53 protein-coding genes (1 of these 53 running past the window's edge) are annotated in these 56,848 nt (G+C 62.4%); 39 read left to right on the top strand and 14 right to left on the bottom strand.

What is annotated here, in order from left to right:
- Positions 1-9 precede the first annotated feature (9 nt).
- From ACN0X9_RS05945 to lpxB, 11 genes are read left to right on the top strand one after another with little or no spacing between them, the layout of a single operon-like run.
- On the top strand, positions 10-747 hold the full coding sequence (locus ACN0X9_RS05945) for an isoprenyl transferase (RefSeq protein ID WP_417486694.1): 738 nt from the start codon (positions 10-12) through the stop codon (positions 745-747).
- Positions 731-1,534 carry a phosphatidate cytidylyltransferase gene (locus ACN0X9_RS05940; protein ID WP_417486693.1) on the top strand — a complete coding sequence of 268 codons (804 nt, stop codon included), beginning with the start codon at positions 731-733 and terminating at the stop codon, positions 1,532-1,534. Before ACN0X9_RS05945 ends, ACN0X9_RS05940 begins: the two co-directional genes overlap by 17 nt.
- Complete coding sequence (locus ACN0X9_RS05935; RefSeq protein ID WP_417486692.1) at positions 1,531-2,721, top strand: 1-deoxy-D-xylulose-5-phosphate reductoisomerase; 1,191 nt, start codon at positions 1,531-1,533, stop codon at positions 2,719-2,721. Before ACN0X9_RS05940 ends, ACN0X9_RS05935 begins: the two co-directional genes overlap by 4 nt.
- A gap of 17 nt (positions 2,722-2,738) precedes the next feature.
- Positions 2,739-4,181 (top strand): RIP metalloprotease RseP, encoded by a 1,443-nt coding sequence (rseP, locus tag ACN0X9_RS05930; protein WP_417486691.1) that lies wholly within the window; start codon positions 2,739-2,741, stop codon positions 4,179-4,181.
- A gap of 38 nt (positions 4,182-4,219) precedes the next feature.
- Complete coding sequence (bamA, locus tag ACN0X9_RS05925; RefSeq protein ID WP_417486690.1) at positions 4,220-6,607, top strand: outer membrane protein assembly factor BamA; 2,388 nt, start codon at positions 4,220-4,222, stop codon at positions 6,605-6,607.
- 4 nt (positions 6,608-6,611) lie between these two features.
- The gene (locus ACN0X9_RS05920; RefSeq protein WP_417486689.1) at positions 6,612-7,202 is read left to right on the top strand and encodes an OmpH family outer membrane protein; all 591 of its coding nucleotides are present in this window, start codon (positions 6,612-6,614) and stop codon (positions 7,200-7,202) included.
- A 23-nt stretch (positions 7,203-7,225) separates the two neighbouring features.
- Entirely contained in the window at positions 7,226-8,260 is a 1,035-nt protein-coding gene (gene lpxD / locus ACN0X9_RS05915; RefSeq protein ID WP_417486688.1) for a UDP-3-O-(3-hydroxymyristoyl)glucosamine N-acyltransferase, read from the top strand.
- Entirely contained in the window at positions 8,257-8,712 is a 456-nt protein-coding gene (fabZ, locus tag ACN0X9_RS05910; protein ID WP_417486703.1) for a 3-hydroxyacyl-ACP dehydratase FabZ, read from the top strand. Before lpxD ends, fabZ begins: the two co-directional genes overlap by 4 nt.
- Positions 8,709-9,506 carry an acyl-ACP--UDP-N-acetylglucosamine O-acyltransferase gene (gene lpxA / locus ACN0X9_RS05905; protein ID WP_417486687.1) on the top strand — a complete coding sequence of 266 codons (798 nt, stop codon included), beginning with the start codon at positions 8,709-8,711 and terminating at the stop codon, positions 9,504-9,506. The genes fabZ and lpxA overlap by 4 nt, the downstream gene beginning before the upstream one ends.
- Positions 9,499-10,341 (top strand): LpxI family protein, encoded by an 843-nt coding sequence (locus tag ACN0X9_RS05900; protein ID WP_417486686.1) that lies wholly within the window; start codon positions 9,499-9,501, stop codon positions 10,339-10,341. The genes lpxA and ACN0X9_RS05900 overlap by 8 nt, the downstream gene beginning before the upstream one ends.
- Positions 10,338-11,504, top strand: coding sequence for a lipid-A-disaccharide synthase (gene lpxB / locus ACN0X9_RS05895; RefSeq protein ID WP_417486685.1), 1,167 nt, complete (start codon positions 10,338-10,340; stop codon positions 11,502-11,504). The genes ACN0X9_RS05900 and lpxB overlap by 4 nt, the downstream gene beginning before the upstream one ends.
- A gap of 62 nt (positions 11,505-11,566) precedes the next feature.
- On the opposite strand, the gene gltA is transcribed toward lpxB, so the two are convergent.
- Positions 11,567-12,871: a citrate synthase gene (gene gltA / locus ACN0X9_RS05890; protein WP_417486684.1), complete on the bottom strand. Its 1,305-nt coding sequence runs from the start codon at positions 12,869-12,871 to the stop codon at positions 11,567-11,569.
- 24 nt (positions 12,872-12,895) lie between these two features.
- Complete coding sequence (gene gltX / locus ACN0X9_RS05885) at positions 12,896-14,335, bottom strand: glutamate--tRNA ligase (RefSeq protein WP_417486683.1); 1,440 nt, start codon at positions 14,333-14,335, stop codon at positions 12,896-12,898.
- Between the two features lie 154 nt (positions 14,336-14,489).
- Between gltX and ACN0X9_RS05880 the strand changes: the two genes are divergently transcribed.
- Positions 14,490-16,514 (top strand): ComEC/Rec2 family competence protein, encoded by a 2,025-nt coding sequence (locus ACN0X9_RS05880; protein WP_417486682.1) that lies wholly within the window; start codon positions 14,490-14,492, stop codon positions 16,512-16,514.
- 54 nt (positions 16,515-16,568) lie between these two features.
- Here the strand turns inward: ACN0X9_RS05880 and lexA are convergent, their stop codons facing one another.
- The 4 genes from lexA to ACN0X9_RS05860 all read right to left on the bottom strand — a co-directional run bounded on the left by lexA (position 16,569) and on the right by ACN0X9_RS05860 (position 20,082).
- Complete coding sequence (gene lexA / locus ACN0X9_RS05875; protein ID WP_417486681.1) at positions 16,569-17,267, bottom strand: transcriptional repressor LexA; 699 nt, start codon at positions 17,265-17,267, stop codon at positions 16,569-16,571.
- Positions 17,268-17,375: 108 nt separating this feature from the next.
- The gene (gene trpC, locus ACN0X9_RS05870; protein ID WP_417486680.1) at positions 17,376-18,182 is read right to left on the bottom strand and encodes an indole-3-glycerol phosphate synthase TrpC; all 807 of its coding nucleotides are present in this window, start codon (positions 18,180-18,182) and stop codon (positions 17,376-17,378) included.
- Between the two features lie 3 nt (positions 18,183-18,185).
- Positions 18,186-19,205, bottom strand: coding sequence for an anthranilate phosphoribosyltransferase (gene trpD, locus ACN0X9_RS05865; protein WP_417486679.1), 1,020 nt, complete (start codon positions 19,203-19,205; stop codon positions 18,186-18,188).
- 286 nt (positions 19,206-19,491) lie between these two features.
- Positions 19,492-20,082 carry an anthranilate synthase component II gene (locus ACN0X9_RS05860; RefSeq protein WP_417486678.1) on the bottom strand — a complete coding sequence of 197 codons (591 nt, stop codon included), beginning with the start codon at positions 20,080-20,082 and terminating at the stop codon, positions 19,492-19,494.
- A gap of 98 nt (positions 20,083-20,180) precedes the next feature.
- Between ACN0X9_RS05860 and ACN0X9_RS05855 the strand changes: the two genes are divergently transcribed.
- Positions 20,181-21,233, top strand: coding sequence for a divergent polysaccharide deacetylase family protein (locus ACN0X9_RS05855; RefSeq protein ID WP_417486677.1), 1,053 nt, complete (start codon positions 20,181-20,183; stop codon positions 21,231-21,233).
- Here ACN0X9_RS05855 and trpE read toward each other — a convergent pair.
- Positions 21,198-22,694, bottom strand: coding sequence for an anthranilate synthase component I (trpE, locus tag ACN0X9_RS05850; RefSeq protein WP_417486676.1), 1,497 nt, complete (start codon positions 22,692-22,694; stop codon positions 21,198-21,200). The genes ACN0X9_RS05855 and trpE overlap by 36 nt on opposite strands.
- Positions 22,691-24,628, bottom strand: coding sequence for a peptidylprolyl isomerase (locus ACN0X9_RS05845; protein ID WP_417486675.1), 1,938 nt, complete (start codon positions 24,626-24,628; stop codon positions 22,691-22,693). Before ACN0X9_RS05845 ends, trpE begins: the two co-directional genes overlap by 4 nt.
- Positions 24,629-24,803: 175 nt before the next feature.
- Here ACN0X9_RS05845 and tpiA point away from each other — a divergent pair, with 175 nt between their 5' ends.
- The 4 genes from tpiA to ACN0X9_RS05825 all read left to right on the top strand — a co-directional run bounded on the left by tpiA (position 24,804) and on the right by ACN0X9_RS05825 (position 28,795).
- Complete coding sequence (gene tpiA / locus ACN0X9_RS05840; RefSeq protein ID WP_417486674.1) at positions 24,804-25,553, top strand: triose-phosphate isomerase; 750 nt, start codon at positions 24,804-24,806, stop codon at positions 25,551-25,553.
- Between the two features lie 72 nt (positions 25,554-25,625).
- Positions 25,626-26,672: a response regulator receiver protein gene (locus ACN0X9_RS05835; RefSeq protein ID WP_417486673.1), complete on the top strand. Its 1,047-nt coding sequence runs from the start codon at positions 25,626-25,628 to the stop codon at positions 26,670-26,672.
- Positions 26,673-26,762: 90 nt separating this feature from the next.
- Positions 26,763-27,089 (top strand): preprotein translocase subunit SecG, encoded by a 327-nt coding sequence (gene secG / locus ACN0X9_RS05830; protein ID WP_417486672.1) that lies wholly within the window; start codon positions 26,763-26,765, stop codon positions 27,087-27,089.
- Positions 27,090-27,166: 77 nt separating this feature from the next.
- Complete coding sequence (locus tag ACN0X9_RS05825; protein ID WP_417486671.1) at positions 27,167-28,795, top strand: CTP synthase; 1,629 nt, start codon at positions 27,167-27,169, stop codon at positions 28,793-28,795.
- A 145-nt stretch (positions 28,796-28,940) separates the two neighbouring features.
- Here ACN0X9_RS05825 and ACN0X9_RS05820 read toward each other — a convergent pair whose 3' ends face one another.
- Positions 28,941-30,329 carry a pyridoxal phosphate-dependent decarboxylase family protein gene (locus ACN0X9_RS05820; RefSeq protein ID WP_417486670.1) on the bottom strand — a complete coding sequence of 463 codons (1,389 nt, stop codon included), beginning with the start codon at positions 30,327-30,329 and terminating at the stop codon, positions 28,941-28,943.
- A 126-nt stretch (positions 30,330-30,455) separates the two neighbouring features.
- Between ACN0X9_RS05820 and ACN0X9_RS05815 the strand changes: the two genes are divergently transcribed.
- The 13 genes from ACN0X9_RS05815 to ACN0X9_RS05755 all read left to right on the top strand — a co-directional run bounded on the left by ACN0X9_RS05815 (position 30,456) and on the right by ACN0X9_RS05755 (position 41,921).
- Positions 30,456-31,109 carry a head GIN domain-containing protein gene (locus tag ACN0X9_RS05815; protein WP_417486669.1) on the top strand — a complete coding sequence of 218 codons (654 nt, stop codon included), beginning with the start codon at positions 30,456-30,458 and terminating at the stop codon, positions 31,107-31,109.
- Between the two features lie 133 nt (positions 31,110-31,242).
- Positions 31,243-31,425, top strand: coding sequence for a 50S ribosomal protein L32 (rpmF, locus tag ACN0X9_RS05810; RefSeq protein WP_011643350.1), 183 nt, complete (start codon positions 31,243-31,245; stop codon positions 31,423-31,425).
- 154 nt (positions 31,426-31,579) lie between these two features.
- The gene (locus ACN0X9_RS05805; protein WP_417486668.1) at positions 31,580-33,250 is read left to right on the top strand and encodes a formate--tetrahydrofolate ligase; all 1,671 of its coding nucleotides are present in this window, start codon (positions 31,580-31,582) and stop codon (positions 33,248-33,250) included.
- 147 nt (positions 33,251-33,397) lie between these two features.
- Positions 33,398-34,672 (top strand): phosphopyruvate hydratase, encoded by a 1,275-nt coding sequence (eno, locus tag ACN0X9_RS05800; RefSeq protein ID WP_417486667.1) that lies wholly within the window; start codon positions 33,398-33,400, stop codon positions 34,670-34,672.
- A 293-nt stretch (positions 34,673-34,965) separates the two neighbouring features.
- Positions 34,966-35,271: an FtsB family cell division protein gene (locus ACN0X9_RS05795; protein WP_417486666.1), complete on the top strand. Its 306-nt coding sequence runs from the start codon at positions 34,966-34,968 to the stop codon at positions 35,269-35,271.
- Between the two features lie 137 nt (positions 35,272-35,408).
- Positions 35,409-36,449 (top strand): pyruvate dehydrogenase (acetyl-transferring) E1 component subunit alpha, encoded by a 1,041-nt coding sequence (gene pdhA, locus ACN0X9_RS05790; protein WP_417486665.1) that lies wholly within the window; start codon positions 35,409-35,411, stop codon positions 36,447-36,449.
- Positions 36,450-36,451: 2 nt separating this feature from the next.
- Positions 36,452-36,862: a nuclear transport factor 2 family protein gene (locus tag ACN0X9_RS05785; protein WP_417486664.1), complete on the top strand. Its 411-nt coding sequence runs from the start codon at positions 36,452-36,454 to the stop codon at positions 36,860-36,862.
- 53 nt (positions 36,863-36,915) lie between these two features.
- Positions 36,916-38,331 (top strand): pyruvate dehydrogenase complex E1 component subunit beta, encoded by a 1,416-nt coding sequence (locus ACN0X9_RS05780; RefSeq protein ID WP_417486663.1) that lies wholly within the window; start codon positions 36,916-36,918, stop codon positions 38,329-38,331.
- A 5-nt stretch (positions 38,332-38,336) separates the two neighbouring features.
- Positions 38,337-38,744 carry a hypothetical protein gene (locus ACN0X9_RS05775; RefSeq protein WP_143742971.1) on the top strand — a complete coding sequence of 136 codons (408 nt, stop codon included), beginning with the start codon at positions 38,337-38,339 and terminating at the stop codon, positions 38,742-38,744.
- A complete protein-coding gene (locus ACN0X9_RS05770; protein ID WP_417486662.1) occupies positions 38,741-39,163 on the top strand; it encodes a GFA family protein in 423 nt (140 codons plus the stop codon). The genes ACN0X9_RS05775 and ACN0X9_RS05770 overlap by 4 nt, the downstream gene beginning before the upstream one ends.
- A gap of 16 nt (positions 39,164-39,179) precedes the next feature.
- Positions 39,180-40,496: a pyruvate dehydrogenase complex dihydrolipoamide acetyltransferase gene (locus tag ACN0X9_RS05765; protein WP_417486661.1), complete on the top strand. Its 1,317-nt coding sequence runs from the start codon at positions 39,180-39,182 to the stop codon at positions 40,494-40,496.
- An 8-nt stretch (positions 40,497-40,504) separates the two neighbouring features.
- Positions 40,505-40,909: a hypothetical protein gene (locus ACN0X9_RS05760; protein WP_417486660.1), complete on the top strand. Its 405-nt coding sequence runs from the start codon at positions 40,505-40,507 to the stop codon at positions 40,907-40,909.
- A 229-nt stretch (positions 40,910-41,138) separates the two neighbouring features.
- Positions 41,139-41,921, top strand: a complete 783-nt coding sequence (locus ACN0X9_RS05755; RefSeq protein WP_417486659.1) for an acyl-CoA thioesterase — start codon at positions 41,139-41,141, stop codon at positions 41,919-41,921.
- 1 nt (position 41,922) lies between these two features.
- Here the strand turns inward: ACN0X9_RS05755 and ACN0X9_RS05750 are convergent, their stop codons facing one another.
- Positions 41,923-42,597 carry a 2OG-Fe(II) oxygenase gene (locus ACN0X9_RS05750; protein WP_417486658.1) on the bottom strand — a complete coding sequence of 225 codons (675 nt, stop codon included), beginning with the start codon at positions 42,595-42,597 and terminating at the stop codon, positions 41,923-41,925.
- A gap of 55 nt (positions 42,598-42,652) precedes the next feature.
- The gene (locus ACN0X9_RS05745; protein ID WP_417486657.1) at positions 42,653-43,069 is read right to left on the bottom strand and encodes an ACT domain-containing protein; all 417 of its coding nucleotides are present in this window, start codon (positions 43,067-43,069) and stop codon (positions 42,653-42,655) included.
- 79 nt (positions 43,070-43,148) lie between these two features.
- On the opposite strand from ACN0X9_RS05745, the gene ACN0X9_RS05740 reads away from it, so the two are divergent.
- From ACN0X9_RS05740 to ACN0X9_RS05730, 3 genes are all read left to right on the top strand, one after another.
- Complete coding sequence (locus ACN0X9_RS05740) at positions 43,149-43,520, top strand: cupin domain-containing protein (RefSeq protein ID WP_417486656.1); 372 nt, start codon at positions 43,149-43,151, stop codon at positions 43,518-43,520.
- 125 nt (positions 43,521-43,645) lie between these two features.
- Positions 43,646-45,046 (top strand): dihydrolipoyl dehydrogenase, encoded by a 1,401-nt coding sequence (gene lpdA, locus ACN0X9_RS05735; RefSeq protein ID WP_417486655.1) that lies wholly within the window; start codon positions 43,646-43,648, stop codon positions 45,044-45,046.
- An 84-nt stretch (positions 45,047-45,130) separates the two neighbouring features.
- Positions 45,131-45,793 carry a hypothetical protein gene (locus ACN0X9_RS05730; protein WP_417486654.1) on the top strand — a complete coding sequence of 221 codons (663 nt, stop codon included), beginning with the start codon at positions 45,131-45,133 and terminating at the stop codon, positions 45,791-45,793.
- Between the two features lie 122 nt (positions 45,794-45,915).
- On the opposite strand, the gene ACN0X9_RS05725 is transcribed toward ACN0X9_RS05730, so the two are convergent.
- A complete protein-coding gene (locus tag ACN0X9_RS05725) occupies positions 45,916-47,568 on the bottom strand; it encodes an AMP-binding protein (protein ID WP_417486653.1) in 1,653 nt (550 codons plus the stop codon).
- 253 nt (positions 47,569-47,821) lie between these two features.
- Here ACN0X9_RS05725 and ACN0X9_RS05720 point away from each other — a divergent pair, with 253 nt between their 5' ends.
- The 4 genes from ACN0X9_RS05720 to ACN0X9_RS05705 all read left to right on the top strand — a co-directional run bounded on the left by ACN0X9_RS05720 (position 47,822) and on the right by ACN0X9_RS05705 (position 53,043).
- On the top strand, positions 47,822-48,601 hold the full coding sequence (locus ACN0X9_RS05720; protein ID WP_417486652.1) for a hypothetical protein: 780 nt from the start codon (positions 47,822-47,824) through the stop codon (positions 48,599-48,601).
- A gap of 61 nt (positions 48,602-48,662) precedes the next feature.
- Positions 48,663-49,958, top strand: coding sequence for a hypothetical protein (locus ACN0X9_RS05715; protein ID WP_417486651.1), 1,296 nt, complete (start codon positions 48,663-48,665; stop codon positions 49,956-49,958).
- Positions 49,959-50,073: 115 nt separating this feature from the next.
- Complete coding sequence (locus ACN0X9_RS05710) at positions 50,074-52,509, top strand: M1 family metallopeptidase (protein WP_417486650.1); 2,436 nt, start codon at positions 50,074-50,076, stop codon at positions 52,507-52,509.
- Positions 52,510-52,533: 24 nt separating this feature from the next.
- Positions 52,534-53,043 carry a DUF6702 family protein gene (locus ACN0X9_RS05705; RefSeq protein ID WP_417486649.1) on the top strand — a complete coding sequence of 170 codons (510 nt, stop codon included), beginning with the start codon at positions 52,534-52,536 and terminating at the stop codon, positions 53,041-53,043.
- A 25-nt stretch (positions 53,044-53,068) separates the two neighbouring features.
- On the opposite strand, the gene ACN0X9_RS05700 is transcribed toward ACN0X9_RS05705, so the two are convergent.
- Both ACN0X9_RS05700 and ACN0X9_RS05695 read right to left on the bottom strand, forming a co-directional pair.
- Positions 53,069-53,797, bottom strand: coding sequence for an SET domain-containing protein-lysine N-methyltransferase (locus tag ACN0X9_RS05700; RefSeq protein WP_417486648.1), 729 nt, complete (start codon positions 53,795-53,797; stop codon positions 53,069-53,071).
- A 153-nt stretch (positions 53,798-53,950) separates the two neighbouring features.
- On the bottom strand, positions 53,951-54,682 hold the full coding sequence (locus ACN0X9_RS05695; protein WP_417486647.1) for a hypothetical protein: 732 nt from the start codon (positions 54,680-54,682) through the stop codon (positions 53,951-53,953).
- A gap of 763 nt (positions 54,683-55,445) precedes the next feature.
- Here ACN0X9_RS05695 and ACN0X9_RS05690 point away from each other — a divergent pair.
- Together ACN0X9_RS05690 and lipA are read left to right on the top strand one after the other, a co-directional pair.
- Positions 55,446-56,273: a hypothetical protein gene (locus ACN0X9_RS05690; RefSeq protein ID WP_417486646.1), complete on the top strand. Its 828-nt coding sequence runs from the start codon at positions 55,446-55,448 to the stop codon at positions 56,271-56,273.
- Positions 56,274-56,450: 177 nt separating this feature from the next.
- Positions 56,451-56,848, top strand: the 5' end (the start) of a protein-coding gene (gene lipA / locus ACN0X9_RS05685; protein WP_417486702.1) for a lipoyl synthase. 589 nt of this gene lie beyond the right edge of the window; only the first 398 of its 987 coding nucleotides appear in the window; the start codon lies at positions 56,451-56,453; its stop codon lies off the right edge, out of view.

Raw genomic sequence — 56,848 nt, 5'->3', positions numbered from 1 at the left:
AGCGAATGAATGAGTGACGACGCTTCCGCAGACACGCCGGGGCCCCGGCATACGGCCATCATCATGGATGGTAATGGCCGGTGGGCGAAGGCACGTGGGAGACCGCGCTCCTTCGGCCACAAGCGGGGTGTGGAGACTGTCCGCAAGATAGTCGAGCATGCGGGCGATCTGGGCGTCCGCTATCTCACGCTTTTCTCGTTCTCGACCGAGAACTGGAGCCGGCCGGCTGACGAGGTCGGCGCCCTGTTCGAACTGCTTAAACTCTATGTGGAAGCCGATCTTGAGGGGCTGGCCCGGCGAGGTGTCAGGGTTCGTGTTATCGGGCGTCGCGATAATCTCGGGCCGGATCTTGTGGCCATCATTGATCGCGCTGAAGCCCGTACCCGCGACAATGACGAGTTCCACCTCACCATTGCCTTCAACTATGGCGGTCGTGACGAAATCCTGCGGGCTTGCCAGGCGGTCGCGCGCGACGTCGCCGCCGGTGCGCTGGATCCGGCCGCGCTCGATGAGGCGCGGCTTGGCGAGTTTCTCGATACCGCCGCCCTTCCGGATGTCGACTTGATGATCCGCACCAGCGGTGAGCAACGGATCTCGAATTTCCTGTTATGGCAGGCCGCCTATGCCGAGCTGGTGTTTGTCGACGCCCTGTGGCCCGATTTCTCGCGTGATGACCTCGCGCGGGCGGTCGACACTTACCATCAGCGCGCCCGGCGCTATGGAGGCGTTGATGCCGGCGCCGCGTGACCCGGTTTTCCGCCGTCGTGTCCTTTCCGCCCTGATCCTTGGCCCGCTCGCGGTCGTGCTGCTGTATGTCGGGGACCTGGCCTTCACAGCCTGGGTCGCGGCCTTTGCGGCGGCGATGGCCTGGGAATGGATTCACATGTCCGACCGGGATGCCCCGCCTGTTGCCTATGCAATCGCCTGTGCGACGGCATCCGGAACGGTCCTGCTGGCGGGCCAGACCAGTGTGCTGGACGCGCTCGCCTGGGGCGCTGCGGGCACATTGGCGAGCGGGATCGAGCGCTGGCGTCGCGGCTGGTCGAGTGAGGTGCTCGGCGTGCTCTATGTGGCCCTGTCCGCGGCTTTGCTCGCTGCCATGCGGGCCGAGCCGGACCATGGACTCAAGGCTGTCATCCTGTTGTTCGCCGTGGTCTGGGCCGCTGACAGCCTGGCCTATCTGGTCGGGACCTGGATTGGCGGACCGAAACTGCTTCCCCAGGCCAGTCCCAAGAAAACCTGGTCAGGATTCCTCGCCGGAATACTCGCGGGTGCAGCCGCAGGCCTCGCCGCGGGCATGTTGTTCGGACTGGAACCGGTCCGGGTACTGCCCTTCGCGGTTCTGGTCGCCCTGGCGTCGGTCGGCGGTGATCTGGCCATGTCAGTTTTCAAGCGCAGTTTCGGGGTCAAGGACTCGGGCACGCTGATTCCGGGACATGGAGGTGTGCTGGACCGGGTTGATGCGTTGATGCTGGCGGTGATCGCAGCCGTCCTGTCAGCGCGTCTGTGGCCGCTCGGGTGGGCCGCGTCATGAGTGCACGCCGTATCTCCGTCCTCGGTGCGACCGGCTCGGTCGGACTGGCCACGCTGGACCTTGTCGGGCGGGCGGAACCGGGCCGATACAAGGTCGTTGCCCTGACTGCAAAGACCAATGCAGCCGAGCTGGCCCGACAGGCAATCCGCTTTCAGGCGGAATGCGTGGCGATTGCCGATCCGGATGCGGCGCCGGCCCTGCAAGAGGCGTTGAAGGACCATCCCGGGATCGAGATCGGGGTTGGTGAGGACGCCGTGTGTGACGTGGCAGCGCGTGATGCCGACTGGACCATGGCCGCCATTGTCGGCGCCGCGGGGCTCAAGCCCACGCTCGCCGCGCTACGGCAGGGGCGGGCGCTGGCCTTCGCCAACAAGGAGTGTCTGGTCTGTGCCGGGGCTCTTTTCATGGACGAGGCGGCCCGCTGCGGCACGACGCTGCTGCCGGTCGACAGCGAACACAATGCCGTTTTCCAGGTGTTCGACCAGGCCCACCGCGCGGCGATCCGCTCGATCACACTGACCGCCTCTGGAGGACCGTTCCGTGAGGCTACGCGTGCGGTGATGGCTGGCGCCAGCCGCGCCGACGCGCTGGCGCATCCGACATGGGAAATGGGCGCCAAGATCTCCATCGACAGCGCCACCATGATGAATAAGGGCCTCGAAGTGATCGAGGCTTGTTGGTTGTTCGATCTGTCGCCCGACCGGGTCGAGGTGGTCGTGCATCCCCAATCCATCGTTCACGGGATGGTCGAATATGCGGATGGCTCGCTGCTGGCGCAATTGGGCTCACCGGACATGCGGACACCGATCGCCAGTGCGCTGGCCTGGCCGGATCGCATGGCGGCCCCGGTCGAGCGTTTGCGGCTGACCGATATCGCCAGGCTCGACTTCCATCCGCCTGACCTGCAACGGTTTCCGGCGATCCGACTGGCCCGGGAAGCGATGCAGGCGGGCGGTATCGCTCCGGCGGTATTGAATGCCGCCAATGAGATCGCGGTCGAGGCTTTCCTGGCAGACCGGATCGGCTTCCTTGACATCGCTTCGGGCGTTGAACAGGTTCTCGAGCGGAGCCTTTCGGATGCGGACATGCCGCGCTCGCTAACGGCTTTTGAAGATGTTTTCGCAATTGATCATCGTGCGCGCCAGATGGCACGGGACTTGATGGTCGAGCGCCTGACCCAACTATAATTACGGACAGTTTTGACATGAGCCTGATCGGCGACGGCTTCCTGACCATTTTCTCCTTTGTGTTCCTGATCTCGATTGTCGTCGTGATTCATGAGCTTGGTCATTATTGGGCCGGCCGATTTTGCGGCGTTCATGCCGAGGCTTTCTCGATGGGCTTTGGCCCGACCCTGTTCTCATGGCGGGACAAGCGCGGCACGGTCTGGCGTGTCGCGGCCTTGCCGCTCGGCGGGTATGTGAAATTCCTCGGTGATGCCGGTGCCGCCAGCGAGCCCGATGCCGACAAGCTGGCTCAGCTACGCGAACAGATGGGGGAGGCCGCGGACCGTTGCTATCATTTCAAACCGATCTGGCAGCGCGCCTTCATCACCGCGGCAGGGCCAATCGCGAACTTCATTTTGGCCATCACCATCTTTGCCGGCCTGTCGCTGACCCTCGGCAATCGCGAATTGCAACCGGTTGTCGGTGCCGTTGTGGCAGAGTCCCCGGCCGCCAATGCCGGTATCCAGGTCGGCGACCGGGTTGTGGCTATCGACGGGCGCGAGGTGAATGCCTTCAACGACATCATGCGGATCGTGATCTCGAGCGGCACCAGTGAACTGACGGTTGATATCGAACGCAATGGCGAGGTCATCCCGCTGCAGATGGTGGCCGCACGCAATACCGTGGAAGACGAGTTCGGGGGTACGCGCCGCTTGCCTCAATTGGGCATTCAGGCCTTCTCCGAGCCGATTGTGGGCGCTGTGGAGCCTGGCAGCCCGGCGGCAGTGGCTGGGTTTGAGCCCGGCGACCGGATTGTTTCTTTGGACGGTGTCCCGGTCGCCAGCTTCCAGCAATTCAGCCAGCTGGTTGTTGCCGCAGACGGCGAGGCGCCTGTCGGAATTGAACGCGGTGGCCAGGCGATGGTCTTGACGACTTCGCCCCGGGAAACACCGGACGGCGCGACGAATTTATCACCGGCCTATGCCCGCCTTGGATTGGTGTCGGGCGGTCGTCTGATTGAATACCGTCGCTACAATCCAATCGAGGCGGTCGGATACGGGATCACCCAGACGGGTGCTGTTGTTTCCACAACTGTCGATTATGTAACAAACATCGTAACGGGCCGTGCCTCGCCGGAACTGCTCAATGGACCGCTCGGCATTGCGACGGCGGCGGGACAGGTCGCACAGCGTTCCATAGAAGGCCATAGCAGCGCCTTTGACGCGGCGCGGGCGCTGTTGGTGAACCTGATAAACCTCGCGGGCGTGCTCTCGGTCGGACTGGGATTGGTCAATCTTCTGCCGATACCCATCCTCGACGGCGGGCATTTGGTGTATTACGGCTATGAAGCGGTGGCACGACGTCCGCTGAGCATGCAGGCGCAAGCACTCGGTTTCCGGGTGGGGCTTGTTTTCGTGCTCGGTTTGATGCTTGTAGCGACCTGGAATGACCTGAATTATTTGCTCGGCCAGATTTTCTGATGAACGTCTGACCGGGCCCAGCAAAGCGGCGATCTTCCATGGTGAGTGTTCTGCGTGTGCTCTTCGCAGCCCTGATGACTGTGAGTGCGTCGGCCATAGCGTCGGCACAACAATCGGGTGCGGAAGTTCCCGCGACAGCCCAGACCGAGGTGCAGCAGCCTGTTGCTGCCCCGCTGGTCCGGCAAATCCTGGTTGAAGGCAATCAGCGGGTCGAGGCCGATACGGTCCTGTCCTACCTGCTGCTTCAGCCGGGCCAGCCCTTCGATACCCGACTGGTCAACCTGTCGATCCAGACGCTGTTCGCCACCGGGCTGTTCTCAGACGTGCAGATGGAGGATCGCGGCGAGATCGTGATCGTCCGGGTGCAGGAAAATCCGATCATCAACCGCGTAATCCTCGAGGGGAACAGCGCCATTGATGATGAGAAAATCACCGACGAAATCCAGGCCCAGCCTCGCGCGATCTTCACGCGTTCGCGGGTCCAGTCGGATGTCCAGCGCATCATTGAGGTCTATCGCCGGTCCGGCCGTTTCGCCGCTACCGTGACCCCGAAGATTGTCGAGCAGCCGCAAAACCGTGTCGACCTGATCTTCGAGATTTCCGAAGGCCCGGTCACCGGCGTGCGCCGAATCAACTTCATCGGCAATGAGAGCTATTCCGATCGGCGCCTGCGCCGTGAGCTGGTGACGCGCGAATCGCGTTGGTGGCGTTTCTTTTCGTCGAACGACAATTACGACCCGGATCGGCTGGAATATGACCGCGAATTGCTGCGTCAGTTCTATTCGAACCAGGGTTATGCCAATTTCCGTGTCCTTTCGGCTGTCGCCGAGCTGACCCCGGACCAGCGTGATTTCTACATCACGGTCACGATTGATGAGGGCGAGGTCTACAATTTCGGTGAGGTCACGGTCTCTACCGAGATCCCCGATCTCAATCCGGAATTCCTGCAGGCCATTCTCCCGGTCCAGGAAGGCGATTTGTTCCAGGGCCAGTTGATCGAGGACAGTATTGATGCGCTGACCTTCTCGGCTGGCGCTGCGGGCTATGCCTTCGTCAATATCCGCCCGCTGACCACGCGCAATCGCGAAGACCGGACCGTGGACGTTGAATTCGTGATCGATGAAGGCCCGCGGGTCTATATCGAACGCATCGACATCTCCGGTAACACCCGGACACTGGACCGTGTGATCCGGCGTGAACTGGATATCGTGGAAGGCGACGCCTTCAACCAGGTCCTGATCGACCGCTCGCGCAACAATATCCGCCGCCTGGGTTTCTTCGAGGAAGTTGAACTCGAAGAGACACCTGGCTCGGCTCCTGACCGGGCCCGTGTCAACGTCGCCGTGACCGAGCAACCGACCGGCGAGCTGGCTTTCGGCGCCGGTTTCTCCTCCACCGATTCCTTCCTGATCGACCTGTCGATCTCGGAGCGGAACCTGCGAGGGCGCGGCCAGTTCCTGCGTTTCCGGATCTCGGCCTCCTCGAACCGCGAGTCGCTGGATATCCGCTTCACCGAGCCTCGTTTCCTCGACCGCAACCTGGCCGCCGGTTTTGACCTGTTCCGGGTCAATTCCGACTTCCTGTCCGAAGCGTCGTTCCAGACCGAGTCAACGGGTGCGAGCCTGCGACTTGGTTTCCCGGTCACCGCGTCGACCAATCTGCAGCTCGGCTATACCTACCGGACCGACAATGTCCTTGTGTATTCGTCGGCGTCCTCGGCATTGCTCAACCAGGCTGGCAGCCGTGTCACCTCGGTGCTCACCTATACGCTGAACTGGTCGCGCCTGAATGATCCGGTCGAGCCCAGCAATGGCTATCGCCTGCAGTTCACGCAAGGGTTTGCGGGCATTGGCGGCGATGTGCGCTATGTACGCTCGGAATTCAACGGCGCCATTTATCGGCCATTCTTCCCGGGTCTGCTCGGCAATGAGGTGGTCGCGAGCTTTACGATGAACGGTGGTTTCGTCCTGCCTTGGGGCGGAGACTCGGTTCGGATCAATGATCGCTTCTTCAAGGGCGGGAACTCATTCCGCGGCTTTGAAGTCGCCGGTATCGGCCCTCGCGCCGTGTCGCGTGATGCGACCACCGGTGAGCTGATCCGGGGCGATGCCCTGGGTGGCAGGCTTTATGCAGTGGGTGCACTTGAAGTCTCATTCCCGCTCGGATTACCCGAGCAGTACGGGGTGAGAGGGAGCCTGTTCACGGAGTTTGGTACGCTTGGCATGCTGGATTCCGCCGATCAGGTAGACGAGGGAACACAATCGGTGTTCACGGTTGATGATCTGGCGCTGCGTGCGTCGGCCGGCCTGAGCATCTTCTGGGATTCACCATTCGGACCGGTCCGGTTCGACTTTGCGCAGGCCTTCATCCGTGAAGACTATGACAGAGCCGAATTCTTCCGGTTCAGCACTCGAACAGGGTTCTAAAACGATGAAATTGCTTAAATCTCTTCTGCTCCTTCCGATCCTCGTGATCGGCATCGCCGCCCCGGCGATGGCGCAGACCAATATCGCTGTGCTCAACGAAGAACGTGTCCTGCGCGAAAGCGCCGCTGGCGTCCATATCGCCGCCCGCATGCAGGAAATCGCTCAGGAAATTGACTCCGAACTGCAGGCCCTCAGCCAGCCGATCCAGCAGGAAACCGAGCGTCTCAACGCGGAAACCGCGTCGATGACGCAGCAGGCGATCCAGGAGCGTCCGGACCTGATGAGCCGGATCACCACGCTGAACCAGCAGGCTCAGCAATTCGAAGTCCTGCGTCGTGCCCGCCAGCAGGAAATCGTCCAGACGGAACGCCAGGCGATGCGCCCGGTTTATGAAGCTCTTGGCCCGATCCTCGAGGAAGTTGTCGCCGCGCAAGGCATCGACATTCTTGTCGACCGTTCAAACCTGGTGTTTGCAGCTCCGGAAATGGATATTTCCGCTGACGTAATCGCCTTGTTGAACGCACGCCTGCCAACCGTGCCGGTGACGCGTGTGCGTCTGCCGCAGGACGGAGCCGGCCAGCAGGGCCAGCAGTAACCTGACATCCAAGGGGGGAGAGTGTGGCAGATCCGCGTTTCTATGACCGGCTTGGCCCGCTCGCCCTGACAGAGATCGCCGCGCTCTCGGGTGCGGCGATTTCCGATTCCGGGACAGGTCACATCGAGATCGACCGGGTAGCACCGCTGGGTGAACCGGTGCCCGGCGCCCTGAGTTACGCCGAGAACGCCCGGCTTTTGCAGACAGCGCCCGATGGCGCGCTGGCGGGTGTGACGCTGCTGTGTCCTGAAGCCGCCACCGAGGAGGCGGACCGCCTCGGTGCCGTAACCCTCATTCACCCGGAGCCGCGGGCCGCGTTCGCAAGCGTTCTCCCGGGCTTGTTCCGGACCCGCGATTTTGGCGCGGATACCTATATTGCCCCTGACGCCACCATAGGTGCCGGTTCGCGACTGGCGGCCGGTGTTGTCATTGGTGCCGGAGCCGAAATCGGCACCGGTTGCGTGATCGGCCCGCACAGCGTGGTCGGTCCGGGATGCCGGATCGGCAACAACACGCGTCTGGCCGCCCGTGTCAGCCTGCTGTGTTGTGATATCGGCGCGGACTGCAACATTCTTGCGGGAGCCGTGATTGGCGAGGACGGCTTCGGCATTGCAGTATCCGATGGAAATACCGTCGGTATTCTGCATTTGGGGAGCGTTGTGATCGAGGATCACGTCACCATCGGTGCCAATTGTGCAATTGATCGGGGCCTGTTCGGCGCGACTCGGGTCGGCAGCGGGACCAAGATCGACAATCTGTGTCATATCGCTCACAACGCCGTCATTGGCCGGAATGTGGTGATGGCCGGATATTCGGGCCTGGCAGGCAGCGCGGTCCTCAAGGACAATGCAATGCTCGGGGGCAGGGTCGGTGTCTATGACCATGTCACGATCGGCGAGGGGGCCCGTATCGGTGCCAATTCGGCAGCGTCCAGGGATGTCCCGGCCGGTGAACTCTGGGTCGGCAATCCCGCCCAGCCGATGCGTCAACACTTGCGTGAACTGGCCGAGCTGCGTCGTCTGGCGCGACCGAAAGACAAGACCTCCAGGAAAGGCTGACAAGCGTGTCCGATCGCATTGAGAATGCAGAAATCCAGACTCTCCTGCCGCACCGCTACCCGTTCTTGCTGATTGACGCTGCGGAAGACTATGTCGCCGGCCAGTCGATCGTCGGTATCAAGGGCGTCACGGCGAACGAACCCTTCTTTCCGGGACACTTCCCGGGCAATCCGGTCATGCCCGGCGTGCTGATGATCGAAGCCATGGCCCAGGCCGGCGCAGTGCTCATGTACAAGACATTGGGCGCCTCTCCGGACTCCGCGACCGTGTTTTTCATGGGTGCCGACCGGGTCCGCTTCCGGGCCCCCGTGCGCCCCGGAATGATGCTGCGCATGCCGGTCACGGTGACCGCTGCCCGCCACGGCGTGTTCAAGTTCAAGGGCGAAGTCTGGGCCGACGGCAAGCGTGCCGTCCAGGCTGAGTTTTCCGCCAAGGCGATCGAGAATATATGACCCAGTCCCAGGACATCCATCCGACAGCCATCGTCGACCCGGCGGCCCAGCTGGGTAGCGGGGTTGAGATCGGTCCGTTTTCGATCATCGGCCCGAAAGTGGTTCTCAAGGATCGCGTCCGGGTGATTTCCCACGCGACGATCGCCGGCAACACGACATTGGGAGAGGACTGTGTGGTCTATCCCGGTGCCCAGCTCGGCCATCCGCCACAGGATTTCAAATACCAGGGCGAAGACACGCAGCTGGTGATCGGTCAGCGCAATATCATCCGCGAGAATGTGACGATGCACCCTGGCACCACCTTCGCGCGGGGCCGGACGGTGGTCGGCAATGACGGTTATTTCATGGTGGGCGCCCATGTAGCGCATGACTGTATTGTCGGCGATCGCGTTGTATTCGCCAATTGTGCCGCGATCGGGGGCGAAACCGTGATCGCCGATCACGCCATTCTCGGCGGTTATGCCGGCATTCACCAGAAGAGCAGGATCGGGCGTCACGCCTTCATCGGGGCGATGGCGATGGTGACCGCGGATGTCATTCCCTACGGCTCGGTGATCGGCAATCATGCCCATCTCGCCGGCCTCAATGTCGTCGGATTGAAGCGCCGTGGCATGCCGCGCGAGACACTGCGCGAGTTGCGCGCTGCCTATCGCCTCCTGTTTGCCCAGGAGGGCACGTTCGAAGAGCGCGTGGATGATGTCGCGCGGCTTTATTCCGACAACGCTCCGATCGCGGAAATCATTGATTTCATCCGTGATGACACCAAACGTTCCATCTGCATGCCGGATGACTGAGCCGGGTTGGACAAAGCTGGGACTGATCGCGGGCGGCGGCGACCTGCCAATCGAAATCCTCAAGGCCCAGGCGGATCAACCGGTATTTGTGGTGGTCCTGCGGGGTTTTGCGGACCGTGACTACAGCCAGACGGAGCACACCTCCCTGTCGGTCGGGGAGATTGGCGGCATCATCAAGGCGCTGCGGGCGGCCGGGTGTGACGCGATCTGTTTTGCCGGATATGTGTCGCGCCCGGACCTCAAATCACTGAAGATGGACGCACGGGGTTTGATAATGGTCCCGCGGGCCCTGGCGGCAGGGCGAAAGGGCGATGACGCGGTCATCCGGGTCGTTGTGGACGAATTCGAGCGGGCCGGTTTCGCTGTCGTGGGCGCAGACAGCCTGTTGGGGCAAAAAGGGTTGACGGCCGGGTGTTTCGGTCAGGTCGATTCAATTGATCTCCACCGGGAGGATGCCCGCAAGGCGATGATGGTCGCCGCCGAGATCGGTCGCCTCGATATCGGGCAGGGCGCCGTCGTGGCAGGCGGCGTTGTGCTCGCCGTCGAGGCCCAGGAAGGTACCAACGCCATGCTGGACCGGGTCGCCGGGCTGCCATCTACGATCCGTGGCACCTCCACTGACCGGCAGGGCGTGCTCGCCAAGCGCCCCAAGCCGATCCAGGAACGGCGCGTTGACCTTCCCACCATCGGGACCGACACGGTTGAGCGCTGTGCCAGGGCCGGCCTGGCGGGCATTGTGCTGGAGGCCAATGGCGCCCTGATTGTCGACCGGCCCGCCGTCGAGGCGGCCCTTCACGAACATGGACTGTTTGTCCTGATTGAGCCGGATCGATGACGTCTCCGCATGTTTTCCTTGTCGCGGCCGAGCGGTCGGGCGACCTGCTGGGCGCAGACCTGGCCCGGGCACTGACCGCTCTGACAGAAGGTAACCTGACCCTTTCCGGTATTGGCGGAAGCGCCATGGCAGAGGCAGGCGTCGTCTCGCAGATGTCGATCGACGGCCTCAATATTCTGGGCTGGATAGACGGGCTGAAAGCCTACAAACGGGTCAAGCAATCAGTCGCGGAGGCGGTCGAATTGATCCTGGCCGCCAGGCCGGACACTGTCGTGCTGATCGATTCCTGGGGCTTTACCCTGCGGGTTGCGCGCGGCGTGAGGGAAGCCGATCCGTCGATCCGTCTGGTCAAATATGTCGGGCCACAGGTTTTCGCGACGCGTCCGGGCCGGGCTGCGGTGCTGGCTGATACTGTTGACGAGTTGCTGACCATTCTCAGCTTCGACGCCCCTTTTTATACGCCGTATGGCCTGCCGGTGACCTTTGTCGGCAACCCAACTCTTGAACGGCTGCCGAGCGGAGACGGTCCGGGGTTTCGGGATCGGCACGGGATCGCGGCGTCGGATATGGTGTTGGTCGTGCTGTTGGGCAGCCGTCCGTCCGAGATCCGGCGCATGGCTCCGCCTTTCGCTGATGCCCTGAAACGTCTGCTGGCACGCCATCCCGGTCTTCGGCTCGTATTGCCGGTCGCAGACCCGGTGGCCGACGATGTAGACGCGGCGATCGCGGCGCATGACAGTCTGGCCGCCGCGATCCGGGTTGGTGAGGACGAGAAGGCTGATGCCTTTGCAGCCGCCGATCAGGCGTTGGCCTGCTCGGGCACAGTGGTCACCGAGCTCGCCACGGCGGGCGTTCCGACGGTGACCAGCTACAAGCTTGGCTGGATAACCTGGGCCATCGCCCGTGCGTTCAACCTGATCAAGACCCGCCACATCTCACTGGTCAACATCGCGGTCGATGAGCGGGTCGTGCCTGAATTGGTTCAGCTGCAGTGTACCGGTGCGAACCTGGCCGCCGCCGTGGATGGTCTGCTCTATGACCCGGCCCGCCGCGCGGCGATGTCCGGTCGGCTCCGGTCCATCACACAGACATTGCGCGGCGATGGCGAGGCGAGCACACGCGCTGCCGAAGCCGTTCTCGGCGGCCTCGATCCAGCCAATTGATCCTCACATGAAAAAGGCCGCCCCGGGCAGGGCGGCCTTGCTCAAATGTGTGGTCCGGACAATCAGCGCTTGGACAGGTCCAGATAGTCGCGCGGCGTGGCGCCGGTGAAGAGCTGGCGCGGACGACCGATTTTCTGGGTCGGGTCCTCGATCATTTCCGACCACTGGGCGATCCAGCCGACCGTGCGGGCGAGCGCGAACAGCACCGTGAACATCTCGGTCGGGAAGCCCATCGCCTTCAGCGTGATGCCCGAATAGAAGTCGATGTTCGGGTACAGCTTCTTCTCGACGAAATAAGGGTCTTCCAGTGCGATACGCTCGAGTTCCATGGCGACTTGCAGGGTCGGGTCATTGCGAACGCCCAGCACGTCCAGGACCTCGTGGCAGGTGTCACGCATGACCTTCGCGCGCGGGTCATAATTCTTGTAGACGCGGTGACCGAAGCCCATCAGGCGGAACGGGTCCGACTTGTCCTTCGCCTTGCGGACATATTCCGGGATCTTGTCGACCGTGCCGATCTCGTTGAGCATGTTCAGCGCGGCTTCGTTGGCACCGCCATGCGCCGGGCCCCAGAGCGAGGCGATTCCAGCTGCGATACAGGCGAACGGGTTGGCGCCCGACGAGCCGGCCAGGCGCACCGTCGAGGTCGAGGCGTTTTGCTCGTGATCGGCGTGCAGGATGAAGATCTTGTCCATCGCCTTGGCGAGTACCGCGTTGCTTTCATAGTCCTCGGCCGGGACGGCAAAGCACATGCGCAGGAAGTTGGCGGCATAGTCCATGTCGTTGCGCGGGCTGATGAAGGGCTGACCGACGGCGTATTTGAAGGCCCGCGCCGCGATTGTCGGCATCTTGGCAATCATCCGGTGCGACGCGATCGTGCGGGCTTCGGGATCATTGACGTCGGTTGAGTCGTGGTAGAAGGCCGACAGCGCGCCGACAGTGCCGACCATGATTGCCATCGGGTGGGCGTCGCGACGGAAACCGCGGAAGAACTGGTCGAACTGATCGTGCAGCATCGAATGACGACGGATGGTCCAGTCGAAGGTTTCCAGCTCGTTCTTGGACGGCAGATTGCCTTTCATCAACAGGTAGCAGACTTCGATGAAATTCGAGTTGTCTGCCAGCTGGTCGATCGGATAGCCGCGATAGAGCAGGGTGCCCTTGTCGCCGTCGATATAGGTGATCTGGCTCTCACAGCTCGCGGTCGAGGTGAAGCCGGGATCATAGGTGAACATGCCGGTTTGGGCGTACAGCTTGCGGATATCGATCACATCCGGGCCGATCTCGCCGCTGAACACCGGCAGTTCGAGCGTTTTGCCATTGTAGTTGAGCGTGGCCGATCCGTTCGGCTTGGCTTTGTTTTCCATCACGTCATCTCCATGGTTCGCTGGCTACTCGGATGTAGCCGGCGTCATCTGATCCTTGATTCGATCCAGCGTCTCGTCGCGACCGATGAAGGTCATGACAAGAGCCAGATCGGGAGCGGGTGCTCCGCCAGTCAGCGCGGCACGCAGCGGCTGACCGATTTTTCCGAAACCGACATCCTCGGCTTCGGCGAATTCCTTGAGCGCATCCGCCAATACGGTTTCGTTCCACGCATTCACATCGCCGAGATGCGTGAACAGGCGGTAAAGCCGCTGGCGGGCTTCATCGTCTTTGAGCGGCTTTGCGGCCTTGCCCTCCAACCGGAAGGGGCGGGGACGGAGCAGGAAATAGGACTGCTTCGCCAATTCTTCCAGGGTCGACGCGCGCGTTTTCAACACCGGCATGGCTTTTTCCAGGCGTGATGTCGTGGCGTTGGCATCGTCGATCCGTGCGTCCAGCCCGTCGAGGAAGGGCAGGAGCAGCGTGACCAGGCGTTGGTTATCGGCCTGGGCCATATGGTGGCTATTGATATGGTTCAGCTTGTCCAGATCCATGCGAGCTGGCGCCTTGTTCAGGCCGGCCAGATCAAACGCCGCGACGGCTTCGGCGTCACCGAACAATTCCTGGTCGCCATGGGACCAGCCCAGTCGCAGCAGGTAGTTGCGCAGGCCTTCCGGCAGATAACCCATATCGCGATAGGCTTCGGCCCCGAGCGCACCATGACGCTTGGAAAGCTTCTTGCCATCCTGGCCGTGGATCAGCGGGACATGAGCGAAGACCGGACGCTGCCACCCCATGGCATCATAGATCTGGCTCTGGCGACCGGCATTGACCAGGTGATCATCGCCGCGAACGATATGGGTGATCTCCATGTCGTGATCATCGACGACCACGGCGAGATTATAGGTTGGCGTGCCGTCCGAGCGGAGCAGGATGAGATCGTCGAACTCCTTGGCAGCCCAACGCACCTGGCCCTGCACAGCGTCGTCGATATCTACATCGCTGTCCGGGGCCTTGAAGCGAACTGTGAAGGGCGTGTCGGCCGGGGCTTCGGCTTCTGTCCGGTCGCGCCACGGCGAGCGCAGCGCCCGTCCGGCGGCGAAGGCTTCATCACGCAGCGCCTGGGTCTCATCGGCGGTGCAATAGCACTTGAAAGCATGGCCCCGGGCCAGCAATTCGTGGGCGATCTCGACGTGCCGGTTGGCGCGCTCGAATTGTGAGACCGGCTCGCCATCCCATTCCAGACCCAACCAGGACAAACCGTCGAGGATCGCCTCCACGGCCGCCGGATTGGAACGCGCGCGATCAGTGTCTTCGATGCGCAACAGGAACGTGCCGCCATGGCGTCGCGCCAGCAGCCAGTTGAACAGCGCCGTGCGTGCTCCGCCAATATGGAGGAAGCCGGTCGGGGAGGGAGCGAAGCGTGTGCGAATCATCTTGTCGTTGTTTTGCAATTGCGAATTCATGTTGCACTGCGAGAGGAGGAAGTCGTGTTAGCATGAATATCAGGTTTCGCGATAGACCGTAGGCTGCTTCATGCTCGATCCTGACGCAATCTTGCCGCACCGGGCTGCACGTCACCGGGCAGACTCTCCTAAGTCCATCGATCCACTCGCAGATTTGAATCCCGTTACGCTGACGGCCCTGGGCGGAATCATTGCCTGTAGCGGCTATTTTTACCTGCCGGTTGAGCCAGGAGCCATCGCGTTGCTGGGGCTGGGTGTGACCGGATTGACGATCGGCCTGCTTGTGCGGTTTTCGCCTGATGGCCGAAAAGCGCGGTTTCGTCTGGCGGGCATGCTGTCGGTCTTGCTACTCGCAGCCACCGCATTCCTGTGGCGGGCACAAGACCACACGCTGGCCCACCATGGTCCCGAGACTTATCGCGGGAGTGATGGCGCGATTCTGGTTGAAGGATGGCTCGAGGCGGTTGACCGCAGTGGGTCAGGGCGCCGCAGGCTGCTGATCCGGGTCGGAAATGATGAACTCACAGCGTTGGCACCCGGCGTGGCGAGAGTCCGGGTTCTGGCTGAGCCGGCCGGCCTGGTGGCCGGCGACCCGATCGCGATCCCGGCGGTTCTGGCGCCGCCGCGCCCGGCGGCGGTTCCGGGCGGATATGATTTCTCGTTTCACGCCGGCTTCGCCGACATTGTCGCGACCGGGTATGGCGTCGCACCGGCCATCTCGGGGCCTGCCGTGTCCGATGACCGCCTGGCTCGCCGCATTGCCCGTATCCGGGCGTCTTTGTCCGACCATATCCGCGCCCGGATGGCGCCGCGACCCGGCGGGCTGGCCGCTGCCTTGCTGACCGGAGACCGGGCCCATATCGCCGCCCGTGATGTGGAAGCCCTGCGCCGGGCCGGTTTGGGGCATGTGCTGGCGATCTCCGGCATGCACATGGCCTTGCTGGCCGGAGGGGTTTTCTTCGCTGTCCGGTTGCTGCTGGCCGCGATCACGCCCTGGGCAAGGCGGCATGATCCGGCCATTCCGGCAGCCTGGGTCGCGCTGGTTTTCGCGGCCGGTTATCTCGTCCTCTCCGGTGCGACAATTCCCACCCAACGGGCCTTCATCATGACCATTTCGGTTCTGGGCGCCGTCATCCTGCGGCGCCGGGCACTGTCCATGCACACGCTGGCCCTGGCGGTGATCGCGGTGCTTGTCATGCAGCCCCAGGCCATTGTCACCCCGGGTTTCCAGATGTCGTTCTCGGCCGCGGCGGCGCTGGTCGCGGTCGCGAGGGTCTGGCAGACGTCGCGCGGTGGTGGCTCCAGCCGGGGCGTGTTCGGACAGCTCCGGCTGTTTTTCGGTGGACTGGGCACGACCAGCCTCGTCGCCGGCACCGCGACAGCTGGCTATGCGGCGTTCCATTTCCATCGCATTGCAACGTTCGGGCTGGCCGGAAACCTGTTGGTGATGCCGATATTTTCCTTGGTGGTGATGCCGGCCGGGGTGCTGGGCCTGATTCTCATTCCGGTCGGTCTCGACGTCCTGCCATTCCGGGTCATGGAGGCCGGCCTGGTGGTCATGCTCGACCTCGCCGCGCAGGTGGCAGGCTGGCCGGGAGCGCAACGGACCGTCGCCGCGGCTCCCGGCGCCGTATTGGCGCTGTTCACGGCCGGCTTCATCCTTCTGCTTTTGCTGCGCGGGCCGGTTCGCGGTGCCGGCGGTGTGGTGATGGCGGGGGCGCTGGCGCTGTGGGCCTGGCTACCGCAACCGGATCTCTTTATCTCCCGGACCGGCCTTGTGCTGGCCCGTGATGGTGATGACGCCTGGGTGGTCAGCGATCGACGCCGGTCGCGTTTTGCGGGGCGTGTCTTTCTGGAGGCCCGCGGGGTCACCGGGCTGACGCCAGAGCGCTGGCAAGCGACTTGTGACGCCAGTGGATGCAGCGCCCGGATCGGAGAGCTGACCGTGACGCGCCTGGAGGGACTGGAAGACTGGCCTACCGATTGCGCCCGGTCCGACATAATTGTCAGCGACGCCCGCATGCCATCCTGGGTGGCCGGGCAATGCCGGGCCATCGTCTTTGACCCGGACCGGTTGGCCAGGACCGGCAGTCAGGTCATCCATGTCGGAGAGCAGGGGATCACATCAATTCGCAGCGCGCAGCCATCCGGGGTCGTCAGACCCTGGACCACGTCCTGAGTGTGCAACGCCCGTCATCTCATTGCGTGTTGGATCCGTCTGGTAAAAACGGCGCTAGTGATAGCGACGGATCAGGCCGACGAGCCGCCCCTGCACCTTGACCCGGTCCGGCGGAAAAATCCGCGTCTCGTATTCCGGGTTGGCGGCTTCAAGGGCGACCGAGCCACCCTTCTTGCGCAGACGCTTCAGCGTCGCTTCCTCGTCATCGATCAAGGCGACAACGATATCGCCGGTTTCGGCTGATTGGCAGCGGCGGATGAGCACGGTGTCGCCATCCATGATGCCGGCCTCGATCATCGAATCGCCTTTCACCTCAAGGCCGAAATGCTCGCCACCGACGACCATGTCGGCGGGAACGGGGAAGCGGTCGGTTTCATGCTGGATCGCGGAGATCGGAACGCCGGCCGCGATACGCCCGAGCATCGGCACTTCGACCGAACTTTCATGGGTATCGCTTTCCGGCTTGGCGAAATTCCCGCGCACGACATTGGCGCCGAGATCGCCCTTTGGCAGGGCGGGCGCTTCATGGGCCGCCGCCGATTCCGGCAGTTTGAGGACTTCCAAGGCCCGGGCGCGATGGGCGAGGCGACGGATGAAGCCCCGCTCCTCCAGCGCCGTGATCAGGCGATGCACGCCAGACTTTGAGGCCAGCTGCAGGGCGCCCTTCATTTCGTCAAACGAGGGAGAAACCCCGGTTTCCTTGATGCGGTTGTGTATGAAGAGCAAAAGCTCGTTCTGTTTCCGCGTCAGCATGGTGACCCCCTTGTTCGCGTTCCGGGAATCGGGCCGGGCAACGGCGCCGACACGACAGGAACAAATCAGGAATAGCTGCGTTTGTTCTACAAGTGTTCTGAATCGGCGTCAAGCGGGCCCGGAGCAACCCAGAAGCGTGCGGGTGGCAGCCGTGACATCGCCCTGGCGCATCAGGCTTTCGCCGACCAGGAGGGCCCTGGCGCCGGCGGCCCGGACACGGGCGGCATCGTCAGGACCAAAAATGCCGCTTTCGGCGACCAGCAACCGGTCCGGCCCGACCATTGGAGCCAGCGCATCAAATGTGTCGAGGGAGGTCTCGAACGTCCGGAGATTGCGGTTGTTGATCCCGATGAGTGGTGTATCCAGGCTCAGGGCACGCTCCATTTCGGGGGCGTCATGGACCTCGACCAGCACGTCCATCGACCACAGCGACGCCTCGTCGATCAGTGCACGCGCCGTGTCGTCGTCGACGGCTGCCATGATCACCAGGATCGCGTCGGCGCCCAGCAGGCGGGCCTCGGCGACCTGGTAGCGGTCATACATGAAGTCCTTGCGCAAGGCCGGGATGGAGACGGCTTCACGGGCCGCAGTCAGGAAGGCATCGGCTCCCTGGAAGCTGGGTGTATCGGTGAGCACTGACAGACAGTTGGCGCCGCCAGCCTCATAGGCCTTCGCCAGGGCTGGCGGATCAAAGTCGGCGCGGATCAGGCCCTTGGACGGGCTGGCCTTCTTGATTTCGGCGATCAGCCCCAACCCGCCGGGGGCCGAGGCGAGTGCCCTGGCGAAACCGCGTACCGGCGCGACGTCGCGGGCCGCAGCGGCGATCCCGGCATAGGGGCGGGCAGTCTTGCAGGCTTCGATATGATCGCGCTTGTAGGCGCCGATGCGGGCCAGTGTATCGGGTGGATTGGGCATGGCTCAGGCCTCACCGTTCGAAATCGCGACCATACGCGCGAGCGCCGCCCTGGCGCGTCCGTCATCGACGGCCGCTGCGGCCAGAGTGCTACCCTCGGGAATGCTTGAGGCCAGCCCGGCCAGGACCAGCGCCGCGCCGGCATTGAGGATGGCGATATCGCGGAAGGGCCCGGTCTCGCCGTCGAGCAGGGCCCGGATCGCGGCCGCGTTGTCGGCCGGTGTTCCGCCCTGGAGGTCGGCCTCCTCGACCAAGGTCAGTCCGGCTTCTTCCGGGTGGAAGCTGTACTCGCGGATCTCGCCATCGCGCAGCTCGGCGATGTCGGAGCCGGTGGTTGTGGTCAGCTCGTCCATGCCGTCCTGGCCGCAGATGACGAGGGCATGTTCGCAGCCCAGATCGCGCAGCGCCTCGGCAATCGGGACAAGCCAGCGCTTGTCGTACACGCCCAGCAATTGTCGTTTCACGCCAGCCGGATTGGACAGCGGTCCCAGCAGGTTGAACACAGTACGGACTTTCAGTGCCTGGCGCGCCGGACCGACATGACGGACGGCCGCGTGGTGGGCGGGGGCATAGAGAAAGCCGACGCGCGCCTCGGCCAGTGAGCGTTCAACGGCCTCGGGCGGGCAATCGAGTTTGACGCCCAGCTGGGCCAGCACATCCGACGAGCCGGACTTGGATGAGGCGGCGCGATTGCCGTGCTTGGCCACGATCGCGCCGGCGCCGGCGGCAATGATCGCTGCCGTGGTCGAGATGTTCCAGGCGCCCTTGCCGTCGCCACCGGTGCCGCAGGTATCGATGGCGCCCGCAGGCGCTTCGATGCGCGTCATGCGGCTGCGCAGGGCGCGGGCGCCGGCGGCGATGTCGGACGGGCGTTCGCCGAGCGCGGCGAGGCCGACCAGGAATCCGCCGATGGCGGCGTCGGGCGCATCGCCGGACATGAGCTCGTCAAAGGCGCCGGTGATTGCCGCGTCTTCAGGATAAGTGCCGCGGGCAAAGGCGGTCAGGCAAAGATAGATGTTTTGCATGGTCAGTCGTTTCGCTGGGTATGATCACAGGCAGCAGCAGGCTGCGAACCGGGCCGGTCAGGCGGTGTAGCCACGCCATCGATGATCCGGACACCACTGCACGGCCGGCTGGAAGTATCGAACGCGCGTCACGGCCACCACAGCGCAATGACCGGCGCGGACGGCCGGGCAGGGAGCGTGTGGAGAGGCAAAAGACGGCATACCTGTCACCGGGTTGAACAAAGCGAACAGACACGATCTAGCGCGTGGCCGCCGCCGGTTCAACGCCTGCGGGCGGTGGTGCCGATCAGGCCGCAGCAGCGCGGGGCAGGCCGGTCAGGTCGAGGAAGTTGCGCAGCAGGTCGTGCCCGTGCTCGGACGCGATCGACTCGGGGTGGAACTGGACGCCATGGATCGGCCGCTCGCGGTGACACAATCCCATGATCTCGCCATCGGCGGTGTGGGCGGTCGCTCGCAGCACGTCCGGCAGGCTTTCCGGGCGCACGGCGAGGGAGTGATAGCGCGTAGCCGTGAAAGGACTGGGCAGGCCTGTGAACAGGCCCCTGCCATCATGGGTCACTTCGCTGGTCTTGCCGTGCATGATCGACTTGGCCGAGATGACCTCGCCGCCGAAAACCTGCCCGATCGACTGGTGGCCGAGGCAGACGCCGAGGATCGGCAGGTCGTGCGGTGCGGCCGCGATCAGCTCGAGACAGATCCCGGCCCGGTCCGGATCACACGGTCCCGGCGAGAGGACGATGCCTCTGGGCTTGAGCGCCAGCGCCTCCGCCACGCTCATCGCGTCATTGCGGATCACCTTGGTGCGGGCCCCCAGCTCCTCGAAATAGTGAACCAGGTTGAAGGTGAAACTGTCGTAGTTGTCGATGATCAGCAGCATGGCGCTCTCCCTGCCGCGACCCTAGTCAGCAAGGTGGATTTCGCCAATCCCGCGAACGCATTAACGCCTGATTAACCACATTCCAGCGTGCTGGTGTGATGTCGAAACCTGACTTTGCTCCACTCAAAGCCCGCCACTCTGCCATCCCCGCATTTGCGGGCGCGCTGGCTGCAGCGGTGTATCTGCTTGGCGGCGTTGTGTTTTCCGTTGCCAGCAAGGGTGACTTCCCGAGCTTTTCGGTGGCGATCGCGGACAGTCCCGACCATCACCAGTCGGTGCGGGTGAGCCGGATCCGCGATTTTGATTCGGCTGAAAGCGAAGAGGTTGAGGCCCGGACAGTGTCGCTCGAGACGCCAATCGACATCGCCGCATCAAATATGAGCCCGGTTGTCCTTGCAGGTGCAGCGCCTCAACCGGCACTGGTATCCCGTCCTCAAATCGTGCTGGTCATCGATGATGTCGGGTTGGATGTCGCCGCGGCCGAGCGGGTGATGGCGCTGCCAGTCCCGCTCACCGTGGCGATCCTGCCCTATGCCGAATCCTCAACCGAGCTGGCAGCCTTGGCACGCCTGAACGGGCATGACGTCCTGCTGCACATGCCGATGGAACCGGTCGGCCTTGCCGACCCCGGCCCGAATGCCCTGCGCATCGGCCTCAGCGATGCTGACCTTCAGGCCCGGCTGCGCTGGGCCATGTCCCGCGTGCCGGGCGCGATCGGGCTCAACAATCACATGGGCAGCCGTTTCACCGCCGACCCACGCGCCCTGCGCGTGGCGCTGTCGGCTGTCAGCCATACCAACCCGCTCTTTCTCGATAGTCTGACGACCGGCGAGAGCCGGGGACGGGCTGTCGCGGCGGGGCTCGGCCTGCGGGCCCTGGAGCGCGATATCTTCCTTGACCATGAGCCGAACGCTGCAGCGATCGAAGCGCGTCTGGCCGAGGCCGCCGAACTGGCGCGGGAGGACGGGTTCGCCGTGGTCATCGGACATCCGCACACGCTGACCCTCGACACGCTGACGGCCTGGCTCGAAAGCCCTGCTTCCCGGGGCATCGATTTTGTCACGGCCAGCACCCTGGCCGACCAGTTGTTTGTCGCTGAACCCGGTTTGCAGGCTTCAGTGGTCGAAGGAATCGATCGCGGCGCGGAATAGCGCTTCGGCCTTGTTGACCGTCTCGACCCGCTCCGATTCCGGATCACTGTCCAGCACTACGCCGGCGCCAGCCTGCACATGCATGCGGCCATCCTTGAATACTGCCGTGCGCAGCGCGATCGCCGTATCCATGCCACCATCGGCACTGAAATAGCCGACGGCACCGGCATAGACGCCGCGTCGATGCGGCTCCAGCTCGTCGATGATTTCCATCGCCCGGACCTTGGGAGCACCCGATACCGTGCCCGCCGGGAAGCCAGCAAACAGGGCCGAGACGACATCCTGGTCGTCGCGCAGATCACCCTCGACATTCGAGACAATGTGCATGACGTGGCTGTAGCGCTCGACAATTTCGCGGGCGGTGATCCGGACCGAACCGGGCCTGGCGATCCGTCCGACATCATTGCGGCCCAGATCGAGCAGCATGAGATGTTCGGAGCGCTCTTTCGGGTCGGCCAGCAGGTCGGCCTCAAAGGCGTCATCCTCGGCCGGGGTCTTGCCGCGCGGACGGGTGCCGGCGATCGGCCTGATGGTGACCACGTCGTCGCGCAGGCGCACCAGGATCTCCGGACTGGATCCCACAACCTCGAAGCCGTCAAAGCGGAAGAAAAACAGGAAGGGCGAGGGATTCAGACGGCGCAGCGACCGGTAGAGCCAGAACGGATCGGCCGGATAATCGGCCGAAAAGCGCTGACTGGGGACGACCTGGAAGGCGTCGCCGGCGCGGATATAGTCACGGGCTTTGTCGACCGCGGCGCGATAGTCCTCCGGGCTGCGATTGGACGTGCGCGGGCCGAGCTCGCCGACAGGCGCCGCCTTCTCCGGCGTCGCACCGGCGAGTTTTTGCAGGGTCGTCTGCAGACGCTCAACCGCGGCATCATACGCTTCGCGGGCCGAGTACTCGCCCGGACGGACGGGACAATAGACCTGGATTTCCTGCTTCAGCGCGTCGAACACGACCATGGTCTGCGGACGCAGCAGGATCGATTCGGGCAGGCCCAGCGGGTCTGGCGCGGCGCCTTCGGGCAAGCGTTCCAGATAGCGCACCATGTCATAGCCCAGATAGCCGAACAGGCCTGAGGCCAGCGGCGGGGCGTCGATGGGGAGGGGGCAGTGGGCGGCTTCGATGACCTCGCGCAGCGCGTCCATCGGAGCGCCGTCGACCGGCGAGAAGCGGCGCCCGGCCACGTCCATGCCGCGCGCTTCACTGACGGCGCCGTCGCGGCATCGCCAGATCAAGTCCGGATCCAGGCCGATGGCCGAGTAGCGGCCGCGCCAGGCACCGCCCTCGACCGATTCGAGCAGGAAGGTGTTGGGCTGGCTGTCGGCGAGGCGGAGATAGGCTGCGACCGGGGTCAGCAGGTCATCGACCCGCCGGGCCTGGATGACACAGGTTTCGCCCCGCTCCAGCTGTGCCGCAGCGGTCGCAAAATCAGGCGTGATTGCCGCATGCGGCGTCATTGCGGAGTGCTGGGATCGGTTTCACCGATGGCGAGCGAGTACAGGCGACCGTCAACGGACTCGTCGGTGATGCCGTAATCGCGGATCAGGTATTCCCGGGTTGCCGCGACGACATCATTGCCCAGCTCGGTGGTCAGGCTGGTCTCGATCCCGGCCAGATCTGCATCCGGCGCCGTGTCGAGATTGGCCGGGATGATTTCATCAACAGTGAAAACCAGATACCGGCCTTCGCCGACCTGGAGCATTTCATAGTTTCCCGGTTCCGTCGTGAAGGCGAGGGCGACCGCATTGCGATCGAAGCCGCCGGCGGTCTGTCCGCGCTTCAGGGTCGAGGTCTCTGTGCGTCCGCCCACCATCAGGTTGACGACTTCCATGTCGGAGCCGGCTTCAAGCTGGGCCAGCGCGTCTTCGGCCCGAGCCTGGAGCTGGGTGTCGACCTGGATCGAACGCCAGCGAGATTCCGCCTGTTCGCGGACTTCATCCAGTTCGAACGGACGGCTCGGGATGATCTCGTCGACACGCAGGGTGTAGAAATCGGTTTCGTTGTAGCTTTCCAGATTGGTCGCGAAACCTTCGATTTGGTCGAAGGCAGCCGGAAGGATTTCCGGTGCAAGCGCCTGATAACGATCACCGTCAAACTGGAGGTTTTCGTCGATGGAGTTGACGGCAAGCGGCTGGAAAATCTCCAGTGGCGTCCCGGATTCCTCTGCCGCGATTTCCAGAGGTGCGCCGGTGGCACGGACGGTCTCGAACGAGGCAATGGCGTCATACATGTCGTCGGTCGCCTGGGCGCGGGCCGCATCGGCCTGAAGGCGAGGGCGCTCGTCTTCGAATGTAGGCTGGCTCGCGTCCACAGCAGCGGTCACGATTACAGCGCTCCAGCCAAAACGGCCAGCAACAGCACGGGCCTCACCAGTGGTCATCGAGAAAACAGTTTCGCCAAGGTCTTCATCGGGAATCTCGAATTGCTGGACGTCGGTCTGGACCAGCGGGGTATCGAGACCCAACTCGGCGGCGACAGCAGCCGGTGCCTCACCGGAGGCCAGGCGGCTAGCCGCGTCTTCGGCGATGGCCTGATCGCTGACGGTCAGCTGGGTAAAGCTGCGGAAGGCTGGTGTGCCGATCTGGCTGGTCGCGATTTCGTAGTCGTAGACTTCGCGCAAGGTGGCTTCATCGACCTCGACATCGCGAATGAAATCATCCAGTTGGAAACGCACCAGTGAAATGGCCCGGTATTCCGGGCGGGTGAAAAGCGGTTCGCCATTGGCGCCGGGGGTTTCCTCGACGAAGGCCCGCAGGACTTCCTCGGTCGGGTCCTCGATCTCGTCCGCAGTCGAGGCATCGATCACGAGGCCGGTCATCCGGCGCTGTTCCTCGGCGACCAGATAGCGTGTCGCGGCGATCTGGTCGGGAACATCCGTGAACCCTGCCAGGGTTGCCATCAATTGCGAGCGCAGGAGATCGCCCTCGATATCGCGGGCGAATTGGTCTTCGGTCATGCCCGAGCGTTGCAGGGCGGCGGCCATGGTGTCGCGGTCAAAGCGATCCGTTACCGGGTTGCGGAAGGCCGGCACGTCGGCGACCTCACTGACGATGGCGACGTCGGATATCGCCAGGCCGAGATCATGGGCGCGGGCGGCCATGGTTGCCATGGTGATTTGCTGCTGCAGGACCTGGTAGGCGATCCCTTCCTCGCGCGCCATTTCGCGGGTCACTTCGGGATTCTGCTCCTGCAGCCGCGAAACCTCCCGGTTGAACGCAACCGCCATTTCACGCTGGCTGATCCGTTCGGGACCGACCACCACGACCGCGTCACCGCTGCCAGTGAAGATGCCGCCGGCGCCCGGCATGGCGATGGCAAAGGACAAAACCAGCAGGACAATGATGATCAGCGCGATGGGCGACTGGGCGAAAGCACGAAAATTGGAAAGCATGAGACCGGGATGCCTTTGAAAAACGTCGCGCGGAAGGTAGCGGCGAGGTATGGCAGTCGCAAGCGTCAGGGGCGGTTGGCCTGCGTTTGTGGGTGCAGGGCGTTGCCCGAGCCGGATTTGATGAGTACTCCTGCCGCTCCGGCGGGGAGCCGGATAGGCTTTTCGGGGAGGCTTGATGTCGCGGCGCACACTCATAGCAGGCAATTGGAAAATGAACGGGCTTACCGGCTCGCTCGACTATTTCAGGGAGCTCGCGCCCGTCGCGGCGGACTCAGCGGCGGAAGTCCTGGTCTGTCCGCCGGCAACCCTGATCCATCCGGTTGCACAAGCCTGTCGCGGGACCCGGATCCGGGTCGGCGGCCAGGACTGTCACGCGCGCAATAGCGGTGCCCATACCGGAGACATCTCGGCACCAATGCTGCGCGATGCCGGTGCAAGCCATGTCATCCTCGGTCATTCGGAGCGCCGGGCCGGGCACGGGGAGCGCGACATGGATGTGCAGGCCAAGGCTGCTGCCGCTTCCGCGGCCGGCCTTGTTCCCGTCATCTGTGTCGGCGAAACGCTCACCGAACGGGAAGCCGGACAGGCTGTCGAGGTTGTGGCGCGTCAATTGGCGGGGTCGTTGCCGGAAAATTCTGCAATCGTGGATTTAGTAATAGCTTATGAGCCGGTGTGGGCGATCGGCACCGGTTTGACGGCCTCATTGACCGACGTTGCCGAGATGCACGCGGCCATTCGCGAGCGGCTGAAAAATCCACTAACCACTTGTATTCTTTATGGCGGTTCGGTGAAGCCCGACAATGCCGAAGCGCTTCTTTCCCTAGCCGATGTGGACGGTGCGCTGGTCGGTGGAGCCAGCCTTGATGTGACTGATTTCAGTGCCATCGTCAGGGCAGCCGGTTCGGGAACACAACTCGCGCGGTAAGTGGATTGAAACCAATTTGCGTCACGCTCCTGTAATGAGTTTCCGTTAGCCGTTGCTGGAGCCGAACCGAGTATGGCCGAAATCGACTACGCCCGGGCACCCGTGCTCCTGTTTGATCCTGTGCATGTGAACCAGCGGACTTCGCGCTATGCGTTGTTCGAGATCGGCTTCCGGCAGATTGAATGCGTCGCATCGCTGCCTGATTTCAAATCGGCGATCACAGACAGTGCACCGGCCATGATCGTGGCCGAATCAAGCGCGACCGATACCGAGATATTCAATCTTGTTCGCAGTGTCCGCCGCAGCGAACTTGGCTCCAATCCTTTCGTGGTGATGCTTCTGACCACTTGGAGTCGCGACACCGGCCATATCCGCAAGGCAATCGAATGCGGCGCTGATGATGTCATCGTGCGGCCCTTCTCGACCATGTTCGCCGAGGAGCGGGTCCGGACCCTGATCAAGGGTCGCAAGGATTTCATCGTCACGTCCGACTATATCGGTCCCGATCGCCGCAAGGATGCCGATCGGTCAACCGATGCGGTGCCGATTTCAGTTCCCAACTTCCTCAAGGCCACCGTCGAAAATGACGAGGCGGCACTCAATAACGGGCGCCAGCAAGTTCATGAAGCGCGTGAGGTAATCACGTCTGAACGGGTACGCCGCGTTGCCATGCGCATTGTGATTTCAGTGGAACTCGAAGCGTCGAAGCAGTCGGACGGCAAGGTGCCGGTCGCGCTCGATGTCAATGACCTCCAGCGGGCCGCGCGCGAGCTGCGCGCCCATGTGATCCGAGCTGGCCGCCGTGAAGCGGCAGAAGTGGCCGAAGCGCTGATTGACCAGATCGGTACGCTGGGTGATGGCCGCAATGCCGAAACCGGAACGTTGAAACTGGTCAAGGAACTGGCCATGGGCTCCTACGCTGCCTTCGCCAATGGCGATACCATCGAGCGGTCGAAGGACGAGATCGGCAGGACCGTCGCCAATCTCCGCAAGCGCCTGCAGGCGCGAGCCGAGGCCGCGAAGCGAAAGGCGGACCTGGCAGCCAGTGAAGCCGCAGCGGATACCGCAGTCGGCGCTGGTCAAGACGGGTCACCTGCTATAAAACGCGCCGCCATGTGACCGGGCGGTGCTGGCATCGCACCGGAAACTCCTTATATAACAGGTTGAGCCGCCCATTGGGTCGGCCCGGCCCGATTTATGGCGGTATTCATGACCACAGTCCTTTTGATCATCCAGCTCCTGGTCGCCCTTGGTCTCATTGGCGTCATTCTGCTGCAGCGGTCTGAAGGCGGTGCCCTGGGTATCGGTGGCGGCGGCGGCGGCGGGGGCATGATGTCCGGTCGCGGCGCGGCCAACATCCTGACCCGCACGACGATGATCCTCGGCGCGGTCTTCATCGGCAACTCGATCCTGTTGGCGATCGTGACCGGCGTTGCGGCAGACGGTACCAGCGTGTTCGATACCGAGATCGACAATCCGGCGATCGGCGTTATCGAGCAGGACGAAACGGGCGCTCCTGTGCCGACCGACGGCTAGGCCGTCGCGCACTTAATCATCACATATTTCAACTCGCGTCTTTCGACGCGTCCGAATCTGGGATAATCAGACGGCCCATGCCGCGATATATCTTTATTACGGGCGGCGTGGTCTCCTCCTTGGGAAAAGGCCTCGCTTCAGCCGCTATCGGAGCCCTGCTTCAGGCGCGTGGATATAAAGTCCGCCTGCGCAAGCTGGACCCCTATCTCAACGTTGATCCGGGCACGATGTCGCCCTATCAGCATGGCGAGTGCTATGTGACCGATGACGGGGCCGAAGCCGACCTCGACCTGGGTCATTATGAGCGCTTCACCGGCGTTGCCGCGAGCCAGGCCGATAATATCACCACCGGCCGCATCTATTCGCGCATCATCGAGCGCGAGCGCCGCGGCGACTATCTTGGTGCGACGGTGCAGGTCATTCCGCACGTTACCGACCAGATCAAACAATTCGTCCTCTCCGACGCCGGCGATGTCGATTTCGTGCTTTGCGAGATCGGCGGAACGGTCGGTGATATCGAGGGCCTGCCCTTCTTCGAAGCGATCCGCCAACTCGGCCAAGAGCTGGGTGAGGGCAATGCGGTCTTCCTGCACGTCACCCTGCTGCCTTTCATCAAGGTCGCCGGCGAGATGAAGACCAAGCCGACCCAACACTCGGTGAAAGAGCTGCGCTCGATCGGTATCCAGCCGGATATCCTGCTGTGTCGTTGCGAGATCCCGATCCCGCCGGGTGACAAGCGCAAAATCGGCCTGTTCTGTAACGTCAAGGAAAGCGCCGTGATCGAGGGCCGTGATGCGGCCTCGCTCTATGATGTGCCGCTGGAATACCATTCCCAGGGCCTCGACACCGAGATCCTGCGCTGCTTCGGCATTGATGACGCACCGGCGCCGGACCTGTCACGCTGGCAGGGCATCTCCGAGACCATCGCCAATCCCGATGGTGAAGTGACGATCGGTGTGGTCGGCAAATATGTCGGCCTGCTGGACGCGTATAAGTCGCTGATCGAAGCGCTCGCCCATGGCGGCATCGCCAACGGGGTGAAGGTCAAACTCAAATGGCTCGACAGTGAGCAGTTCGAAAAAGACGACCCGTTCGAACCGCTCGAAGACGTGCACGGCGTGCTCGTCCCCGGTGGCTTTGGCGAGCGCGGTGTCGAAGGCAAGATCGCCGCGGCCCGCTTTGCCCGCGAGCGCAAGGTTCCCTTCTTCGGGATTTGCTACGGCATGCAGATGGCGGTGCTGGAAGCGGCCCGCAACCTGGCTGGTGTCGAGAATGCCGTCTCAACAGAATTTTCCGACAGCGGCGAGTCGGTGATCGGTCTGCTCACCGAATGGACGCGGGGCAATGAAGTCGAGACCCGCTCCGCCGGTGACGACATGGGTGGCACGATGCGTCTGGGCGCCTATCCGGCGGTCCTCAAGGAAGGCTCCAAGGTCCGCGAGATCTACGGCCAGGCCCATATCGAAGAGCGTCACCGCCACCGCTATGAGGTCAATGTCGGCTACAAGGACCAGCTGGAATCCTGCGGCCTGACCTTCTCCGGCCTGTCACCCGATGGCGTCCTGCCTGAAATCGTCGAAATCGAGGACCATCCCTGGTTCATCGGCGTGCAATTCCACCCGGAACTCAAATCCCGCCCCTTCGAACCGCATCCGCTGTTTGCGAGCTTTATTGCGGCAGCGCTGGAACAGAGCCGGATGGTTTAGGGGCGAGAACCTCACGCACCTGTTTGTCATCCCTGATGGACGCCCGGCGAAGGCCGGGCGAAAGTCAGGGAGCTAGCTGGTCGCCACCACATAGGTCCCTGTACTGCGTCCGGCCTGAGCCGGACATCCGACAGGGATGACAAAATTACAGCGCCCCCAGCTCCCCCACCACCTCCACAGCCTCCATCACATCGTCCCGCGTGCAATCAAACTGCCCGACCTGGAAGCGGATCACATAGCGGCCGTCATGGCGGGTCTGGGTGAGATAGGTGCGGCCGTCGCTGTTGATGCGTTCCAGCAGGTCCGCGGTCGCTTCATCGCCGGCCTTGCAGGCAAAGCTGAACAGGCTGAAGCGGGGCTCGGTGACAATCTCCAGGCCGGGCAGGGCGCGGATCGCCTCGCAGGCCTCGTTTGACCAGGCGATATGGTTGCGGATGCGGGTGCGAAGCCCCTCCAGCCCGTAGGCGCGGATCAGGAACCAGAGCTTGAGGGCGCGGAAGCGGCGGCCGAGCGGGATGGTCCATTCGGAATAATTGACGGCGTCATCCATGCCCGGCGTTTCCAGATAATCCGGTCGCAGGGTGAGGGATTTGAGCTGGTCGGTGGGATCCTTGAGGAATTGCACCGAACAATCGAACTGGGCGCCGAGCCATTTGTGCGGGTTGAAGACGATCGAGTCGGCCTTCTCTGCACCTTCCCAGACATGGCGCAATTCCGGACAGATCATCGCCGAGCCGGCCCAGGCGGCATCGATATGGGTGTAGAGGCCCTCGGCTTGCGCGACCTCGATGATCGCCGCCACCGGATCGCTGGCGCCGATCGAGGTCCCGCCGACGCAGATCACGATGCCGGCAGGCAGATGTCCGGCGGCGCGGTCGGCCTGGATGGCCGCGCGCAGGGCCTCCGGATTCATGCCGAAATCATCGGTGGTGGCGATCTTGACCAGATTGTCCTGACCGACCCCCGCCACCCAGCAGGCCTTGTCGACTGAGGAATGCGTCTGCGCCGAGGCATAAATGCGTGGTGCCTTTTCTCCTGCCAGGCCTGTACGAATGCCGCGCCAGTCCAGCGCCCGTTCACGCATGGTCATGATCGCGGAGAGGGTGGCCGAGGAGGCACTGTCCTGGATCACGCCGCGCCAGCCATCGGGCAGGCCGACCGCCTGGCGCAACCAATCCACCATGCGGGTTTCCATCTCGGTCGCGGCCGGCGAGGTCTGCCACAGCATGCATTGCGCCGCCATGGTCGAGACGAGCTGTTCGGCGAGCATGGATGCCGGCGCGGCATTGGCCGGGAAATAGGCAAAGAAGCGTGGATGCTGCCAGTGGGTCATGGCGTCGGGGACGATCCGTTCGAAATCGGCGAAGATTTCGGCCATGTCGGTGGCCTCTTCGGGCGGCGTGACGGGCAGGGCGCCGAGCACGTCTCCCGGCCTGGTCCGGGCCCGTACCGGCCGGTCTCGCAGTGATTCGAGATAGCGCACGGACCAGTCGGCGATGCGCCGTGACCATTGGCCAAATTCTTCGAGCTTCATCGTCTTCCCCGGTGGCGGTCGCGGTTTTTTACATCGCCCGTGCATCTAAACCCATTGTCACACGCATCCGCAGGACAATGCCGCTATCATGTGGCCAAGGGATCAAACGGGATCAAGGAGACTGCCATGCGTTTTGAACGCCTCACCATCCTCGCCAGCACGGCCCTGGCAGCGCTGAGCCTTGCCGCTCCGGGCTTCGCCCAGGACAGCGAGGGCCGCGACCTGGCCGGCTTCACCGCCATCGACGCCAATGGCGGTTTTGAGCTGGTCGTTGTGCAGGGTGAGACATTCTCCGTCGAGCTGATCGGGGATGCCGATGACTTCAGCGATATTGAAACCGAAGTTGATCGCGGCACGCTTGAAATAGACCAGGACACTGGCTGGTTTTCGCGCCGCCACAGCCTCGACGTCGTTGTTCAGGTCACCATGCCGGCGATCGAGGCGCTGGAGTTCGGCCGCGGGATCCGGGCCGAGATCTCGGAGATCGATTCCGACCAGCTCGAGGTCGATGCTTCCACGGGAAGCTCCGTCCGGCTGTCCGGCCGTTGTGGGGCGCTGGAGATCGACGCCTCCACCGGCACATCGCTGAATGCGCGCGGTCTTGTCTGTGCCCGGGTTGAAGTGGATGCGTCGACCGGCGCGTCGGTGTCGGCTCACGCCACGGAGGCGTCAGACAGCTCGGCCAGCATGGGCGCGTCGATCCGTATTCATGGCAATCCACCATCCCGGCATGGTCGCAGTTCGATGGGCGGATCGGTCAGCCATCCCGCCGGCGGCTGACGTGATTGGCAGCGCGGCCTGCATCAGGCCGCGCGCCATGCTTGCACCGCGTTGATTAAGCCTGTATACGGCGCGGCTCGAACGGATGGTGAAAGCTGTCCCGACCACTGATTCATAGCGCTGGAGAGGCTCAATGGCCGTCCCTAAAAGAAAAACGACGCCGAGCAAACGCGGCATGCGCCGGGCCCACGACGCCCTGTCGAGCCCGGTCTATATCGAAGACAAGGACAGCGGTGAGCTGCGCCGTCCGCACCATGTCGACCTGAAGTCGGGCATGTATCGCGGTCGCCAGATCCTCGAGCCGAAGGACGACTGAGTCGTCGCAGGCTGACCGGCCCGCTGGTCACAAATCTGACAAGAAAACGCGCTTGGCCATTGCCGGGCGCGTTTTTCTTTGCGCGCTTGCGCCTGGCGCTTGCACAAGCCCGCAACTTCCCCAAACTGTCGGCGACCAATCGACAGGGGACGACATGCGCAGTGATATCGAAATCGCCCGTGCGGCGAACTTGAAACCCATGGCCGAAATTGCGACGGGGCTGGGTATTCCCGAAGATGCGATCATCCCGTTCGGTCGGTCAAAGGCCAAGGTTTCCGGCGACTTCATCGCTACGCTGCAAGAGCGCCAACGCGGCAAGCTGATACTTGTCACCGCGATCAGCCCGACCCCGGCGGGTGAGGGCAAGACCACGACCACAGTCGGTCTCGGCGATGGCCTCTCCCGGATCGGCAAGAAGGTCGCCATCTGCTTGCGCGAGCCGTCCTTGGGTCCCTGCTTCGGCATGAAGGGCGGGGCGGCCGGCGGCGGCATGGCCCAGGTCGTGCCGATGGAGGATATCAATCTCCATTTCACCGGCGATTTCCACGCCATTACATCGGCCCACAACCTGCTCGCTGCCTTGGTCGACAATCATGTCCATTGGGGCAATGAGCAGCAGATTGACAGCCGCCGCATCGCGTTGCGCCGCGTTCTCGACATGAATGACCGCTCCCTGCGCAATCTGGTCACCGGGCTGGGCGGGCCGGCTCATGGCACGCCGCGCGAGGGTGGGTTTGACATTACCGTGGCCTCCGAAGTCATGGCGATCCTGTGCCTGGCCCGCGATCTGGCGGACCTGGAAGACCGGTTGGGCAATATCGTCGTCGCCGAACGGGCCGATCGCAGCCGGGTCACGGCGCGCGATATCGGTGCCGCCGGAGCGATGACGGTTCTCCTGAAGGACGCCTTCCAGCCCAATCTGGTGCAGACGCTGGAGCACACGCCGACCTTCATCCATGGCGGTCCCTTCGCCAATATCGCCCATGGCTGCAACACGCTGGTCGCCACTGACACGGCGCTGCGTCTGGCCGATTATGTGGTCACCGAGGCCGGGTTCGGGGCGGATCTCGGGGCCGAAAAATTCTTCGACATCAAATGTCGCAAGGGCGGGCTGGAACCGTCGGCCGCCGTCCTGGTCGCCACGATCCGGGCACTGAAAATGAATGGCGGGATCCCGAAGGATCAGCTCGGCAGCGAGAATGTCGCAGCGGTCGAGGCCGGCTGCGCCAATCTGGGTCGCCATATCGAGAACATGGCCAAATTCGGCGTTCCGGTCGTTGTCGCGATCAACCATTTCACGGCTGACAGCGAGGCGGAGGTCGCGGCCGTCCAGACTTTTTGCGAAGCGCGTGGCGTGAAGGCGATCCTGGCGACCCATTGGGCCGAAGGCGGGCAGGGCACGGAAAAACTGGCCGAAGCTGTCAGCGAGCTCGTGGAAGGCGGCCAGAGCCGGTTCGCCCCCCTTTATCCGGACGACATGCCGCTGGTCGACAAGATCGAGACCGTGGCCAAATCCATCTACCGCGCTGGATCGGTGGTGTTTGAACGCTCGGCGCGCCTGCAACTGGAGCGCTGGCAGGAGGCCGGATACGGGCATCTGCCCGTGTGCATGGCCAAGACGCAGTATTCCTTCTCGGCCGATCCGGCCCTGACCGGGGCGCCGGAAGGTCATGAACTGCCCGTGCGCGAAGTTCGCCTGTCGGCGGGGGCCGGTTTCGTGGTGGCGGTCTGCGGCGCGATCATGACCATGCCCGGCCTGCCGCGGAAGCCGGCAGCGCTGGACATCCACCTCAATGCTGAGGGTGAAGTAGAAGGACTGTTTTAGACCGCAGGGTTCGATGAACAGGACAGTCGAGCGCACTAATTTCGGGTGTTCGCGGTAACACGACGCATTACCCGCACCGGCGGGCTTGCGTATGGGCCAGCCTTGGTTATGAAGCGCCCAACGCGCCCTTACCTTGAAGAGAGTCCCATGACCGCCATCACCGACATCATCGCACGCGAAATCCTCGACAGCCGCGGCAATCCGACGGTTGAAGTCGATGTTTTGCTGGAAGACGGTTCCTTCGGTCGGGCCGCTGTCCCGTCGGGCGCCTCGACCGGTGCCCATGAGGCCGTTGAGATGCGTGATGGCGACGAGCGCTATGGCGGCAAGGGTGTCCTGAAAGCCTGCGACCTGGTCGAGGGCGAGATCTTCGAAGCCATCGCCGGCATGGATGCCGAGGATCAGCGCCGCATTGATGAGGCGATGATCGAGCTGGATGGCACCGCGAACAAGGCCCGCCTGGGCGCCAATGCTATGCTGGGCGTGTCGCTCGCGACCGCCCATGCCGCTGCCGACGTTCAGGGTCTGCCGCTCTATCGCTATATCGGCGGCATGAATGCGCGCGTCCTGCCGACCCCGATGATGAACATCATCAATGGCGGCGCCCATGCCGACAATCCGATCGACTTCCAGGAATTCATGATCATGCCGGTCGGCCTGCCCAGCTTCTCCGAAGCCCTGCGCTGCGGTGCCGAGGTCTTCCATGCGTTGAAGTCGCGCCTGAAGGCCGACGGCCTGAACACCAATGTCGGCGATGAGGGCGGTTTCGCGCCGCATCTTCGCTCGGCCGAGCAGGCGCTCGACGTGATCATGGATGCCATCGAGGCAGCCGGCTACAAGCCGGGCGAGGACGTCGCCCTGGCCCTCGATGTCGCTTCGACCGAATTCTACAAGGACGGCCAGTATGTGCTGGAAGGCGCCGATGAGAGCCACGACGCCGACGGCTTTGCCAAATATCTGGAAAAGCTGGCCAATAAATATCCGATCGTTTCGATCGAGGACGGCATGGCCGAGGATGACTGGGATGGCTGGCGTGCGTTGACACAGCGCCTCGACGGGAAATGCCAGCTGGTCGGTGATGATCTCTTCGTCACCAATCCCGAGCGCCTCGCCAAGGGCATCGAGACCGGTGCCGCCAACGCGATCCTGGTCAAGGTCAACCAGATCGGCACGCTGTCGGAGACCCTGGACGCGGTCGACATGGCACTGCGCTCGGGCTATGGCGCCGTGATGAGCCACCGTTCCGGCGAAACCGAGGACGCCACCATCGCCGACCTCGCCGTCGCCACCAATTGCGGGCAGATCAAGACCGGCTCGCTGGCCCGCTCTGACCGTACGGCCAAGTACAACCAGCTGCTGCGAATCGAGAGCCTTCTGGGTGAGACGGGCATGTTTGCCGGACCGTCCGGTCTGGCCAGCTAGGCGTCAGCGGCACTTTTCAATTTTTGTCATCCCTGATGGACGCCCCGCGCAGGCGGGGCGAAAGTCAGGGACCTATGTGCCTGCAACCTGTTAGGTCCCCGTCGTGCGTCCGGCCTTCGCCGGACATCCCACGGGGATGACAAATCGGGGCCATCATCCAGCCCCAATCCGGCCCAATCCCTTACCCAGACCTGAATCCCGGATTCACGACTCCTAAAGTGTGATCGTGTTGAATCACCCTTGCAGAAGAACACGGTGCAAAAAGCGCCGGTCTCAAAGAGGGTGTATGGGTTTTGGACGCGATCAAGCGCTTTTCCACAACAGCATTGCTGACCGTCGCGATTGCCTATTTCGGCTATCACGCACTGACGGGTGAGCAGGGTGTGTTGAACTGGATCGTGGTCGAGACCGAGATCAGCGAAGCCGAGGCAGAGCTGGCCCTGGCCGTTGCCGAGCGTGAGGCGCTCGAGGATACCGCGGCCCGCCTGCGCTCCGACAGCCTCGATCTCGACTATGTCGAGGAGCGGGCCCGCGACATTCTCAATGTCGCCCATCCGCGTGAATTCATCGTCGAGATCGATACCGAAGACCGTCGCTGAACGCGGCGGGTCACGATGAACCGCTTTTCCCCATTTGAGTGAATCACCGCTTCGCGCTTGCCCGTGCAGTGCGTCATCTGCTATGCGGCGATGGACGTCAGATGGGAGCGCGAAGAATATATTTCGCGTGCGAATTAATGACCAGCAAGCGCACTAGCAAGACCGCCGCATCCAAGTCGGCTGCCAAAACGACCAAGACCGTCGCGCCGGGAACCGCCGGAAAAGACGAGTTGCTTCAGTATTATCGCGACATGCTGATGATGCGCCGCTTCGAGGAAAAGGCCGGCCAGCTCTATGGCATGGGCCTGATCGCCGGCTTCTGTCACCTCTATATCGGCCAGGAAGCGGTCGTCACGGGCATCCAGGCGGCGCTGGAAGAGGGCGACCAGGTCATCACTGGCTATCGCGACCACGCGCACATGCTGGCCTGCGGCATGGACCCGAAAGGCGTCATGGCCGAGCTGACCGGCCGCGAGGGCGGCTATTCGCGCGGCAAGGGCGGCTCGATGCACATGTTCTCCCGCGACAAGCAATTTTATGGCGGTCACGGCATTGTCGGCGCCCAGGTGGCGCTGGGCACGGGTCTGGGTTTTGCCGACTGGTACAAGAATAACGGCAAGCTCTCGGTCGCCTATTTCGGCGACGGCGCGGCCAATCAGGGCCAGGTCTATGAGAGCTTCAACATGGCCAAGCTGTGGAACCTGCCGGTCATCTATGTGATCGAGAACAACCAGTATGCCATGGGCACCTCGGTCAAGCGCGCCTCCTCGGAAACGGCGCTGCACAAGCGCGGCATCTCCTTCGGCATTCCCGGCGAGGAAGTCGACGGCATGGATGTCGAAGCGGTCAAGCGCGCTGCCGAGAAAGCCGTCAAGCACGCCCGTGGTGGTAATGGCCCCTATATCCTGGAGATGAAGACCTACCGTTATCGCGGTCACTCCATGTCCGATCCGGCCAAATACCGCACCCGCGAGGAGGTCGACGACATCCGCTCGCACCACGACCCGATCGACCTGATCAAGAAGCGTCTGGTTGAAGGCAAGCACGCGACCGAAGACGAGCTCAAGGCGCTCGACAAGGACGTCAAGGCGATCGTCAACGAAGCCGCCCAGTTCGCCAAGGACAGCCCCGAACCGGACCCGAGCGAGCTCTACACCGACGTACTGGTGGAGGTCTGATCATGACACCGCAAGTCAAACACTTCCTCGACAATTGGCACCAGGCTGTGCGTGAGCGCGATGCCAACCGCTTGGCCTCGATCATTGCCGAGGGCTGCGAGCTGCATTCGCCGGTCGTGTGGAAACCCTCGGCTGACAAGCATTACCTGCTTCACATCCTGATGGGTGTGATCACGGTGGTTGAAGGCTTCGACTATCGCCAGGAATGGGTGAACGGCAATGAGCTGATGCTTGAATTCACCGGCACGGTGGAGGGCAAGGGCCTCGTAGGGATCGACAAGATCACCCTCAATGATGAAGGCCGGATGGTCCGCATCGAAGTGCTGATCCGCCCGATGAACACGCTGATGGAATTTGCCGGGAAGATGCGCGAGCACGCCCTGCGGTACAAACCCGAAGCCGCCAACGGTTGATGCCGTGCCGGTCTCCGGCGCACGACAAGATTTGACACAGGACAGGTAGAGCCATGTCGATTGAAATCCTTATGCCGGCCCTTTCTCCCACGATGGAAGAGGGCACGCTCGCCAAGTGGAACATCAAGGAAGGCGACACCGTCGAGAGCGGTGACGTGATTGCCGAGATCGAAACCGACAAGGCGACGATGGAAGTCGAAGCGGTCGAGGAGGGCGTGGTTGCCAAGCTCCTGGTCGCCGCAGGCACCGAGAATGTGAAGGTCAACGCGCCGATCGCCATTCTGGCCGAAGATGGTGAGGATGCCAGCGCTCTCGAGGCGCCGACGTCCAAGGCAGAGGCGAAGGACGAGACACCGGCCGCCAATGGCTCCGATGATGCCGACAGCGACACCGACAGTGACTCTGACACCTCGGATGCCGAGCCGGAGATCATCGACTATAGCCGCCCGGAGGCCTCCGATCCTGAAGTGCCCGAAGGCACGAAAATGATCTCCACCACGGTCCGCGACGCGCTGCGCGATGCGATGGCCGAGGAGATGCGCCGCGATGACACCGTCTTCGTGATGGGTGAGGAAGTCGCCGAATACCAGGGCGCCTACAAGGTCACGCGCGGCCTCTTGGACGAGTTCGGTCCCAAGCGCGTCGTTGACACGCCGATCACCGAGCACGGCTTTGCCGGCCTGGGTGTCGGCGCGGCCTTCAACGGGCTGAAGCCGGTCGTTGAGTTCATGACCTTCAACTTCGCCATGCAGGCCATCGACCACATCATCAACTCCGCCGCCAAGACGCTCTACATGTCCGGCGGCCAGATGGGCTGTCCGATCGTTTTCCGCGGTCCCAATGGCGCCGCCAGCCGCGTCGGTGCCCAGCACAGCCACGACTATTCCTCCTGGTACGCCAATGTGCCGGGCCTGAAAGTCGTTGCGCCCTATGACGCGGCCGACGCCAAGGGCCTGATGAAGGCCGCTATTCGCGATCCCAACCCGGTCGTCTTCCTCGAGCACGAGCTCATTTATGGCGAGAGCTTTGACGTGCCGGACGTGGAAGACTGGGTCCTGCCGATCGGCAAGGCCAAAATCCGCCGCTCGGGTTCCGACGTCACCATCACCGCGCATTCCCGCATGGTGGGTTACGCGCTTGAGGCTGCCGAGATCCTGGCCGGCGAGGGCATCGACGCCGAGGTGATCGACCTGCGCACCTTGCGTCCGCTGGACACGGATACCGTGGTGGAATCGGTCAAGAAGACCAATCGCATCGTCTGCGCCGAAGAGGGTTGGGGCCGCATGGGTGTCGGTGCCGAGATCGCTGCTGTCGTCACCGCCGAAGCCTTCGACTATCTCGACGCTCCGCCCGCCCGCGTCCACCAGGAAGACGTCCCTCTGCCCTATGCCGGCAATCTGGAAAAGCTCTCTTTGCCGGGCGTGGATGATATCGTGAAGGCGGTGAAGGCCGTCTGCTACGCGGAGTAGGAGTTGTGTTCGATTTTTCGAAATCAGAATTCAGGGAGTGGAAGCCAGCCATTCCGCCCGGGACGTACGACTTCATCTCCTGTCACGCGGAACTCGGGGAGCTTTCGCTGAAACTGATGTCGCGCGAAAATGATCGCCAAGACTCTTTTGCCTGTGAGTTCGTCTCCACGCCGCTCTGGCACTGCATAGTTGAGGATGAGAGGCACCAAGACCAGCTCTTGCGTCTGACGTCGGTCAACATGTTTGAAGTGCTCAATTCCCCTGTCATCTCCGGTTTTGTCGAGAATGAGATTGTTTTTGACAAGCCTGACGCGAAGGCTCGGCATTGGGTTATTCTGACCATACAGGAATGCATTCACATTCTCGCGCTGGATGAACCAAAGGTGCGAACGATTTTCGGCGAGGATACATGACCAACTCCCCCACCAAATCCTGGCGCCATGGTGAGTGTCATTGCGGTGAGGTCGGCTTTGCCGTGAACCTGCCGGACAGTGTCGTCGCCCTGTCGTGCAATTGCTCGATCTGTGCCAAGACCGGTTTCATCCACCTCATCGTGGAAAAGCCGGACTTCAAGATCGAGCGCGGCGCCGAGAGCCTGACCACCTACACATTCGGCACGCATGAGGCCAAGCACCTGTTCTGCTCGAAATGCGGCGTGAAGAGCTTCTATGTGCCGCGCTCGCATCCTGATGGTTGGAGCGTCAATCTGCGCGCGCTCGACGTCGATGCCGACCTCCAGCTGCGCTTCGAGGAATTCGACGGCGCGAACTGGGAAACGAACGCTTCCAAGATCAACCCCGAACTGGCCCAACCGGGCGCCAATGACGCCTGAGGCGAGGACTGAAACCATGTCGATTGAAATCCTGATGCCCGCCCTGTCGCCCACCATGGAAGAGGGCACGCTCGCCAAATGGCACGTCAAGGAAGGCGATGTCGTGGAAAGCGGCATGGTCCTGGCCGAGATCGAGACCGACAAGGCGACGATGGAAGTCGAAGCCGTCGATGAAGGCACGGTCGGCAAGATCCTGGTCGAGGACGGCACCGAGGGCGTCAAGGTCAATGCCGTGATCGCCATCCTTCTGGAAGAGGGTGAGACAGAGGTTTCTGCCCCGGCGCCGGCGGCGCCGGCCCCCTCCGTCAGCTCCGCTGACACCGCCCCCGCAAGCGGTGGAGGAAAATCCGAGCTTGTTTCTGCCCCCGCGAGCGGGGGAAGTGGCTCCGCCAAAGGCGGAGACGAAGGGGGCGCCGTCGAGGGCGGCGAGAACCGCATCAAGGCCAGCCCGCTCGCCAAGCGCATCGCCGCCGACAAGGGTCTGGACCTCAAAACCATCGACGGATCAGGCCCGTATGGCCGGATCGTCAAGCGCGATGTCGAGAACGCCCAGCCGTCCGCCGCTTCCACGGCCTCGGATGCCCCCGCCGCCAAGCCCGTCGACATGGACGATCCGCTCAAGGCCTATGGCATTGCCCGCGACCGCTATGACGTCGAGAAAGCCGACGGGATCACCAAGATTTCGGCCAAGCGCCTGTCGGACAGCTTCCGCGACATCCCGCATTTCCCGCTGACGGTCGATTGCCGCATCGACGCGCTGATGGATTTCCGCAAGCGCATCAATGCCGCCGCCGAGAAGGATGGCGACAAGGTTTCGGTCAATGACATCCTGATCAAGGCCTCCGGCCTGGCCCTGAAGAAGGTCCCGGCCGCCAACTCGTCCTGGATCGAGGGCGGGATGATTGCCCGTCACAAGCATGCCGATGTCTCCATGGCCGTGGCCATTGAAGGCGGCTTGATCACCCCGATCATCGCCGATGCGGATCAAAAGGGCCTGGTGCAGATCTCCCGCGAGTCAAAAGACCTCGCGGCACGCGCCCGTGATCGCAAGCTGAAGCCGGAAGAATTCCAGGGCGGCACCTTCTCGCTGTCCAATCTGGGCATGTTCGGCATCGACAGCTTCGCCTCCATCATCAATCCGCCGCAGGGCATGATCCTGTCGGTCGGGGCCGGCGAGCAGCGCCCGGTCGTCAAGGACGGCGCCCTGGCCATCGCCATGGTGATGACGGTGACGCTGACCTGCGACCACCGCGTCGTCGACGGCGCCACCGGTGCGAAATGGCTGCAGGCCTTCAAGACCTATGTCGAAGACCCGATGACGATGTTGATGTAGGTGCGGGCGTGACCGAACACTGTTCCTGCATGGGCAAGCTGGCAAACGGATTTGATGGTCCCCCGTCGACCAGCTTGAAATGGGTCTTTGCCCAGAGGGGCAAGGCTGCATTTTCAGATGAAGCAATTTGTTTCAACGGACGGGAATTCAGGTTTGAGGACGTCGAAAACCTTCGGCACTATCGCCTCAAATCCGTGCTGGGGTTTGTCTCCGGCCGTGTCGTCCAGTTCCAGCATGGCGGCGAGTGGTGGAATATCGGTCTCAATGCGTGGTGTTCCGGATGGAAATCGCTTCCGGCGGACGTCGTAGTTTCAACAACCCGCCTGCGCGTAGGGTTCGGCGGATGGCTTTACCGGATCGCCGTCTTCGGCGGGCTCGGATTTCTCGTTTGGTGGACAGTCTTTGCAGGTTAGTCGCTTTGGTTCGTCGAGATACGGCGCGTCGCGCGGAAAGGGACATTGGTCTCTTGGCAGCCAGCAGGCCTCAGCGTGTTTCTTCAGTCAAGGGCGCCGAAGGCGCCGCGCTGCGGGCATGCCCCTTGACTGAAGAAACACGCTGAGGCGTCGTCTCGGCAAGCGATCAATGGGCGGGTGTGCGCAAGCGCCGGTCGTCAGAAATCACCGACAAAGTGAGACCATCCCCATGACCCAGCCCCGACATCTCGCCGAAATCCGTCATACCGATCTCGTCTTCCCCGACCAGAGCAATCACCAGGGCTCCTATTTCGGTGGCGCGGCGATGGCGGAGATGGACAAGATCGCCTTTCTGGTCGCGGCGCGTCATGCCCGGCGGCCGTTCGTGACCGCCTCCTGTGACAAGCTGGATTTCGTGGCACCGGTCCATGTCGGCAATCTGATCGAACTGACCGGACAGGTGCGCATGGTCGGCCGCACCTCGCTCATCGTCGATGTCGAGCTGGCGGCGGAGGACCTGACCACCGGCGCGCGTCATGTGTGCACGCGCGGCGCCTTCACCATGGTCGCCGCGGACCGCAAGACCAATCCTGACCGACTGCCGCCATCGCCCGACGCCGCCCCGAATTTTGCGCCCAGCCCTCCGGCCTATGCGCGCACGCTGCAACTCGTCTTCCCGGGTGATACCAATCATCTCGGGCAGTTGTTTGGTGGCAATGCCATGTCGATCATGGGCAAGGCCGCCTACATCGCCGCCTCGCGCCATACGCGTTTCGATGTCGGCATGGCGGCCTCCGACAAGATCGACTTCATCGCGCCGACGCGTGAAGGCGAAATGCTGGATGTCATCGCCGAGGTCATCAAGGTTGGCCGCACCTCGATGACGGTCAGCGTTCTGGCCGAGGCCGAAAACCTGATGACCGGCGAGCGCCGCAAGGTCGGCACGGCGGATTATGTGATGGTTGCCCTGGACGATGAGGGCCGACCGACGCCTGCCGGTGCACTGGGATAGTCTAGGGTGCAATCGGCAGGGCCCTGACCTGCAGCGCCGGGGCTAGGCCTCGATCATTGCAGCGATGCCAGCCGGCAATCGAGAAGCGCTCGCGGTGAGAGACCGTCACCTCGTGCGGGATTTCCTCGGACAGGAAGATGACCAGCGTGCCGAATTCCGGACGCAGTTCGGTGAGGACGACATCGCCCTCGCCATAGATGCGCAAATGGCCGCCATCGCCTTCACGCCAATGGGGATTGAGGTAGAGCACCGTGGAAAGGACCCGGTTTCGGGCGCCGCGGAAACTGTCGAGATGGCGTTTGTAGAAGGCGCCGGCCTCATAGACCGCGAAATGCGCTTCGAAGGCGAACAGGCCCAGCATCAAGCGCGCATTGACCTCGCGGCGCAGGGTTTCCGCGAAAGCCAGCCAGGCGGTCTGTCCCGGCGTCGAGCCGTCGAGCCATTTCGTCTTGTCGCGGCGGACGCGGGCGATCAGCTCGTGATCATCGGCGCGGCCAATGCCGGCCAGGGTGAGGGCGTCTTCCTGCCAAAGAGATTCGGCCTCGAGGCGCAAGGCGGCCAGCATGTCGGTATCGGTCAGGCGCACCGCGACATATCCGGGCCCCGCGAGGGCATCGCAGACTGTATCCATGTCGAGGGCGGGCAGGCCGGTCAGGCCCGATGGGAGAAGGCTCAAACGCGTGGGTCCGATCGATCAGGGTGCGCGCTGGTACGCCCGGCGGGGTGCGCGGTCAATCGAATTCGCGCCCGCTGGCACGGGCCAGCGCCTTTAAGGCGGCGAGGGCGTCGCCCAGCCGGTCTTCAGGCACGAAAACATGGTCGTGGAAATAGCCGGCCACCGGATTGCAGCCGATCCCCCCGGCGGCCAGCGTCGCGGCGATATGTGCCATGAAACCAACCGCTTCGAGCGAAGAATGGATGGCAAGCGTGATCCGGCGACAGGCAAAGACCGGCTCCAGGCCCGCCGCCTGCGCGTCGTCGAAGGGCAGGATCAGGGTCACGCCCTCCGCCTCGACAAAGCGCATCAGGGCCTGCCCCGCGAACGGGTCGAGGCGGGCAGCGGGACCGGTGACAAATCCATAGCGCACCGGGTCCGGCTCAGGCCGCAATCCAGCCAACAGGACGTTCAGATCACTGATACCGGTCATTTCGAAGCGCTCCCGCTTGCCGCTAGAATCGTTGCTATAAGCGACAATGAATAGTGAGTCGCACGAGGGGAGCGGACAGATGACGGTAGAGGTGATCTCGCTGGTGGATAAGCACAGCCAGTTTGACGAACCCTGGTCGCCCAAGCGGATCGCCAAACTCGACAATTACGAGCTCAAGCTGGCCAAGGGCGAGGGCAGTTTTGACTGGCACTGCCATGAGGATGAGGACGAATTATTCTTCATCAGCCAGGGCATTCTGAAGATCGAGATCGAGGGACAGGACCCGGTCCTGCTGGGCCCGGGTGAGCTGTGTGTGATCCCCAAGGGCGTGCGCCACCGTCCCGTCACCCAGACTGAAACCGTCCATATCCTGCTGATCGAGAAGGCCGGCGTGACCAATACCGGCGACAATCCCGACAGCGACCTGACCCAGGAACTTGTGGACCTGTAGCCCGGTCCGCCGCCGCATCCACCGCCAGGGTTTTCGTGTCCGCCATTGATCTGGACGGGGGCAACTGCTATCCCGCGAACAGATTATACGCATCTGTTTCGTATGCAAAATAAATGAGGATGGCCATGAGCGCAGGCGCTTTCGACGTGATCGTGATCGGTGGAGGCCCGGGTGGCTATGTGGCCGCGATCCGCGCTGCGCAGCTGGGCTTCAAGACCGCCGTAGTGGAGCGCGACAAGCTGGGCGGCATCTGCCTCAACTGGGGATGTATCCCGACCAAGGCGCTGCTGCGCTCGGCGGAAGTCTATCATCTCATGCAGAACGCGGCTGATTTCGGTCTCTCGGCCGAGAAGATCGGGTTTGACATTGACGCTGTGGTCAAACGCTCCCGCAAGGTGTCTTCACGGCTGACCGGCGGGATCGGCATGCTGATGAAGAAGCACAAGATCACGGTGATCGAGGGCTCCGCCTCGCTGGACAAGGGCAAGGATGCCCCCACGGTCGTCGTCGGCAAGGATCGCTATTCCGCCAAGCATGTCATCCTCGCCACTGGCGCGCGGGCCCGTACGATCCCGCAAGCCGGGCTCGAGCCGGATGGCGACAAGATCTGGACCTATCGAGAAGCCATGGTGCCGACCGAGATGCCCAAATCCCTTTTGGTCATCGGCTCCGGCGCCATCGGTATCGAATTCGCCAGCTTCTATTCGACAATGGGTGCCGAGGTGACGGTGGTCGAGATGATGGACCGCGTCCTGCCGGTTGAGGACGAGGAAATCTCTGCCTTTGCTGCCAAGAGCTTCAAGAAGCAGGGCCTGAAACTGAAAGTCTCGGCCCAGGTCGAGAAGCTGGAAAAGACGGCCAAGACGGTGAAGGTCCACGTCAAGGACGCCAAGGGCAAGGTCGAGATCGTCGAGGTCGAGAAGGTCATCATGGCCGTCGGCATCGCTGCCAATATCGAGAATATGGGTCTGGAGACCCTGGGCGTGAAGATTGATCGCGGCCATGTGGTCAATGACGGTTTCGGGCGCACCAATGTGAAGGGGCTCTACGCCATTGGCGACGTCGCCGGCCCTCCCTGGCTGGCGCACAAGGCTTCGCACGAAGGTGTGGTCTGCATCGAAAAGATCGCCGGCGAGAATGTCCACGCCTTCGAGACCGGTAATATTCCCGGCTGCACCTATTGCCACCCGCAAGTCGCTTCTGTCGGCCTGACCGAAGCCAAGGCCAAGGAAGCGGGACACGACGTCAAAGTCGGCCGCTTCCCCTTCGTCGGCAATGGCAAGGCGATTGCCCTGGGCGATGACCAGGGCCTGGTGAAAACCGTTTTTGATGCCAAGACCGGTGAGCTTCTGGGTGCCCATATGGTCGGCCCGGAAGTGACCGAGATGATCCAGGGCTATGTCGTCGGTCGCCAGCTGGAGACCACCGAGGCCGAACTCATGCACACGGTCTTCCCGCATCCGACCCTGTCGGAAATGATGCATGAGAGCGTGCTCGACGCTTACGGACGTGCGCTCCACATCTAGCCGATGCAGAAAAGGTGAGGTGGTTGCATCCGATTTGGCAATGCCGCGCATCCTAGGGGCAAACCAGAGCCTTGCGAGGATGCCATGCTGACCCGATCCCTTATCTGTGCCACCACCGCCATCGCCTTGAGTGCCTGCACCTATTCGGTGTCAGGCCATGGCGAGAACCGTTCCGTAGAAAGCGCCGGCCTTGTGGCCTCGCGCGATGTCGACGTTCCCGGTGATGCCGAGTTCGCCGGCATGTTCGTCGGCGCTGACGGCGATGTTGGTGGTGACCTTGATCTGGCTGGTGCCAGTGTGCGTTCGAATGCGCGCGTCGGCGGAAACCTCTTTGCAGCTGGCGGGCGTGTCCGCTTCACCGGGGAAGTCGCCGGCGACGCCGAAATCGACGCCGGGACCGGCTATGTTGACGCCATCATCCGCGGCGACGCCGTGATTGCCGCCGGTCGTATTACGCTGGACGGCCGCATCGACGGGGCTCTGGAGATGGATGGCGGCCGCATGATCCTGCGGGCTGATGTCGCAGGACCGGTACAAATCCGTGGCCAGGGTCGTGATGACAGCCGCAATGGCCGCGTCGATATCGCCGGGCGATTGCAACAGGGCGGCCTGATCTGCGCCGCAGAGGTCAATATCCGCCGAGGTGCCACAGTCGAGGGCGATTTGCGGATCGTGTCCGATCGTCGTCCCGATGGCGACGGCTTCACTTATGAAGCCCTGGACGGGCGGGACTGCGACCGGGTCTGACCCGGCCTTCCGACCCGCTGCCCCCTTTCGGGGTCTGCGCATTCGCTTCCCACCGGGAAGCCCAGCTATCCCAAGCCCCCTTGTCCCGGCTGGATGTGTCAGACCCCGGAAACCCTCACAGCCTACTCGGCCGGCTCGGTGACCGGGGCTTCGGCCTCGGCCATCAGCGATTCGACCGTCTTCTGAACCGTGCCGTAATCCGTCTTGCCGGTCCCCAGCACCGGGATGCTGTCGACCTTGATGATCTTGCGCGGGATGGCGAGTTCGGAAATGCCGTGATTGCGGGCGAAGGCCACGAGGTCGCCGCGGTCGGCCTTGTCGTAATCGGTCAGCAGGATGACCTGCTCGCCCTTGCGCTTGTCCGGGATGGCGGCGGCGGCATGCATGTTGTCCGGCCACAGCGAAGTGGCACAGTTTTCCACCACGGCCAGTGACACCATCTCGCCGCCCAGCTTGGCGAAACGCTTCACCCGCCCGCGGATCGAGATGAAACCCTCGTCATCAATCGAGACGATATCGCCGGTATCGTGCCAGCCATCGACCGGTGCTTCCAGCTCCAGCGGTGCAGTCGGCCGGATATAGCCCTTCATGATATTCGGGCCCTTGATGTGCAGTTGTCCGCCATCATTGATGCCGGGAACCGGCACCAGGCGAGCCTCACAACCGGCCATGATCTGGCCGACGGTGCCGGGGCGGTTATTGTCCGGCTGGTTGACCGAAAACACCGGGGCGGCCTCGGTCAGTCCATAGCCTTCGACAATCTCCAGATTGAAGCGTCGGCGCAGCGAGGACCGCGTTTCGTCCTTCACCCTTTCGGCACCGCAGACGGCCATGCGCAGGGAGGACAGGTCGTCAGCCCCGGCGGCACGGGCATACTGGTTCATGAAGGTGTCGGTTGCGAACAGGATCGTCGCCTTGGTTTCGGCGATACGCTTGACGATGGTCTTGGCCTGAAGGGGCGTGGGATGGCATATCGCCGGCACACCCAGTCCCAGCGGCACCAGTACGCCGCCCGTCAGTCCGAAGCAGTGAAAGGTGGGCAGGGGGTTGAACAGCACGTCGGTCGGCAGGATGCGGATATGGTCCCGGACCTGCTCGACATTGGCCAGAAGATTGGCATGGCTCAGGACAACGCCCTTCGGGTCGCCTTCAGTGCCGGAGGTGAACAGGTAAACCGCAGGACTGTCCGGATCCGGATGAGCGCGGACCAGAAAGGGCGCAACCATGCCGACGGCTGCGGCGACCTTGTCCATCGTCGACAGGTTCTCGCGAACGTCCTCGAGATAGATCAGCTCGTGGTCTTGCTTGAGGGTCGCCTCGAGTTCCTCGAGCTCGCCGAGCTCGATGAAACGGCGGGCCGTGACAATCCGCTTGGCTTTGCAGGCCCGGCAGGCGGCTTTGAGCGCCCGCTCGCCAGCGGTGAAGTTCAGCATGGCCGGGACGCGGCCATAGGCCGACACGGCGTAGAACGAGATGATGGCGCCGACGCCGGTGGGCAGAAGGACACCAACGGCTTCTCCAGGCTCGGTACCGGCCTTGAGCGCGTGGCCCAGGGCAAACACCGCCTTGGTCAGGTCGCCGAAGGTCAGTTCGCGCCCGTCGGCATCGACGGCAGCCAGCTTCTTGCTGCCATACCGCCGCTTGGAATCGAGCAGGGCGGCGAAGACGGATTTGCGGATCCGGTTGAGATTGAAGTCACCGCCGGAATAAACCTGACCTTCGGTCGGCAAGGCGGTATCGGCCGGAATGTCTCCGGCGGCTGCACTGTCAGCCATGAAATCCTCCCATCGGCATCCTTGTAGGGCGGATGCTCGTTTGACCGTCGATATTACGCGCGGCTGACGCATAGGGAAGGGGGAGGAATGATTCACATCCACAACCCCCTCACCACATCGCGATTTACGGAAATAATTTATCGAAAAACGAAAAAACCGGTTGATATCGATTTTCGATAATGTATGCTCCGATTCAACGCTGGGGAGCGTTTGACCGGGTCTTCAAATGACCCTGAATGGAACGGAGACTTGCATGCAAAAGGTCCTGTTGGCCGCTACGGCCCTGACCACTGCGTTGATGACATCGGGCTGCGTGATCGTGGTCGATGGCGACAGCGACGGCGACAGCAAGATGGTGCGGGGCCATGCCGCCCGCACTGCAGATGGCTATGTCGTCCTCGATCGCGACGGCGATTACAGCCGCCTGGCCGGTGATTTGAATTTGCGCGGTCGCATCGGCGGGGATCTCAGCCTCGTGGCTGGCGATATTGATGCCGATGATCTCCAGGTCGGTGGCGATGTTTCAATCGCTGGCGGCGAAATCAGTTTTTCCGGCCGTATTGGTCGTGAAGCGTCGATTGCCGGCGGTGACATTCAATTCACTGCCACAGTTGGTGACGAGCTTAGCCTAGCTGGCGCCGAGGTTGATTTTGACGGTCGCGTCGAAGGCGAGGCGGCCCTGGCTGCAGCCGAGATGACAGTTGGGGGCTGGTTCGGTGACGAGCTTCACGCCCACGCTGAAGACATTCGTTTCACCGGCGAAGCCACTGGACCGGTCACATTTGTCTCTGCCAAAGAGCTCAATCGTAATCGCCGAAACCGGGATCGCGGACATGTCGAGATCAGCGGGTCGCTGGAAAACGGCGGCCAGATCTGCGCGATCGACGTCGTTTTCACTGATACGGCCCGGGTTCGCGGAACCATTACTGTCTGGTCGGAAAATGCACCGGTCACACAGTCCGGTGCCCAGGTTTCCGGGCTTGACTACCAGCCGCGGAATGGGCGCGATTGCGACGACCTGATCGATGACTGACCTTGAGCAGTCGGTATTTTAATCCTGACCTGACCGCCGGGGGGCGCAGGGAGATTTGACAATGAACATCAATATGATGCGAAATTTGGTAATGGCTGGGGGGCTGGCCATTACCCTTATTACCGGTGCTGCGACCGCTCAGGTTATCGGCGGTGAAGTGAATGTCGAAGGCAGCAGTCGTGATGTTATCTTCCTGGGCGGAGAGATGGATGTCCGCGGCCAGATCGATGGTGACATCAAGGGCGTCGCCGGGAGCATCCAGGTCAATGCCGATGTCCGCGGCTCAGTGCAGCTTGTTGGCGGGGAGATCGATGTCTCCGGCACAATCGGCAATGACCTCGATGTGGCGGGTGGCGAAGTGTTTTCCGATGCCCAAGTCAGCGGTGATGCCAATTTCGCCGGCGGCGAGTCATTTATCGAAGGGACAATCGCCGGTTTTCTCAACGCTGCCTCCGGCCATATCGAAGTTGACGGTCAGATCGGCCGCGATGCCAAACTGGCGGGTGGTTATATCCTGGTTTCGACATCCAGCCGTATCGGCGGTTCCGCCGAGATTGTCGGCGGAGACGTCCACCTGGAAGGTCAGATCGACGGGCTGGCCGACATTGAAGGTGGTGAAATTCACCTGTCCGGTACTTTCCTGGATGATGTCGAGATCATGGCCGAGGAGGTCTACATCCTCGCAGGCACGCGCGTGAGCGGTACGCTCACCATCCGCTCACCCAACGATCCGGTGATCGCCGACGGCGCCACATTCGGCACTTATGACTACGAGTATTCCGAGTTCAATTTCGGTGCGGAAGACTGGGAGGATGTCGATTTCGACTTCGATTTCTTCCCGTCAATGGCCGTGTTCGGCCTGTTCATTCCTGGCGCCGCCTTCCTGTTGGCCGCCCTGGCCTTGTTGATCGCTCCGGGTGGTACCCGTGCGATCACCCGCAAATTCCGCGAGCAGCCGGTCGTCAGCGGCTTCCTGGGCTTCATCGGCTTTGCCCTGTCACCGGTCATCCTGGTCGTCCTGACCGTCCTGCTGGCGGTCACGGTCATCGGTGTCCTGCTGATCCCGATCATGTGGGTTATTTTCTGGCCCTTCATGCTGCTTTGCATGGGCTTTGGCGCCATTGCGGTTGGCGACATGATCTTCAATCGCAAACCGGACGAAAAATCGCTCGGCCTCGGCATGCGACTGGTCTCGTCCTTTGTGGTGGTCGCGGTCTTTGCGGCTCTGGGATCGGTCACCGTGCTGGGTTTCTTCGCCGGGTTTACCCTGCTCTTCATCGGTTTCGGAGCGTGGATGCTGTCACTTGGCAAGCGACGGGATCGTGGTGCCATTCCGGCTTCGGACCCGGCGGTTTAGGTGCCCCCCGGCGGGTCGCATCATGACAATGCGGTAAGACAGGGGTGACCCGCCCAGAGGTGCGCGCTAAATCTTTCCTCGAATACAGCCCAGACAACGGGGTAACGGGGACATCATGCGCACTCTCACCATTTTCGCCCTGGCAGCAGCGACCGCGACCTTCAATGTCGCGGTCGCCCAGCCCATCCAACAGACCGTCAATGACTGGCAGGACGCTTTCCGCCAACTAGAGGATGAGGACTGGCCGTCGCCGAACCGCGAACGCCGCGCCACCGGCGCGCCGGGTCCGGATTACTGGCAACAGCAGGTCGATTACGACATCGATATCCGGCTCGATGAAGAGGCCAAGCAGCTCTTCGGGACCGAGACGGTCACCTACACGAATAACGCGCCGGACACGCTGGACTTCCTGTGGTTCCTGCTCGACCAGAACCGCTTCCGTCCCGATTCCATTGCCGTAATGACCGAGACAGTCGGCGGTGGCGGACGCGCATCGGGCCGCGTTGGCGAGTCGATGCCGGAAGGGATTTCTGCCAGCTCGCTGCGGCGTCGCCAGATGCTCAATGAGGATGGTTACGGTTTCAATATCACTGGCGTCACCGATGCCGATGGCGAGCCGATGGACTTCACCATTGTCGACACGCTTTTGCGTCTCGATCTGGATGAGGATCTGGAAACCGGCGACAGCGTCACCTTCACGATCGAGTGGGATTACCGCCTCGTCGAGAGCCAGGTCATCGGCGGGCGCGCCGGTTGGGAATGCTTTGAGGAAACCGAGGATACCGGGGCCGACTGCATCTACCAGATCGCCCAATGGTTCCCTCGCGCCGCTGTGTTCTCCGACTATGAGGGCTGGCACAACAAGGCCTTTCTGGGCCGCGGTGAGTTCGCGCTCGAATTCGGCGATTACGACGTCTCGATCCGGGTGCCACAGGACTTCATCGTCTCGGCGACCGGTGTTCTGCAGAACCCCGACGAGGTCCTGACCGAACCGCAGCGTGAGCGTCTGGAAGAGGCCCGCACGTCTGACGAACCGGTCTTTATCGTCACCCCGGCCGAAGCCCGCGCCAATGAGCGTCGCGGTACCCGGTCGATGGCGACCTGGGAGTTCCGGGCCGAGAATGTCCGCGATTTCGCCTGGGCCGGTTCACGCAAATTCATCTGGGACGCGGTAGGCGTGGAGCAGGACGGGATGGGCCAGGCGCCTGATCTCGTCATGGCGATGTCGTTTTATCCCAATGAAAGCGAGCCGCTCTGGTCGACCTTCTCGACCCGCGCCGTCGAGCACACGCTGGACGTCTATTCGGATTTCTCCTTCCCCTATCCCTATCCGGTCGCGCAATCGATCGCCGGTCCCCAGGGCGGGATGGAATACCCGATGATCACCTTCAATGGCGGCTCCTATGGCCGTCCGATGGTCGATGATGACGGCAATCTGAGCTACTCGGAAAGGGCCAAGCGCGGCCTGATCGGCGTGATCATCCACGAGATCGGCCACATCTATTTCCCGATGGTGGTGAATACCGATGAGCGCCAGTGGACCTGGATGGATGAGGGCATCAACACCTTCCTGCAATTCCAGGCCGAGCAGCAGTGGGAGGAGGGCTTTCGCTCTCGTCGCGGCGATCCGGACCTGATTGCCGACTATATGGCGTCCAGCAGCCAGATGCCGATCATGACCCAGTCGGATTCAATCCTGCAATTCGGCTCCAATGCCTATGGCAAGCCGGCCACGGCGCTGGTCGTACTGCGCGAGACCGTGCTGGGCCGCGAGCTGTTCGACGATGCCTTCCGGGCCTATTCCGAGCGCTGGCGTTTCCGGCGTCCGACGCCCTATGATTTCTTCCGCACCATGGAAGAAGTGTCCGGCGTTGATCTGGACTGGTTCTGGCGTGGCTGGTTCTACTCCACTGACCATGTCGACATCTCGCTCGACCGGGTGATCGAAGGCACGTTCAACACCGAGGATCCGGCCATCGAGAGCCTGCTGGAACGGGCTGACGACACCGAATTCCGCGAAAACCTCACCCCGCAGCGCAATGCGGCGGAGGGCATCGTGACCTATGCTGATCGCAATCCGGAGGTCCGGGAATTCTATTCACGCAATGACCCGTTCACGGTCACCGAGCGGGAACGCGAAGCCTATGAGCGCTTCCAGGGCGAGGTCGAGGACTGGGAAGCGGAGATTCTCGCCAGCGGGACACGCGTCTATTATCTCGACTTCACCAATGAGGGCGGGGTGGTCATGCCGATCATCCTGGAATTCACCTTTGCCGACGGCACGACCGATCTGGTCCGCATCCCGGCCGAGGTCTGGCGTTACAATCCGCGCAATGTGACCTGGACCTATGTCACGGATCGCCAGGTCGTCTCGGTCGAGCTCGACCCGCTGCGCGAGACCGCCGATGCCGATCGCACGGATAATTACTATCCGCCGCGCATCGAGCCGACGCGTCTGGAGCTCTATCGTTCCAGCTCGAACCCGTCGAGCATGATGGATGACATGGACCAGCGCGTGACCCGTGACAGCGTCCGCACGCGACCGGAATAGGCTTCAGGAGAACGGATCAACCCCATGCGCCTCCGTTCCACTTTCCTGACCGCACTGGCGGGGCTGTCCCTGGTGACAGCCCCGACCCTCGCTCATCGCATGCATGCCGGCGTCACCGAGATTGCCGTCAATGAGCGCACGCAAGAGCTGGAAATCATCCACCGCATCTATGGTCATGACCTGATGGAAGCGCTGGACCGGACCGAGCTCGATGCCGCCACCTTCCTGGCCACACCGGAAGGCCTGGAGGCGGCCGGGACCTATGCCGGCGAGACCTTCCGCATGGCCGACACGGACGGCGAGCTCCTGGCGCTCAGCTATGTCGGTGCCGAGGTCGATGGCGAGTTTGCCTGGATCTATTTCTCCGCCGCCATCCCGGCGCAGCAGGCCAGTTTCATTGTCGACAATGATCTGCTCGCCGAAACCTTCGACGACCAGGTCATGATGACAAACCTGCGCTTCAACTCGGCGGTCCGCACAGCCATGCAGGGACCGGGACGACGCGCCCCGGTCCGGATCCGCTTTTCCGATTAGGGCCAGCCAGACCCTGGGCAGCCGCCTAGACCTTGTGCACCAGGGCCGGACAGCGGCACTCGAAAGACCCGGCCAATGCGCCTTCGGTGCGGGTATAATCGAACGTCACCTCTTCACCGGCGGCCAGATCGCGCAGGGCGACCAGGGTCGGCAGGGCGGTTTCCAGGTCATAGACGATCTCGCAACTGGGCTCGCAGGCATGATTGACGAAATGGCCGTAGCCGGTCGGTTCGACATGGCGATTGTCATCGGTTCGGAAGGAGTAGGGCGTCTGCTCGGCGCCGACCGGACCATCAATGCCCAGCAAGACCTCACCGCGCGCCACGGCCTGTTCCAGCACGCTGCCCCAGCCATGGGTCGGTGAGCGGTCGAGGCGCACCGCCGGCGCGTGCGCCATGACATAGGGCAGGGCATCGGTACCGCCCGGACCGGCGACACGCCCGCCCAGCGCCTCTCCGTACAGGCAGGGCGCCGGTCCCAGATCGAGCATCACGCCGGCCGCACTGCCCGTCGCCGGACCGTCAAATTCCAGCATCAGGGCGAGCCGGTCGCCCATCACCATGCCGCGCGCTTCGGCCGGCTGGGCCACCCCGTCGCGCTCGGCGATGCGCTCAACCGAGCCGGAGACCCGGCCGTCCCCATCAATCACCAGCGCCACCCGGTCATAAAGACGGGTCCCGTCGCCAGCCACATGAAAGCCGATCAAATGCAGGGGCCGTGACGCCTCTCTGGTTGTTCCAAGAAACTGCGTCATATCCGAATCCCCAACACAAACAATAAGGTGCGGTGAGGTTAGGGGGTTTGTGTTGTGGTGCAAGCTTGCACGGGCACAATCTGACCATTCAGGAGCACCATTTTGGCAGTGCCTGCAGAGGGTGGCGACATCGCCACTTGGCCCGGTTTCGGACTAGGGGTGCGGTTCTCCGCGCTCCTCGGCCAGAAGGTCGAGAATTCCCTCGATCCGCGCCCGCAGGGCTATCAGGATGAGGTGTGTGTTGTCCTGGGTGATATAGGCACTCTGCAGCGCATCCATGATGTCCGGATCTTCCAGCAGAACCGCGTGATCGATCGCCTCAACCCGGCCAAGCTGTTCGAACCTCTGTGAGGGTTGCCCGGTCAGTTCCAGTGTTTTCGCGCGGATGATGACCCGGCTCAGTTCGGCCACCGGCTCGGCGACTTGCGAGAACTGGAGATGCAGGAATCCGGTATAGCTGTCATATCTGTAGAGTTCGTCGCGCAAGGCCGCGTTTCTGATCAGGCGCATCCGGCCCGTCGAGACCAATTCCTCGAACGCGGCGGACGGCGCCGGCATGCTGCCGATGGAATCCACCAGGGCGAGGTCGGAGGCAAGGAAGTCCTCATCGAGCTGGCCGGCACGGATACCGGTGATCAAGCGCTCCGTGACCTCCAGATACAGCAATTGCCGCGCGATCCCGCTCTCGGTCAGCGCCAATTGCTGCTCGAAATCACGCTCCAGCCGCTCCAGCAGGCTGTGCGTCTCGATCCGCTCCTGCCGCGCCTCATTCCAGTTATTGACCTGCAGACCGATAAACACGCCGAACACCACGATCAGCGTTTCGATCACCACGGTGAACCAGTCCTGCTTGCGCAGGGCAATGGCAAGACGACGCAGGATCATGCTTCCCCCCCGGGCCGAAAGGCCGGTCTCTAAAGAGCGCGTTGCGCCCGGCAAGGCAAGGCTGGTTTGGATTCCCTCTCCCTTGGGAGAGGGTGGCCGAAGGCCGGGTGTGGGGGACATCCCGGTGCCTGGGTGTTGATCCCCCTCATCCGTCGCTCCGCGACACCTTCTCCCCAGGGAGAAGGAAGGCAGCATCGCGGATCGGAAAGTGCGGCGCCCATCCCCCATTCATTTTTCCCGGGCGAAGACCCGGGACCCACCGAGCGACCCTTCAAGCAAAGCGTTTCCGGCAGATCCCGGATCGCGCCGAGGCGCGTCCGGGAAAAATGGGGAGGCGAGCCTGGCGATCCCACAGCTCGTCAATCAAGCGCGCCAAGCGCGCACCTCCCAGACATAAAACAAGCGCGCCGAGCGCGCTCCGGGCCATAAACCCATTGCCGGGAGATCGCCGTATCCGTTTCTTCAGCTCAAGGGGCAAGCCCGCGAAGCGGCGCCTGCGGCGCCCTTGACCTGAAGAAACGGATACGGCCCGCTGGCTGGCATGGGGTTTAAGGGGTGGGGTGCGCTCAGCGCGGAAAATGGCGTGTGTAGGCACCCTCCGTACCATTACCACTCCCATCTAACACTTCTTGATTAGCGAGCAGTTCGCTGGCGAGTTTGCTCTAGGTAAGCGCATATTTCCGCACTTTATCGAGAGGTATTGACTTCGATACGATGTGGAGTGCTCATTGCCTAAACATCTTAAAGTGGATTGGTCGCTCTTATGGCTAGCAAGAAGAAACCAACAAATTCAACCAAGTCGGAGCCTTCTGATACGTCCGGAGAATCAAAGGAAGGAGTTTCACAGGCTGAGTGCTTCATAATCACTCCGATATCGACGCCTGAAGGTTACGGCGAGAACCATTTTAAGGAAGTGTTCGACGGCGTTATTGAACCTGCTTGTAAAGGCCTTTACCGACCACTTCGGGCGGATCACGTAAAAAACACCAACATGATTCACCTCGATATCCTGAGGCGCCTTCTACATGCTGAGATGGCAGTCTGTGACCTAAGCACTCTAAATCCCAATGTAATGTTCGAGCTTGGCTTGCGACAGGCATTTGGAAAACCTGTTGTCCTGATCAAAGATGATAAAACTAGGCGTCCCTTCGACATCAGCGGCATTCGAATTTTAGATTATCCAGCATCACTGCGGCATTCTGGAGTTCTACGAGCTCAGCAAGAAATTAGAGAGGCACTAATTTCCACGGCGAAAGATTCTCAAGAGGAGATCCTAGGTAATTCCTTGGTGGACCTTCTAGCTATTGACCCAGCGCTCCCTCGGCAGTTTGAGGGCGATGAGCAGATGCAGGTAAGAATGGAGTTCCTTGAGAATTCGGTTCAGCAGATCGCGCGCGATACTCGCGCAATATCTAATTCGATAAATTCGAACGCGACGAGTAGATTCCCTGATTTTGACCCTAATTCGAATATAAATGGCTTATCGGAATACATGAGGATTATAGATGAGCTCGCCTTGGATAAAGTCCAGAATAAAAACAATCAGAATGCGCTTCACATTTTGTTAAATGATGAGGATAGTAGTGAATAGAGCGCGAATTAGTCTATATTAATTCGCATATGATTTGCAATCTAATTGGTCTACTTCTAACAAATTATTGCCAATATTTTTAATGTCTTGTGATTTCCACTTGGAGTAGGTGGTGCCCGGCAGCTTTGCACCCCACCACAGCCCCAAAACCTTGCCACATCGCGCCCCGCATCATACATCGCCCCCATGGCCAATCTGATTGACAATACCACCCGTTCCGCTGCCTCTGACGCGCGTGCGGCTCGCCATCCGGAGAAGCAGAAGCGGGCGGATACGCCGGTGCTTCGCAAGCCGGACTGGATCCGGGTCAAGGCGCCGCTGGGCAAGACGTTTTCCGAGACCCAGAAAATCGTCAAGGATGGCGGTCTGGTGACGGTGTGCGAGGAGGCGGGCTGTCCCAATATTGGTGAATGCTGGGAGCAAAAGCACGCCACGTTCATGATCCTGGGCGATACCTGCACCCGGGCCTGTTCCTTCTGTAACGTCAAGACCGGCCTGCCGGCAGCCGTCGATACCGACGAGCCGCGCCGTGTGGCCGAGGCCGTCGCCCAGATGGGGCTCAATCATGTCGTGAT

Source organism: Maricaulis sp. (assembly GCF_048268525.1).
Lineage (GTDB): Bacteria > Pseudomonadota > Alphaproteobacteria > Caulobacterales > Maricaulaceae > Maricaulis.
This window is presented reverse-complemented; position numbering and strand designations above follow the sequence as displayed.

What these genes read in the sequence shown, in the direction of transcription:
- ACN0X9_RS05945 (WP_417486694.1), top strand. Translation starts at nt 10, where the DNA reads ATGAGTGACGACGCTTCCGCAGACACGCCGGGGCCCCGGCATACGGCC.
- ACN0X9_RS05940 (WP_417486693.1), top strand. Translation starts at nt 731, where the DNA reads ATGCCGGCGCCGCGTGACCCGGTTTTCCGCCGTCGTGTCCTTTCCGCC.
- ACN0X9_RS05935 (WP_417486692.1), top strand. Translation starts at nt 1,531, where the DNA reads ATGAGTGCACGCCGTATCTCCGTCCTCGGTGCGACCGGCTCGGTCGGA.
- rseP (WP_417486691.1), top strand. Translation starts at nt 2,739, where the DNA reads ATGAGCCTGATCGGCGACGGCTTCCTGACCATTTTCTCCTTTGTGTTC.
- bamA (WP_417486690.1), top strand. Translation starts at nt 4,220, where the DNA reads ATGGTGAGTGTTCTGCGTGTGCTCTTCGCAGCCCTGATGACTGTGAGT.
- ACN0X9_RS05920 (WP_417486689.1), top strand. Translation starts at nt 6,612, where the DNA reads ATGAAATTGCTTAAATCTCTTCTGCTCCTTCCGATCCTCGTGATCGGC.
- lpxA (WP_417486687.1), top strand. Translation starts at nt 8,709, where the DNA reads ATGACCCAGTCCCAGGACATCCATCCGACAGCCATCGTCGACCCGGCG.
- ACN0X9_RS05900 (WP_417486686.1), top strand. Translation starts at nt 9,499, where the DNA reads ATGACTGAGCCGGGTTGGACAAAGCTGGGACTGATCGCGGGCGGCGGC.
- lpxB (WP_417486685.1), top strand. Translation starts at nt 10,338, where the DNA reads ATGACGTCTCCGCATGTTTTCCTTGTCGCGGCCGAGCGGTCGGGCGAC.
- gltA (WP_417486684.1), bottom strand. Translation starts at nt 12,871, where the DNA reads ATGGAAAACAAAGCCAAGCCGAACGGATCGGCCACGCTCAACTACAAT.
- gltX (WP_417486683.1), bottom strand. Translation starts at nt 14,335, where the DNA reads ATGAATTCGCAATTGCAAAACAACGACAAGATGATTCGCACACGCTTC.
- lexA (WP_417486681.1), bottom strand. Translation starts at nt 17,267, where the DNA reads ATGCTGACGCGGAAACAGAACGAGCTTTTGCTCTTCATACACAACCGC.
- trpC (WP_417486680.1), bottom strand. Translation starts at nt 18,182, where the DNA reads ATGCCCAATCCACCCGATACACTGGCCCGCATCGGCGCCTACAAGCGC.
- trpD (WP_417486679.1), bottom strand. Translation starts at nt 19,205, where the DNA reads ATGCAAAACATCTATCTTTGCCTGACCGCCTTTGCCCGCGGCACTTAT.
- ACN0X9_RS05860 (WP_417486678.1), bottom strand. Translation starts at nt 20,082, where the DNA reads ATGCTGCTGATCATCGACAACTACGACAGTTTCACCTTCAACCTGGTT.
- ACN0X9_RS05855 (WP_417486677.1), top strand. Translation starts at nt 20,181, where the DNA reads ATGTCGAAACCTGACTTTGCTCCACTCAAAGCCCGCCACTCTGCCATC.
- trpE (WP_417486676.1), bottom strand. Translation starts at nt 22,694, where the DNA reads ATGACGCCGCATGCGGCAATCACGCCTGATTTTGCGACCGCTGCGGCA.
- ACN0X9_RS05845 (WP_417486675.1), bottom strand. Translation starts at nt 24,628, where the DNA reads ATGCTTTCCAATTTTCGTGCTTTCGCCCAGTCGCCCATCGCGCTGATC.
- tpiA (WP_417486674.1), top strand. Translation starts at nt 24,804, where the DNA reads ATGTCGCGGCGCACACTCATAGCAGGCAATTGGAAAATGAACGGGCTT.
- ACN0X9_RS05835 (WP_417486673.1), top strand. Translation starts at nt 25,626, where the DNA reads ATGGCCGAAATCGACTACGCCCGGGCACCCGTGCTCCTGTTTGATCCT.
- secG (WP_417486672.1), top strand. Translation starts at nt 26,763, where the DNA reads ATGACCACAGTCCTTTTGATCATCCAGCTCCTGGTCGCCCTTGGTCTC.
- ACN0X9_RS05825 (WP_417486671.1), top strand. Translation starts at nt 27,167, where the DNA reads ATGCCGCGATATATCTTTATTACGGGCGGCGTGGTCTCCTCCTTGGGA.
- ACN0X9_RS05820 (WP_417486670.1), bottom strand. Translation starts at nt 30,329, where the DNA reads ATGAAGCTCGAAGAATTTGGCCAATGGTCACGGCGCATCGCCGACTGG.
- ACN0X9_RS05815 (WP_417486669.1), top strand. Translation starts at nt 30,456, where the DNA reads ATGCGTTTTGAACGCCTCACCATCCTCGCCAGCACGGCCCTGGCAGCG.
- rpmF (WP_011643350.1), top strand. Translation starts at nt 31,243, where the DNA reads ATGGCCGTCCCTAAAAGAAAAACGACGCCGAGCAAACGCGGCATGCGC.
- ACN0X9_RS05805 (WP_417486668.1), top strand. Translation starts at nt 31,580, where the DNA reads ATGCGCAGTGATATCGAAATCGCCCGTGCGGCGAACTTGAAACCCATG.
- eno (WP_417486667.1), top strand. Translation starts at nt 33,398, where the DNA reads ATGACCGCCATCACCGACATCATCGCACGCGAAATCCTCGACAGCCGC.
- pdhA (WP_417486665.1), top strand. Translation starts at nt 35,409, where the DNA reads ATGACCAGCAAGCGCACTAGCAAGACCGCCGCATCCAAGTCGGCTGCC.
- ACN0X9_RS05785 (WP_417486664.1), top strand. Translation starts at nt 36,452, where the DNA reads ATGACACCGCAAGTCAAACACTTCCTCGACAATTGGCACCAGGCTGTG.
- ACN0X9_RS05780 (WP_417486663.1), top strand. Translation starts at nt 36,916, where the DNA reads ATGTCGATTGAAATCCTTATGCCGGCCCTTTCTCCCACGATGGAAGAG.
- ACN0X9_RS05770 (WP_417486662.1), top strand. Translation starts at nt 38,741, where the DNA reads ATGACCAACTCCCCCACCAAATCCTGGCGCCATGGTGAGTGTCATTGC.
- ACN0X9_RS05765 (WP_417486661.1), top strand. Translation starts at nt 39,180, where the DNA reads ATGTCGATTGAAATCCTGATGCCCGCCCTGTCGCCCACCATGGAAGAG.
- ACN0X9_RS05755 (WP_417486659.1), top strand. Translation starts at nt 41,139, where the DNA reads ATGACCCAGCCCCGACATCTCGCCGAAATCCGTCATACCGATCTCGTC.
- ACN0X9_RS05745 (WP_417486657.1), bottom strand. Translation starts at nt 43,069, where the DNA reads ATGACCGGTATCAGTGATCTGAACGTCCTGTTGGCTGGATTGCGGCCT.
- ACN0X9_RS05740 (WP_417486656.1), top strand. Translation starts at nt 43,149, where the DNA reads ATGACGGTAGAGGTGATCTCGCTGGTGGATAAGCACAGCCAGTTTGAC.
- lpdA (WP_417486655.1), top strand. Translation starts at nt 43,646, where the DNA reads ATGAGCGCAGGCGCTTTCGACGTGATCGTGATCGGTGGAGGCCCGGGT.
- ACN0X9_RS05730 (WP_417486654.1), top strand. Translation starts at nt 45,131, where the DNA reads ATGCTGACCCGATCCCTTATCTGTGCCACCACCGCCATCGCCTTGAGT.
- ACN0X9_RS05725 (WP_417486653.1), bottom strand. Translation starts at nt 47,568, where the DNA reads ATGGCTGACAGTGCAGCCGCCGGAGACATTCCGGCCGATACCGCCTTG.
- ACN0X9_RS05720 (WP_417486652.1), top strand. Translation starts at nt 47,822, where the DNA reads ATGCAAAAGGTCCTGTTGGCCGCTACGGCCCTGACCACTGCGTTGATG.
- ACN0X9_RS05715 (WP_417486651.1), top strand. Translation starts at nt 48,663, where the DNA reads ATGAACATCAATATGATGCGAAATTTGGTAATGGCTGGGGGGCTGGCC.
- ACN0X9_RS05710 (WP_417486650.1), top strand. Translation starts at nt 50,074, where the DNA reads ATGCGCACTCTCACCATTTTCGCCCTGGCAGCAGCGACCGCGACCTTC.
- ACN0X9_RS05705 (WP_417486649.1), top strand. Translation starts at nt 52,534, where the DNA reads ATGCGCCTCCGTTCCACTTTCCTGACCGCACTGGCGGGGCTGTCCCTG.
- ACN0X9_RS05700 (WP_417486648.1), bottom strand. Translation starts at nt 53,797, where the DNA reads ATGACGCAGTTTCTTGGAACAACCAGAGAGGCGTCACGGCCCCTGCAT.
- ACN0X9_RS05695 (WP_417486647.1), bottom strand. Translation starts at nt 54,682, where the DNA reads ATGATCCTGCGTCGTCTTGCCATTGCCCTGCGCAAGCAGGACTGGTTC.
- ACN0X9_RS05690 (WP_417486646.1), top strand. Translation starts at nt 55,446, where the DNA reads ATGGCTAGCAAGAAGAAACCAACAAATTCAACCAAGTCGGAGCCTTCT.